We start from the raw sequence: 57,671 nt of genomic DNA on the forward strand, positions 1-57,671 counted from the left end.
GGGAGGGGGTTGTCGATGCGGGGAGCAGGGGCGGCATCCCTCTGGCGGCGCCGCCGGCGCCCCCCCCCCCCCCCCCCCCCCCCGCGGGGGGGGGGGGGGGGGGGGGGCGGGGGGGGCCCCCCCCCCCCCCCCCCCCCCCCCCCGCCCCCCCCCGCCCCCCCCCCCCCCCCCCGGGGGGGTGGCGCAGCCAGCGAACCGCGTGATCTGCTCGCATCCAGGCAACTGGTGGATGTGGCCGGTCGTGCCGGCCACTCCCAGCAACTGCGATCAGGCAGCGCCGGCGGCCTTCGGCCTTAGGTAGGCCGGCAACCAGCGCATGCCGGCGACCAACCTTTCCGCCTCGACGGCCGCGGGGCCCTTCTTCAGAGCGCCAAGGGCCTGCACCTCCAGGTCCTCCACGCCGCGCGCGTCCCGGGCCGCCTCCACGATCAACGCCTTGCTGATCCGCCCGAAATAACCCTCTGACGTCGCGGTCCACCAATCGGCCATGTCGAGGCCGAGCGCGGCCGCCAGCTTGTCGCCGTGGCGGTGGGTTCCGCTGGGCTTCGCGCCGCCGGCCTTCACGATCACGTCAACGGTCGAAGCGGCGCAGAACGCGAGGAGGGAGAGAAGCGTGTCGCGGTCCTGCTCGACAATCCAGCTCCACAGGTCTGCCGTGTTCGCCGGCAGCCGCTTGCGCCATTCTTCCCGACGCTCCACGAAAACCGTCCAGGCCTTGGTGTTTTCCATCCCGGCGGCGCTGGCCTTCATCGCCCAATGAGAGTCGGTGCCGCTGATGTGGCACGCCGACACGTCATGTCCCCCGAAGTCGTACACCACACGAGGGGCAAGCGCATGGACGACGGCGCTCAGGCCAATATCGGGCCGGTCCATCAGCGTGGCACGCAGGCCGGCTGAACGGTGGGCCGACAGGTCCTCGACCAGCTTCGCGGACAGGCCCTGCGTCTCCTGGTCGACCTCATCCTCGGCCGAGGGGCCCAGACGCGGGTTGTTCTGCAGGGTGGCGAGCTTCCGCTTGTCCTCCGGCCGGACATACCCCTTTTCCAGGCGCAATCCGCCGTTGTGGTCGATCCCGACGAAGACACCCGCAATTGCCATCTCCTCGGGCTTGAAGCCGCGGGTCGTGCCGCTCAGGGCCTCGACGCGAGCATCGATCTCCTGGAGTCGGGCGGCGAAGTCGTCGGGCGGCTCGTCGCCGTGATCAAGCTCGATCTGCTCCGCCTCCTGCCGCAGCGCCTCCAGTTCGGTGGCTTCCTCGGCCGAATGGGCAACCGGGATAGGATAGATGCGCCCGTAGCGCGACATCACCCCGTAGTCGAAATGCTCGACCGGTTCGACCCAGCACCACCCCTCGGCGCGCACGGTCTCCACCGCCTCGTCCAGCTTCGCGCGGGCCAGGCGCTGCAACAACTCGGCGTCGGTCAGGTACTGGTCATCACCGAACAGGTCTCGCACGATGGCGCCGCCGGCCTTCTTGTACTCCTTGACCCCGACAAACCGCGCGATGTGGTCGTGCTTCGCATGCGCCTGCCCCCTGGTGATCGCCACCCGCAGGTGCTGGGGGTTGCGGTCCCATTCGTGCCGGGCTGCCTTCCAAACCTGCTCCTGAAGCGCGTGGTCGTCGGTGATGGACAATGCGATGAGCTGTTCCTGAGAGGCCTTTTCCTGCCGCGCCGCCTCGAGCAGGACCGGCGACACGTTCGCGAGCTTCATCCGACGGGTGACAACAGTTGGGGACACGCCGAAGCGCGCAGCGACATCCTCGATGCTATCCCCAGCCTCGACCAGCAGCTTGAAGGCCTCGAACTGGTCCAGCCAATGCATGGCCTCTCGAAGGGTGTTCTCCGCCAGCGACAGGCGCTCGGCTTCTTCGGCCGATCGAACGACGCAAGGCAAGGAGTCGGTCTCAGCCTTGCGGCCAGTTCCGACCAGCTTGCCGAAGGCGCGTCGACGGCGTTCGCCGGCGATCACCTCGAACCGGCCCTTCTTGGCGGGGATGACTAGGAGGTTCTGCAACACCCCTTCGGCCGCGATGTTCTCGGCCAGATCGTCCACATCCTGCCCACCCGTCTTACGGACATTGCGGGAAGAGGGCACCAGCTTGTTGAAGGGGATCAACACGGTTTCGACCAGCTCGGTCATGGCTGCACCTATTGTGTGATGAGAGCGTTACGGTTGCTCGGCCTGATTTAGTGTCCAATTGGACATGTCCATTTGCACATGTCCAATTGGACAGACGCTGTGGGGATTGCTTCCCGATCACTCCTCCAGGTTAGCCTGGTCCAGCAGATCGACAGGCGGCGGGAACGGCGCGCCGAACAGGCGGCACGCCTCCCAAAGGGCATTGAGCGAAAGGTGTCGCTGCCATGCGCCCTCGGACGGCGCCCAGCGGAAGCCGCAGCCCTTCAGCGCGCGGCGCCTCGCCTCATCCGGCTTGCCTGGCGTCAGGACCTGGACCCGGTTCGCCTCGACGTTGAAAACGATCCTGGTCCCGTCCTCCAGAGCGTAGGTCCGGCTCTCCTCATGCTGTCGGCGCTCCAACCGCTGGATGCGCGCACGGAGACGGCGTGCCTCGGCGCCGGCATTGGTGAACACGTAAGCCGGGAAGCCGACACGGCCGGCGAAATCGGGCTCCCGAAGCTTGGCGATCTGCCCTCCCGTGAACCCCAACTCGACGAGCGCATTGTGATCCTCGCGCCGCAGGGCAGCGTTCGCGCGCTTCATCCGCGCGACGTCCTCCTCCAGCTTCGCCAGCTTGGCTTTCAACTTGGCGACTGCCTCCGGATCGTCCGAGGAAATCCCCGCAGTCCCCACGGCGGCGGCCCGCTGCTGCAGGGTCTCGGCCTGTTTCGTGGCTTCGACCCCCTTGCCGATGCCGTTGTGGATCCGCTTCAGATCTGCGCGATGCCGCCCCTCGGAGTGGTGCCCGATGAGGATGGGCTGGCCGAAGGGGATCATCGACGCAATGGCGTCGGCGCGCTGGAATTGGGCCGTTGCCTCGGTCGCGGCCCTTTCGGCCCACGCCTTCAGACGAGCCCGACGGGCCTCCTGCTTTGCTTCATAGCGATTCATGGCTGTCTCTCTATGCCAGGGTTCGGGACGGGAGAGGCCACGCCTCCCCCGTGGAGTCTCAGCCGGCCAAGCGGCTTGCCCGCATGCGGATCAGGCTCTCGAGGCCGTGAGCGCCCGGGACCTCGATGTCCCAGAGCTTGCCGGCGGCGTAGTCCTCGGCCGTCGACACTCCGACTCCGATGTCGCCGAGCTGAGCCATCACCTCCGCGATCGCACGGGTGATCAGGGCTGGGCTGTGGAACCGGGTGAGATTGAGGTATTTCGTGCCGCCGAACACGGCGTTCCACGGCGTCTTTTCGGACACATACTGGTCCTGCATTCCGTCGAAGCTACCGCTGCGGAACCGGTCGACCAAGCCGCGCACCTGCTCCTCGGTCGGCCCGTCCTCCCACTGGATCGACACCGTGCCCCACGACCGCTTTTGGACCGAGAACCGTTCCCCCGGAAACGCGCGCCTGAGGACGGCCCGGATGTTTTTCGCGGCCAGAAGCCCGCTCGACTGGTCGTCGCCCTGGGTCAAATGCTTATTCGCCGGATCGGCTTTCAGCTGATCCCGCTCGACCTCGAAGGCGAACCGCCGCCGCTCGGCTGCGGCTTCGTCCTCGGCCCGGAGCTGCAGATGAGCGGCGACGAGCCGGGCAATCTCCTCCTCCTCCGCCAGCCTCTCCAGGATGTGCCACTGAACGCCGCGGAAGATGGTTTCCGGCACCCCTTGGGAGAAGTGGCCATTCAGGAACACCACGTCATAGAGGTGCTGGCCCGTCGACCGCACCCGCTCCAAGCCGGGCAGGCCGATCACATAGGTGTTTCTCGCATTGGGATCTTCCCGAACCGCGGTCACCACGCCTTCGCCGGCATGGGCCAGGATGCAGTGAACCCGCGTTCCGCGCTGGATTATCGTCGTGTCGTTCATGTCCCTTTTCCTCGTCGTTTGCGCTTCGGTCCGCGCATGCGGTCGAAGGACGCCGCCGGCGAGGCGGGTATCAGGTTGGCAAGCGGGATCGGGGTGGAGGGGGATCGCCCGGGATTTCTGGTGGCGAAGCGCCAGAAATTTTGGGGATACCCCCCGATCGCGCTTGCCAACCGAAACAGGAACAGGTTTCTCGGCCCGCATTCGCGGGCTTGTGGGTCTCGGCTCGGCCGCCAACGGCGGCCGAGCTGAAAAGAGGATCCCGGCCCGGGTGAGTATAGCGACGGCGAAGCCGGCACCCGGGACGAGCGCCGCGCGAGACCGGGCGGATAGAGGCCTCTCTGGGCGGTTGAGGATGCCGACGGCGAAGCCGGCAACCGACCAGTGTGGCCCCGCCCGGGCCGCTCCGCATGGATGCGAAAAGGATCGTCACCCGACGGGCCGAGACGACGATCGGCGGCTCGGTGAAGCTTGGCACCGCGGGTGCCTAGCGCAATAGAGCCAGTTGACCGGCCTCGTGGCCGGACATGAGCTCCAGCCTCGTCAGCTATTCGTCACCAACGCCGACTCGTTCGCGACCTTGTGCACGCCGGTGTGGATGGCGAGCTCCTGGCATTGAGATAGTTGACCTCGCGACCGGTCACGCCATTCTTTGCCCTCCGGCCGTCGCCCTGACGTGTGAGGGCCATGCAAGGAGATTTCGTATGGTCAAGACTACAGGCGTGAAGTTCGCACGCATCCATGCAAAAGCGGTCTACCCGCCTGTCTCCGCGTGGGAATTCGAACACCTCAAGAGTGAGAGGGTGATACAAGAACGCCTACAGAGATCAACGATCTATATCATCGTCCAGAGGCCAATGCTGTGGTTCGACAACGTATATCCTGGAAATGGCAAAATACAATTTGACATTACCGAGGGATCTGAAAAAATAATACACTGCATTCTTGATCTGGGAGAAGTATTTAATCTATCTGTCAATGAGGCTATAGAATTTCGCGTTGAGTTTCATCGTGATGCTCCACAGGACGGACCTCCATATAGGAACGTCGCCGGAATTCGTGTCTTCAAGGAGGACCAATTCCTGGTCTGGTGGAGTCCACAAAAGCTGTTGTTCGAATCCACCACCCGGGGTCTGCCGCTCCTCGGCGCAGGGGATATGGACGCCTTCACTGATTACGAAGTTCAATATATTGGCCAGGCTTTTTCACAGACCGTTTGGGATAGACTTACCGGGCACACGCCCCTGCAGTCGGCTCTGACACTTGGGAAAGCTAAAGGACAAGGACATTGTAATCCCGCGCTTGAGATCGGGCTCATTACGCTTGAGATCTCTGGCGTTGAAGAAATTTTTATCGATACCGCGCTTCCGTTTCTTCTTCCCGAAGGAACGACACCTGTCTATCACCATTTCGAAATCTATCCGCCCGATCCGCGGTGCTTGGCGTTTTACAGCCCTTGGATGAGGCAAGGTGACCCGGAAGCTACCAATGAATTGGAGGCAATGCTGATTCGCATGTTTGAACCAACCTGGAATAAGATAAAGTATAAATCATATCCGAATATCAAGAACGGTGCTAGATCAAAGGGTTATACAATGTCTAGTCTGGCGTTAGACGACTTCCCTTTCAGACTTAAAGACACAAGCGGCGAAGAACCTTTGATGGACGCCTAGAATTACTTCGTGGCACAACGGTAGATCTTCGGCGCGGGGCCGTTCGCTGCAACGCTCAACGCGTCTGCTTCTGTGTCAGACCCGTCAAACCCCGCAGAGGTACTAGCGGCTGGGCGCCGCTCGCAGCGAGACTGCCCTCGATCGGCGTTCTCATGACGATCCCCAAGCTGAACCCATTCCATCCAAGACGTTTAAGACGTACTCAGCGCGTTATCCGCTAGACACGCTTCTCTCGTCCTCCTGATCGCAACAAGGGCATTATCCTCAAAGCGGGCGAACGTGGTGCTGACCCGCTCGCCGCGTAGCTTCTCTGCCCACAAGTCCTTGAACCCCTGCGGCGTAGACTTCCTTTCCGCCCGCTCCTTGACGTAAATCCCAAACGTGAGGAATTTTTGAATGGAGTCAAACGGATCTGTCGTCCGGTCGAATTCGATAAGCAGGCTCCGCATCTCCGTTTCGCATTCCTCGACGCGATCAGGGTCAAAGAGCCCTCGCCTCAATGTCCGGACCGTACTCGCGTATCGGCCGATGACATCGATAGCCCGTTGAAAAAGTGCTAGATTCCGAGACACTTCGGATTTCAGCACGTCGATTTGGGCTTTCTCCCGCTCGAGCTCGATGCTCAACGCGCTCTTCTTGTCCTCAAGTTGGCCGCTCAGCGCAGACTTTTTGACCTCCAGATCATGGAGGTATTTGCGTTGGACTGACGCCAAGTCACGTTGTGCCAGCCAGTTGATTAGGGCCACGCCTCCACCTACCAGAGCCGCCGTCACGGTTGCCACCGCCGCCAGGAGTTGAGGCATGATATCGGAGAGTTTTGTCGGCGCAGCCGAATCGAGCAAGCCGCTGCTGTGGCGAAAGAACAGGCTTACGCCCCCATAGATTACTCCTGCAGCAGCCAGGCAGAGGATGATGAGGCCGAGTAGAACTCTCACGGAAGCCCCACGCATCGCCCCTTGACGCAAATACAGTGGGCATCATCGCCGCAATCTTTGACGCATGGCTGGCCCGCTACTACACAGGGACCGACGGTTTGAGCAACGCTCTGCGGAATCCACTTGAACCCGAGGGTGAACTCGCCGCGAGCGATGCATTCGTCGTAAGTGATGTCACTAACCTCGACGACCTGGGCGGCCCCGAAATTTGAGCTGGTTGGGTCCGGGATCGCGAAGATGCCCGTTCCCTTCTCGCCTGGACTTGCCTTGGCGAGGTGCCTAGGGTTGGTCTGATTGACGACGTCCACCATCGCATTCTCCTCGCGCGCTCGCACTCTTCAAGTATGGGGATGAGGAAAGTTGCTGGTCAATGGCTGGGTCGAGTGTGCCCTTGTCGTGTAGACGTGATCCCGGCCGAATCAGACCGGATTGAGCGGTCGAAGAAGCCGACCGGGCAGACCGTCGTGGCGTTCTCACGGCTGCCGAAGCCGACCGCATAGCCGCGTCTGAGGTCGGTAAGAGTTAGTACCCAGACATCGAGCGGACGGACCTCTAACGGCCAGTCCCAGCAATGCCTGAACGTCCGGTTCCCGCTGAGTTCGTCCAGAAGCGGCCGGACCACTTTCCACCCGTTGCGGAAAATCAAACTGAGACACTACCCAAGAGGCCAGCCCGACCGCACCTTCCTCGCCGCGGCCGCACCGTGCAAAATGCACCCCAACAAGGGGAGGCGCCGATGTGTTGGTGTGGACGGCCTCTCATCCCAGCGGTTTCTTGATGCTTCGGCGTTAGGCCCTATGAGAGGAGAGTCCAGTGAACACACCCGTACGCATCGGCATGGATACCTCCAAGTCGATTTTCCAACCTCACGGGGTCGATGAGAACGAGGCCGTGGTTGTCCGTCGCCAGTTGCGGCGAGCTGGGATGATCCGCTACTTCGAGAAGCTTGCTCCGACCCTCGTCGCCATCGAGTCTTGTGGCAGCTCTCACCACTGGGCGCGGTTGCTGCAGTCGTTTGGCCACGAGGTGAGGCTGATCCCACCCCAGTACGTGAAACCGTACGTGAAACGGGGGAAGAACGACGCGGCCGACGCCGAAGCGCTTTGCGAGGCAGTAACCAGGCCGACGATGCGCTTCGTGTCGGTCAAGTCGCGCGATCGTCAGGCTGCCTGTATGCTGATGACCGTGCGAGAGCGACTTGTCGGGGTAAAGTCGCAGCTCTCGAACGCCTTCCGCAGTTATGCCGCTGAGTTTGGCATCGTCGGGCCAGCCGGTCGGCAAAACGTCAACGCCCTGATCAGGCGCGTGCTCGAGGATGACACGCTGCCCGAGCTGGCCCGCGAGCTGTTCCAGTTCCAGGCGAAAGAGTACGCTGCCGTCGAAGCCCGGCTCGGCGAGATTGATCGCAAGTTGATGAAGTGGCATCGCGCCGACGAACTCAGCCGACGTATCGCGACAATTCCTGGCGTGGGCCCGATCGGCTCGACAATGCTCAGCATGAAGGCTCCGCCAGCGGACACTTTCAAGTCTGGTCGCCAGTTCGCAGCCTGGCTTGGGTTAACGCCCAGGGATCACTCTACGGGCGGCCGCCAACGCCTCGGCGGGATTACTAAGGCGGGCGATCCTTCTATCCGGTCGACGCTGATCGTTGGCGCAACCGCACTCCTCAGGCACATTCGCAAGGGCAACACCAAGGCATCGCCCTGGCTGGCAGGTATCATGCAGCGAAAGCCGCCCAAGCTGGTGGCAGTCGCACTCGCAAACAAGTTCGCCCGCATCGCGTGGCGGCTGATGGTGTCGGGAGGCGTCTACAACCGGACGCAAGCGCCCATGCCGACTTGATCGAGACACGGCGCCGCGGGCTAGCGAGACTGCTCGTCGGATAGCCGACCTAACTTGCAGGAACGAGTAGATGGAGCGACCGGTCGGTCGGTACGCGCGACATTCCGAAGATTGCACTGGCACACTGATGTCGCCAATGTGTTTGGAGCGTGCGTAGCGAACACCATCTCGGCCAGCGAGCTTGTCTCGCACAAACAGGCCGGACATCTGATAGCAAGCGATCAGGTCAGAAGTCTGCTTCAGTCCTGACAAGTGGGGGCCGTCCACATCTGCAATCTCTATGCCGTGAACACCACCCAGGAGGAGCTGAGGCGTCTGGCCGAAGCGCTCGACATCGACCTCGGCAACTTTTCCGGGATGGCCTCGGTTTTCCCGGACTACCAGGCGCCCGTGCTGCGCCTCGACGCCAACGGCAACCGACGCCTCGAGATGATGCGCTGGGGCTTCCCCCCGGTCGGTCCGAATCCGTCCTACGTCACGAACGTCCGCAACCTCTCGAGCAACTTCTGGAAGGGCTGGCTGAAGCCGGAGTGGCGCGTCGTCGTGCCCGCCACCTCCTTCAGCGAGTACCTGCCGACCCCCGACCCGGTGACGAAGAAGAGGCCCGTGGCTTGGTTCGCGATGAAGGACGGGTCGAGCGCCGCGCGGCCCGCGTTCGGCTTCGCCGGAATTTGGCGCCCCTGGACGGGCGCCCGCGGCACTAAAGCCGACAGGATTGAAGGGGAGCACAAGTTGTTTTCCTTCCTCACGACCGAGCCCAACAGCATCGTGAAGCCGATCCATGATAAGGCGATGCCGGTAATTCTGAGGCCCGACAAATGGCAGGCCTGGCTGACCACACCGGATCCGATTGCCATGCAACTGCCGTTGCCCGACGGACAACTTCACGTCGCCCGTGTTGGCCCGAAGGGCGACAGCGACGATTTGCAGGCGCCCTATGATGCAGAGTACCAGCGCCTGGCCGGCAGCAGCGCCTCGACTGCGTTGCTGACCTGATAGCCGGACGCGCCACCCTGGTGGAATAAGCAATGCCAACGGCCGCCGAAGCCAGGGCATGGATCGAGGAGGGCGACGGGTTGTTGGCCTCGGCTCGAGTCATGCGAGCGACATGGTTATGGCGCAAGCGTCGATTCTCCGCGTCCGTCAGCCTTGGTGATCGCCCACGATCGAGAGCTTGGATCGAATTGTTGGGACTGCCCAGATCATCCTGCCTTCTGCTTGGCTATTCTGTAGAAATGTACCTTAAGGCAGGCATCGCAAAGCTATACCGCAATTGCCGGCAAGAAATGTTTTCACGCGATGTTAAGAAAATTTACGGACACAACCTCGACGAGATGGCGGAAGAGATTTGCCTGCCGCTTACGGGTGCCCGTAGATCTGATCTCAAGCTCATGAAGGAGTTTATCCTGTTCGAAGCACGGTATCCGCTTCAGATTAAGCCGGGGATGAGATTTCCCGATGCGATAAACAAGCGGACTGATAAGATCTGGGGTAACGAGCAATTTCGGCGCCTTTGTGCCTTGTCACGTGATATACAGATCTACGTATCGAAACTGGACCAAAATCGCGCAAATCCAGCTTCCGTTAGCCGTCTCGAGGTCGACAAAGACGGATACGTCGCCTTCCGTTTCGGAGGCGGACTTCCGACCAGAATTACTTATCGGCCGAGTTCCCATCGGTCGACCCGTGGTGAGATTTGGGCGGAAGATGCTCAAGCCCTCGTCATGGCATCAGTTCATCCAGCAATATGGGATACTTTCCTTTCCCATGCCTCGATACTACACGATGGCGACGACAAGACTTGTCTCCTCTACGTTCGGATCTAAGTTCGAAGCAGCCTCACCACACTTGGTTTCACCGGAAATCCCGCGGCGCCGGAATGACGCTCGCGGCCTCGCGCTCCGTCAGCTCCGGCTCCCCCTGGTCCGGCCCGTCCAATCGCCCGAGCTCGCGCAGCAGCTCGGACCGGTCGATGACGTGCCGGACGATCAGATGGATGACCAGACCCTCCTTCTGCAGGCGGCCGCGGACCTCGAGGAGGCGCCCGCCGACGACGGCGCGGCGATATCGCTCGTAGATCTGTGGCCAGACGATGATGTTGGCGACGCCGCTCTCGTCCTCCAAGGTGGCAAAAATCACCCCGCTGGACGTGCCTGGTCGCTGGCGGATCAGCACCAGGCCAGCGGTGGCGACCCAGCTGCCGTCTTTGGCGGCGCGCATCTCGGCCGTGGAGACGATGCCATCGCCGGTGACGTGCCGGCGGAGCAGCGACATCGGATGTGCCTTCAGGCTGAGCCTGAGCGATTGGTAGTCCTGCACCACCTCTTCGCCCAGCGTCATCGCCGGCAGCAGGACCTGCGCCTCGCCTGCGAGTTCGACGGAAGGCCGGTTGTCGCCGAGCCGCCGGCTGCGATCGGCCGCTTCGAAGAGTGGCAGCGGCACATCACCGAGGCCACGGATCGCCCATAGAGCGCTCCTACGGTCGAGGCCCATGGAGCGCCAGGCGTCGGCCTCGGCCAGGCGCTCCAGCGTCGCCACGGTGACCTCGGCGCGGCGCCAGACGTCGCGAAGCTCGCGGTAGCCGTCACCGCGGGCGGCAGCGATCCGTGCCGCATCCACTTCGCGTAGCCCTTTGACTTGGCGGAGGCCGAGCCGCACGGCCAGGCCGCGAGTGCTCGATTCCAGGCCACAGTCCCAATCGCTGTGGTTGACGTCGACCGGGCGGACCTCGACGCCGTGCTCTCGGGCATCCCGGACCAGCTGCGCCGGGGCGTAGAAGCCCATGGGCTGGGAATTGAGGATCGCGGCGCAGAAGATCGCCGGATGGTGGCGCTTCAGCCATGCGGAGATGTAGACGATCAAGGCGAAAGAGGCAGCATGGCTCTCCGGGAAGCCATACTCGCCGAACCCCTCGATCTGGCTGAAGCAATGCTTGGCGAAGGCCTCGTCGTAGCCGCGGGCGACCATGCCGCTGACCATGCGATCGCGGTACTCGGCGACCCGACCGGTGCGGCGATAGGCGGACATCGACCGGCGCAACTGATCGGCCTCGCCCGCCGAGAAGCCGGCGGCGATGATGGCGATCGACATCGCCTGCTCCTGAAACAGCGGCACGCCGAGAGTCTTGCCGAGGACGCGGCGGAGCTCCTCCTTGGGATATTCCACGCGCTCCTTGCTCTGGCGCCGCCGGAGATAGGGATGGACCATGTCACCTTGGATCGGCCCGGGCCGGACGATCGCCACCTCGATGACCAGGTCGTAGAACGTCCTCGGCTGCAGGCGCGGCAGCATCGACATCTGGGCGCGAGATTCCACCTGGAAGACGCCGACGCTGTCGGCCTGGCAGAGCATGTCGTAGACGGCCGGATCCTCCGGCGGCACGTCGTGCCAGCGGAAAGGGCGGCCGGTCTGCGCCTCAAGGAACTCAAAGCTTTTCCGGACGCAGGTCAGCATCCCGAGCGCCAGGATGTCGATCTTCAGCATGCCGAGCGCGTCGAGGTCGTCCTTGTCCCATTCGATGCAGGTCCGGTCGTCCATCGCCGCGTTCTCGATCGGCACGGACTCGTCGAGGCGCCCGCGCGTGATGACGAAGCCGCCGACATGCTGGCTGAGGTGGCGCGGGAAGCCGTAGAGCTGGCCGGCCAGCGCCAGGGTGCCCCGAGCGGTTCGATCCCGCGGGTCGATGCCGGCATCGCGTAGCCGGGCAGCGGTCAGGTCCTGGTCCCAGCCTGGTGCGGTTCGGGCGAGGCGGTCGATCGTGTCGGAGGAAAGGCCGAGCGCCTTGCCGACGTCGCGGATGGCGCTCTTGCTGCGGTAGGTGATGACGGTTGCCGCCAGGCCGGCCCGCTCGCGGCCGTATCGGCGATAGATGTACTGGTAGACCTCCTCCCGCCTCTCGTTCTCGAAATCGACGTCGATATCCGGCGGCTCCCGCCGCTCCGGGCTGATGAACCGCTCGAAGAGCATGTCGCTGCGAGCCGGGTCGACCGCGGTGATGCCGAGCACATAGCAGACCGCGCTGTTGGCGGCCGAGCCGCGGCCCTGGCACAGGATCCCCTCGGTGCGGGCGTAGGACACGATGTCGTACACAGTGAGGAAGTAGGGTGCATAGGCGAGCTGGTCGACCAGGGCCAGTTCGTGCTCGAGGATCCCGCGCACCTTGTCCGGCACGCCGTCCGGATAGAGCTGGGCGGCTCCCTCCCAGGTGAGCTGCACCAGGTGCTGCTGCGCGGTGACGCCCGCTGGGATGGTGTCGATGGGGTATTCGTAGCGCAGCGTGCCGAGGTCAAAGCGGCAGCGCTCCACGATCTCGGCCGTCCGGTCGACGGCTTCCGGGCAGGAGGCGAAGAGCTCGCGCATCGCCGCCTCGTCCTTGAGGAACCTCTCCCCATTGGCGTGGAGCCTTCGCCCGATTGCCCGGAGGGTGGTCCGCTCGCGAATGCAGGTCATGACGTCCTGCAGCGCGCGGCGCCGCCGCTCGTGCATTTGGACGTCGTTGGTGGCGACCAGCGGGATCCCGAGGCGGCAGCCAGCGTCGATCGCCCAGGCGAGCCGCCGGGCGTCGTCACCGCGCAGCAGGTTCTGGACGCCGAGATAGAGTCGGTCACCGAAGGCGGCGCGCAGCACGCCAAGGTGCTGCTGCTGCTGCTCGCCCGCGGCACGGGTGATACGCCCCTCCGGTGGCGGGGCAATCGCCACCAGCCCCTCGGCGTTTTCGAGGACGTCGGCCAGCTGCAGGGAGCATTCGCCCTTGGTGGTCCGGCGCTTTCCCGTGGTGAGCATCCGCGACAGGCGGCCATAGGCGGTCCGGTCGGTCGGATAGACCAAGAGGCTGGGCGCATCGGTCAGGTCCAGGCGGGCGCCGATGACAGGACGGAGTCCGGCATCCGTGGCGGCCTGGTGCAGCCGGACCGCGCCGGCCAGGGTGTTTCGATCCGTGACGGCGATCGCGTGGTGACCAAGCGCGGCCGCCTGGCGGGCCAACTCGTGAGCGTGCGACGCACCCCGCAAAAGGCTGAAATTCGTCGTCACCTGGAGCTCGGCGTAGCTCATCCGAAGAGCCCATGCATGTACCAGGCGAGGTTCGATCCATCGGAGGTCAGGAAGATCCAGTAGCGGCGGCCGGAATCGTCCTCGACCCGGTAGTAGTCGCGGGTGCGCTCCGGGCTGTCCCAGCCCCACTCCGGCTCAATCCGCTCGGGACCAATGACACGATGGAGGAGGCGCCGGCGGCCGCGCCACGAAAATGCGCGCAGCGCCGAGCCGTCGGTCTCGGCACCGATCGCCTCCGGATGGTCGAGCAGCACCACCGGTCGCGGCACGGTGGCCACCCAACTCCCTGGCGTCGGCAACGGCAGCGTCGCCGGCATCTCGACGGCCGCGGCCTCGGGCCAGTGCCGGTCTGCAGGGATGAGGCGGCGAATGCTGTCTGGGCCCGTGCGGATCACGATGCGGTCGACCAGGTCAGCCAGGCCGGCGCCGACGTCCCGGCCGTCGGCGAGATCCGCCTGCAGGAGCGTCGCCCGATCGGTCTCGGTCGCTTCGAGCACCATGGCCTCGATCCCGAAGCCCGGGTCGATGTCCGGGATCCGGTCGCGGATCAGGCGCAGCAGTGCAGCCGCGTCGGCCAGCGGCCGGCTGGTGCCGACCGCCACCCTCTGGGCGGTAGCGTCGACCCGGCAGACGGTCAGCATCAGCGACCGGGCGCCCCGGCCAGAGGAGGCCAGCTGGCCGCACAGCGGCTCGAGGAGGGCCCGAAGGGCGGTCTCGATCGCCTCGGCCGTCAAGATGGGCTCCACCAGCGAGGCGCGGCTGCGCCAGGCGGTAGCCTCTGCCTGGAACGTCACGGGCGTCGCCTGCTGGCCGGCGAGCGCATCGATCGCCACCAGCAGCTCGGATCCGAAGCGGCGGGCCAAGGGAGCGCGGGGCAAAGGCGAGACGTCCCCAACGCGGCGCAGCCCCAACTGCTGCAGGCCGCCAAGGAGATGGGGCGGCAGCCTCAGCGCGGCGACAGGGAGGGCGGCAAAGGCGTCAATGCCGGCGCGAGCGGCGACCACACCGCCGCCGGCGAAGCGCGACCAGGCCCAGGCCTGCGCCGCGGTGTCGGCGATCGCTCCACGGGCCTCGAGCCGGGCGCGGATCAACCGTCGAACCGCATCGTCCAGCAGCGCGGCCTCGCCGCCGGCGAGATGGGCGGCGCCGGAGATGTCCGCGAGGATGCCGTCGGCTCCGTCACCGGCGACGAGGGGCGAGTACCGCCGCGCCCAATCGACGAGGCGGCCGAGCTCCGCGGCATCGCCGTCCAGGTCGGCCGGAGCGGCGATCAGGTTGGGGATCAGCGCCCTGGCGTCCGCCAGCGCTTGGCCGCGGCCGAGGCCTTCCGCGGCGGCAACTGCGTCGACCGCATGGATCCTGAGCGCCTGATGCTCCTCGACATAGAGCACCACCGGGCCGGATACCGGCTCATTCTGCCGCCGCCGCCATCGATCCGTCGGCCATCTCGGCAGCCAGACTGAGAGCCACCGCCTCATCGTCCCAACCCACACGCCAGCTGGCAGGGGTGCCACCGCGGCACCGCTGCAGATCCAGATTCCAGAGCGGCCGACCATCGGGGCTCGGCCGTGACGCGACGCGCCAGCGGGTCAGCGCCACCGACTGCGGCGCCGATGCCGCCGGCGGCAGCAGGATGATCACCGGCGTCCTGGCGGCTTCGGCCGCGAGCTGCAGACGCCTGCTGGCGGTCAGGTCCGGCACAATGCCATCGCCCACCGCGGCCCCCACTGCGCCGCTGCGCAACGCCTCCTCGAGATGCCACAGCACGTCCTCCGGACGGCGACCGCGGGCCAGCAGGAGGTCCGCTGGATCCCAACCGAAGGCCGCAAGCCCATAGCCGTAGAGCCCGGGCCGGCGGATGCTGGACCAGATCACAGGGCGGCCCCGGCCGAGGCGCCCCAGGATGGCGGTGATGAAGGCGGTTGCGGCTCCGTCACCGGGTGCCCCGACGATCTCGTGCAGCCCGGGCAGCGCCAGGCCACCCCATGGGAGATGGCCGTCGATCTCCGGCACGCCGAGCGGCAAGGCCGGCAGGCCGGGATCGCTGCCCGGATCCAGAGCGCGAATGGTCGCGCGGATCCGGTCGATATGCGCAGCACGCGCTGGCGCAGGCCCATCAGCTGTCGAGCCGGGGGGCGGCTCCGGTGGCGGCCCAGAAATCGCGCTGTCGGGATTCATGGGTGCGCAGCTGCTGGCGGGTTGGAGGGGGGTGGCCGCGGTCCGGATCGAACCAGTAGGCGTAGACCTGCACGATCTCGAGGATCTCCTCCCTGGTGAGTCGGGAGCCGTCCCAGGGGAAGTTCGGTGGGAACTTCGACTTGGTCTGAAACTCGATGATCTCGGCCAGCACCTGCTGGTAGCGCCGCCGGAGTTCCGCTTCCGGTAGTGCGATCGCCTCGTCGAGAGTCAGCCGCGGCCACTCCTCATCGTCGTCATCCGGACCGAGCGCCGCGAGATAGGCGCGCAGCTGATCGACATGGACCCCGTCCGGAAACTCGTCCTCGTCCGACCAGGCCCACCCTCGATGATCGATGGCATAGACATGCTCCTGCAGGTCCTGCGGGATCGGGCAGGTCGGCAGGGTCATCCAGTCGGGGCGCCGGCGATCCTCGACAGCCTGGTGGACCAGCTCGATCAGCTCGGAGATCGGTTGGGTCATCGGATCGTAGTGACCTAGGACCGTGCCGCTTTCCTCCTCGAAGACCTCGACATGGCCGGGCGCGTAGGCCTGGCCATCGCGGAAATCGGGCTGGCCCTTTAGAATGCTCAGGATCGGACGGGCAACCATTGTCACGCGGCCTTCTGACCGGTCCGCGGATCTGCGCCGTCCTGTAGCCGCTGGAGCAGCTCGATGACGAGATCGGTCCAGAGCCCGGGCTCAAATATCGACGCGCCGACGACGGCGATGCGGCTGTCTGGATCATCGCGCCGAAGTGCGACCAGCAGCGCCAGGACGGTCTCGCCGTCGACATCGACCGTGACGATGCCGTCACCGTGAATGGATGCGCCGATGTCGAGCATCAGGCTGGTGGATGGTCCATGCAGGGCAAGGTCCAGGCGGTAGTCGTGGCCGTCGTAACGCCAGGCCACTCCCCACCAATCTCCGCTCGTTGCGTTCGCCGCATCGAAGCGAACCCGAAGGGCCTTCGCTGCGGGAGCCCCGCTCCTGACGAGCCGCATGATCTCGCAGGCGGCCTGAGTCGCCGGACTCGCGGGAGCCAATGCGACGGCCCGGGCGGCCCGGGACTCCTGGGATTCGATTTCGGGGGCGGGGCTGTGCGTGTTCATCGATTACCTCCAGGGTGGCCATCCCAGACGGCTCGGGCGGCGTTGATGAGAACGAGAAGAGAACATGAACAAAAATAGAACAAACCCGCCAGGAGTCGAGTCGATTCATAAAATGCTACGGATTGGGTCTAGGCGGTGCCGGCAACCACAAGATGTTGAGCGGCGATCTGCAGGCTATGGCTGCGACCCGAATAGGTCCGGCTCGGGATCCGGACCCCGCTCGTCAACGACAGCAGGTGGGCGCGGTGATTTGGCTGGCCAGCGAATCATGCGATCGGCTGGGAAGGGTCGGAGCATCGCCTGTACCTCCTCCAGCGGCCTCTCGACGTCGCCGAACCAGAAGGGCAATTGGTCCGTGGTCAGGATTGCCGGCATGCGATCGTGGATCTCCGCCACGACCGCGTTCGCCGGCACCGTGATCGTGGCGAAGGTGCGGATCCAGGTGTCCGTCCCCTTGACGTTCCAACCGTCCCAGATGCCGGCGACGAACATGCTGGACCCGTCCGCCATCCCGATGGCGAAGAGCCTGCCCTTGGGCTGGCCGATGGTCCGGCGCTGGGCAAAGAAATCGGTCGAGATGATGCAGCGGCGCCGGCGGAAGGATTGAGCGAAAGGCCTGAGTTCGGCGACGGTCTCGGCCCGGGCGTGCAGGTGCGGCCGGGACATGTCGGGCGCGAAGTTGGGCACCAGGCCCCACTTCAGCAGGTCGTATCGCTTCCGCCCGGTCTCGGGGTTGCGCCGGATGACAATGACTTCGGCGCCCTCGACCATCTCCCCCGGCTTCAGGCCGTTGGCGCGGGCCCGCTCCGCCTGCAGGCGGACGAGATCGGCGACACGATCGCTGGCTGTGGTCTCAGAGGAGGCCATTCCGATCCATATAGTAGGGGACAGCGGATTGTCAGCGGTCGCCCCCGGCCAAGGCTCCGCTCACCCGCAAGTTGGCCGTGGCGGGGGCTGCGACGGCCTGAGATCGCGACCCCGGCATCAGTCCCGCAGTGGCGGCCACGGCTCGCACGCGATCCCGTCGTCGTCAGCATCGTGCCGAGCGTAGAAGCCGGGCTGGCCGGCCTGGGCAGGCGCAAGCCCCACCGCCCGTGCTGCGGCGCAGTTTGGGGAGGCCAGCAGATGCTTGATCGTGGCGATGGGCGGCCAAGGGCTGACCATGAAACCGCCCAACACGAGGCCGGCCGTCACGAGGAGGATCGGTCCAATCGGGTACCAACGGCGCAACAGGCGCCGGCGTCGGGTCGTCCACTCCCAGTTCGAGGTGACGGCATGGAATCCCTGCTTGAGGATCCGAGCACGTCGACCCGGATCGCCGCCTGCAGACCTCATCTGGGCATGCCTGCGACCGCCGCTTTAATACCCACCGGGCCGAACCGACGCGGCCCTGTTCCCGCATCGCCTACCTGCAGAATCATACTGCCAGGGGTACTGACATCGGCCGGAGGACCTGTAACCGCCCGAGGAACCGTAACTGCTGGCCGCGCTGTAGCTGCCGACGGCGCTATAGCCACCTGGAGAGCCATAGCGGCCCGCGGTGCTGTAGTTGGGGGCGGTGCGGTAGCTGCCTACGTTGCCGTAGCCCGGCCCCGGGCCGTATCCGCCGGCGGTGCCGTAATAGCCCGGTGGCGGACCGGCCGAACACGCTCCGACGAATGCCAAGCCGATAAGGAGCAGCGCGCTCCTTGCGAGCCGATCGCTCGCTGCATGAAAAATCATCATGAAAATGCCTCCCAGAATGCCGCGATCGTCGCCGATCCGGTGAAGGGAGTCGAGTCGTCCCCTATTGCCGCGTGCCGTCCTGGGACAGCAATTCCTCGCACCGCTGAGGATCAGCCGCCGGGTCGCGGCGCCCTCTCGGCCACCGGTCGTCTCCAACTGCTTCGCCCGCTCGGATGCGGCCGTTGGCGCCTGAGATCCATGCTGCCGGACCATGAGGCCAGCCGAGCGCCAGAGATCGATGTCAGTCGGTATCGGCATGGGAAGTTCGGTTTTTAGGAGGCCTAGCATTGTAGCGCCGCCTCACCGATCTCGGACATCCGAAGACGAACCAGAGTCTGGCGGTCGCTGGTGCGCCTTATCGCCACTGATGCCGTTGCGCCGGGCTCGGTTGACGTTTTGCCAGCGCCCGCTAAACATGCAGAACAGGAGGGCACCAGATGTCAAGAATTGCTCAGGCTTACATTCATTTCTCGATCAGTCCCGATAATCTAGCGAGTTGGGGCGAAGAGGCTGAGCAGTTGTCTTACGAAATAGCCAGCTCTATATTTCCAGAAAATGTGGAAATTATAATTGAATTGGAACTGGGGAGTCTGCGGTCAAGAATTACTGTTATAGGAGTATTAGGTATATTATTTACCGCTTACCAAGGGATTGCGTCTTATTCTGATTTTAAGAATTCCATTTCTGAGATGGTTGAGGATGCTCAAGAGTTTTCTTCGTTGTTTAACGAACAATTTATAGAAAATGTTGCCGCCCCACAAAGTTCAGTCCTGAACAGGCAGCGGCGCACCGAGACTCCAGGACGCGTCAATCGAGCGTTGCTTCGTCTGGAAGCAGTCGAGCGAGATATCTCAACTTTGAGTAACAACGAAGTTCGCGAAGAGTTGGAAAAGATTGCGAAGCTTCTTCGTACCGCTCTTGACGATATGGATGACGAAGAGCGGAATCGAGCAGTCAAAATTATAGCCGACAGGCACCTTCCTCATCTGCCTGGGCGAAATCCGCTCATATCTGCTTTGCGTCCGAAAGAACATCGTGAATTTGAAAAGCTTTATTATCCAGTATTGATTTCCGCGGCACCAAATAATGACTACGTGTCTATCATCCGAACAGGCCGGCCATTAAAAAGTCAGAAACAGAAGCCGAAGCCGAGAATCACGGATTGACTGAGCGGCCACGGCATTCTGGCCGTCTTTTCTCGCGATGCTGATTTTTCGCCACCACGTTGCGAACGAACCGGGAATGATGCTGACTCGTTGGATGAGCTCCGCCGAGTCGACCCCTGAATCGTCATACCTGGAGACGCTGAACTCAGAGCAGCGCGAAGCGGTCGAGCATGGGATCGGCGCCGGAGAGCAGGCAGGTCCGCTGCTGATCATCGCCGGCGCCGGCACCGGCAAGACCGCCACCCTCGCACACAGAGTCGTGCGGCTGATCGAGGCCGGCGCCGATCCGTTTCGAATCCTGCTGCTGACCTTCTCGCGTCGTGCTGCCGACGAAATGAAGCGCCGGGCGGAGTGCATCGCGGTACGGGCCCTGGGCGAAGGCGCGGCCGCGTCGCTTGCCTGGGCGGGCACCTTCCATGCCATCGGCGCCAGGCTCCTGCGCGAGCATGCCGACCAGCTCGGCCTGGACCTATCCTTCTCTATCCTGGACCGTGAGGACTCGGCCGACTTGATGGGCGTGATCCGCCACGATCTCGGCCTGTCGTCGACCAAGGAGCGGTTCCCGACCGCCCGCACGTGCCTCGAGATCTATTCCCGGGTGGTCAATGCGCAGCTGCCGCTCGCCGAGGTGCTTAAGGACACCTTTCCGTGGTGCGCCAGTTGGGGCAACGAGCTGCGCCGGCTGTTCGCCGGCTATGTCGAGGCCAAGCAGGCCCAGATGGTGCTGGACTACGATGACCTGCTGCTGCACTGGGCGCAGGCCATGGAAGATCCGGACCTGGCGGCCGAGATCCGCGACCGCTTCGACTATGTCTTGGTCGATGAGTACCAGGACACCAATCGGCTTCAGGCAACGATCCTGACCGGACTCAAGCCCGACGGCCGCGGTCTGACCGTGGTCGGCGACGACGCGCAGGCGATCTACAGCTTCCGCGCCTCATGCGTCCGCAACATTCTGGACTTCCCGACGCTCTTCTCGCCGCCGGCCACGGTGCTGACCCTCGCCCGGAATTACCGGTCGACGAAACCGATTCTGATGGCGGCGAACGCCGTGATCGACTTGGCCCCCGAGCGCTTCACCAAGCAGCTGTGGTCGGAGCGTGCATCAGAACAGAAGCCGCGGCTGGTCACCGTGCGCGACGAGATCGAACAGGCCCGGTATGTCGCCGACCGCGTGCTCGAAGACCGCGAGGCCGGGGTGCCATTGAAGCAGCAGGCGATCCTCTTCCGCACCTCGAGCCATTCGGGCCACCTCGAGGTCGAGCTGACGCGGCGAGCCATTCCCTATGTGAAGTTCGGCGGCCTCAAGTTCCTCGACTCCGCGCACGTCAAGGACGTGCTCGCCGTGCTGCGCTGGGCGGAGAACCCGCGCGACCGTCTCGCCGGCTTCCGGGTGCTGCAACTGCTGCCGGGCGTCGGCCCGGCCCATTCCAGGCGGGTGCTGGACGAAATGGCTGCGGCGCTGATGCCCATCGCGGCGCTCGCCGGGGCGAAACCGCCCGCGGCTGCGGCCGCCGCCTGGCCGGACCTTACGGCCCTGATGCGGGCGCTGCGCGATCGCGACCTGCCGTGGCCAGCGGAGCTCGACGCAATCCAGCACTGGTACGGCCCGCATTTGGAGCGGATCCACGAGGATGCCGAGATTCGCTCGGCTGACCTGGTGCAGCTGGCGCAGATCGCGACCGGCTCGCTCTCGCGCTCGGACTTCCTCACCGACCTGACCCTCGGCCCGCCGGAGGCGACGGGAGACTATGCCGGGCCGCCGCTGCTCGATGACGACTACCTGAACCTGTCGACCATCCACAGCGCCAAGGGCCGGGAGTTCCGGTCCGTCCACGTGATCAACGTTGTCGACGGCTGCATCCCGTCGGACCTCTGCACGGGATCGACGGCGGAGATCGAGGAGGAGCGGCGCCTGCTCCACGTGGCCATGACCCGGGCGAAGGACGAATTGCATCTAGTCATGCCGCATCGATTCTATACGCATGCCCAGATGAAGCGTGGTGACCGCCACATTCACGCACCGCGGACGCGGTTCATTCCGAACGCGATCGTAGGGCTCTTCGAGAGATCGGCTTGGTCAAGCGCCACCGCGACGGCCGGTTCCAGCACCTCCGCCGCCCAAACGCGTGTCGACGTCGGCGCCAAGGCCAGAGCGATGTGGAATTAGCGGCCGCCCCCTCGAGTTCAGCGATTAGATGACCCGATTCCAATTCTTCCTCGTGCTCGCGCTCCTGTTCACCTCGCCGGCACTGGCCGCCGTCGAGATAGTCGATGGCGACACGCTCCGCATCGACGGCGAGCGGGTCCGGCTCTGGGGATTCGATGCGCCCGAGTCCCGGCAGATGTGCCGGATTGCAGACCGTGAGGAGCCAATCGGCAATGAGGCCAAGGCGGCTCTGCGGTCGATCCTCGCCGCAGGCTCGTTGCGCTGCCAGGTGCGGCAGCAACACGACTAGCATGGCCGGCCAGTCATGGAATGTTGGGCCGGCCAGATCTCCATCGGCGATGCGATGGTCCGTTCCGGCTGGGCCTGGGCCGTCCCGCACTTCAGCAAGGACTTGTACCTGCCGGCGCAGGAACAGGCAGAGCGCGAGAACCGCGGCGTCTGGGCAGGACGCGGGCACTGCGAGGCCCCGGCGCGTTTTCGGCAGCGGCACCGGCGCTGATCTACGGAGCTGCGCACTTCCGGTTTACCTCCGTGTCAGGAATTTCAGAGCGGAGCGCACTGTGGCCCCGTGCCGCCGCTAACCAAGCGCCAGTTGGCTGGACAGCTCCCAACCGAGCCAATCACCTGCGCTATTTGTCGGTCACCAAATCGGCCCCGACGAAGCCGGCAGTCTCAGCGGCGATGGGGCAGACATCCCCATAGTCCTTGAACAGCTTGTCGCGGGCGAACTTGGTCTTGACCCGTCTGGAGGGGGTCTTTGTGAACACCGACTTCGGCCGCCTCGGACAGCCATGCCTTCCAGGCGGCATCAGCCTACTGCCGTCCGCCGAGGCGAACCGCGGCGGCCCGGACCCAAGCAGCACGATTGACAGCGAACTTTCACGCTCGCGGGACAAGCGGCAGGACCGCGATTCTGTGATCGACCAAATTCCAAAACTTCAACCGGCTCCATAACTGCCGCTGTCGATAGGTCTATACAATTCGGCAGGCAAACACTATTATGCAAACGATTTATCCCAATCGAATATAACGGGATAGCGCTAAACAAATCTCCTTAATTCTACGATGGAGCGTTAAAATGAGCAAAACACCATTTGGATCGGCGCCAAACCTCGCTGGCCTAGATCATTTTGCCATAAATATAAGAGACCTTCAGGTTTCGAGCAATTGGTACAGCGATATCATGGGCTTTGAGGTGCTTCATAAATGGACCACAACTTGGATGATTGGACGTGGCAACATCAAGATTGGTCTCTTTCTAAGAAAAACAGCCAATCCTATACCAAATCCCGACGAACTTTTGTTAATACAGCACGTTGCATTTCTCGTAGACGGAGATAAGTTTGGCCACACCGTTGAATATCTCCGATCAAAAGGTGTAACAGTCGAGGGCCCCGAAGATACGGGAATAGCATTCTCCGCTTTCTTCAAGGACCCCGACGGTCACTCCTTGGAAGTTACCACTTACCACGCATGATGCATTGTCGGTGTAGGTACGCAGAACTGCTCAGTGTACCGCCCCCATTCCAATCAAGTGCCGACGCGGCCACCCTCGCCCGCGCGCAGCGGCGATCGCGCTCTCAAGTCTTTGAGCATCTGCTGGGTTGAGAGTAGGTAGCACGTCAGATACTCGAGGGCCTTCCCCGGGCAAAAGGGCACCAGCAACGATCCACGCGCGAAAAATCTCCTTCTCCGCCGCCGTGAATATGCGCTCCATCGGTCCCCCGTTGCTTAACACCCGCGAGAGAAACATGCTTCGGTCTGGATCAAATGGCACAACCCAACCATTCCCTTTAAGGACCTTCATCACCGCCACAGAGTCAGCAAAAACGGAAGCGAAGGCCATCTCCTTCCCGTCCGCGCCTGTCATCGAAATGCCACCATGGGCCGTCATAGCGTCTGCGGCCCTATCTGAGATCAACTTGGCAACCTCTTCGGGCAGGTCACTAGGCTGGACATCATCCGGCAACGGGTCGATACAGGGACGGTCTGTCATTTGAATTGACTCGATCCAATCCAGCACCACGCTCTTATCTCGTTCGCTAAACACCTCGTACATTGGCCCATTGAACTCCATTAATTGCAGGAACTTGCTGTAACGGGGGCTCGCAAGGTCGATGTAGCCATGGCGCACCAGCGCATCCAGCAGCGCCTCAGGATCATCGAAGAGCTCTGAAAGGGCCCGGCCACCGATCGATTTACCGCGGTGCACATCCCTCGCGATGGGCGCCTTCTTCTCCACAAGCTTGATCATTCGCCGCCTGTAGTATTCTTTCACATCGGGCCAGCAAACCTTCTTATTCGGATCCGAGCTTCTGTTGATCTGCTTCCGCTCTATGATTAGAAATCGCTCAATCATCGCCATCCCCATATCACCTATTGTGAGCCAGGTGATATAGCCGTTACGAATACGCGCCCAATGCTCTTGGACAGCCTTGTCGCCTCCCTCCTCTCGGATATTCTCCAAATAAAGCTTTACTGCCTCCTTCGCCAAAGCCCCGTGCCCTTCGCTGATATTGTCTATCGCAACGTGTAATGCGTAAAATAGAGGATTGAAACCACGGCCAGCGTACATCCTTACCGATGACGTGAGTGTCGGCGTAGCCTCCCATTCCAGATAGAGAGTCATTCCCAGAATCTCTGGGAAAAACGCTTGCGGAAATCTGCCAATAGCCAGCTCGAACAAAGGCGATGTGAACGCACCCGGCAAAAAGTCCTGCTCGATAAACTCGCGCGTGGTTATCGGAGGCAGATAGATATTCTGGCCCTTCAAGAGTGCATCGTAGACATTCGGGTGGTTCTGACTGACCAAGCCATTGCCCGCCTCGTCGTTCCATATTGCGAAGAGATTCGACTGAATTTTGCTGGTAGGACCAACGGTGAGAATGTTTTGTAGCCAGCCTCCATCGATAAGATTGAACGGAGCCGCCTGGAGCATCCTGGCTCTTGGGCATGCGTCTGAGACTCTACCTATCGGATACCTCCTTGTAGTCACGCCGGTTTCATCATAAGTTCGTAGAATTCCAGTATCAAACCAATGTGTATTGTACATAGACAAAAGAAGATTGTTGTATATATTCTGCATTCGCACATCAAATTCTTCAGAATCGTAGTGTGTAAAATCGTCTATCGGCTCGTACTCACTATCCTTGAGCGGTTTCTTTGCACCTTCATCCAGATAGTGCTGTGCCAGAGCCTTTGCATCCGGCAGAAAATCGGGGTGATCCTCGATGTTCATCAATTGATGAAAATACACTGGCTCGTTCGCAAGAAGTTCGGCTGGCGTAAGGTCTTTTGAATATGGAGTCGTTTTGCGCACCGCCGTCTTGGCCTCAAGTACTGATATTGCGACCGGAATTGGCGTTCCAGCTGCGATCCAGTCTTCAACTAATTGCCGATCTGCAGCCAGACGAGCGCCCATCGGTCTAGATGGTTTCAGAAAACTCGTCACAAATCGACTTTCAGATGGCCGCCCAGAGACTACGTATGTTCCATCACCGGCTAAGGCACTCATAAAGTCCTCAGTAGTGGCGTTTGCCTTGTTCAGCCACCAAGCCACCTCCTTGCCGGCCACGACCCTCGACTGGTGAGCCACCTCAAGTACGGCAATATCGCGCCATCTGTCGATGAAATTGCGCATGGCTTCGCCTTCATTTGGCATAGCGTCCTCCTAGATTGTAATTATTTAAAACTACCACTTCGCACACAAATACAGTTTACGATGTATTCAACTAATTCCGTCACTCGGCAATTTACGATTTCGGCAGCGATGAATGTTTCTGAGCTTGCGCGCGAGACCAACGGATTGTGCGTCTGGATGTGCTCGACGATGAACCGGTTGATGGTCGCCTGGAGGTCGAGTAGGGATCGGAACACGCCTCGCATCAGAGGCGGCAGACAACGTGGTCGTTCCGTGGTGGTTGTGGTTCATGGTGCCGGCGCGCCCTGACTTCATCGGTAGGCCCGGCTGGGTGCGCTCGAGCGCCTGGATCTGGGCGGGAGGATCGACACTGAGCACGACGAGATCATGCACCTTGGCGACGAGGGCAGGATCAGTCGAGAGCTTTGAGCGGCCCCAGCCCGTGCACCTTCCCGATCTCCTGCACCGCTCAGATGGCGAAAGCACAGGCATTGTCCACGGCGCGAGCCGAATGCTGTTAGATCTGGTGAGCGAAGCTGAAGCAGAGTTGTACCGCGCATCAACGCTGTTCCAGCGGCTGGTGCCGGAAACGAGTGCCCGACGAGGACTTGTCCTCGCATATCCGCGAGCTTCGCTGAATCTCACTTTTTACAGCGCCTCGAATGCGCCTTGCAAAAGGGCTTTCCTCAAATTCTTAAAAATTGTAGCAGTACATAGGGGTCGTTGGCAAACCGGATTCCGGATCGTTTGAGACGTGAACCGAGTCGCGCGTCTCTGCGCTGCAGCCGGACTATCTGCAATCGATCCAGGCCGGGGATAACGCAATGATCTGATACGATATCCCGGGATTGCTTGGGCGCACGCGTGAATCATTTCGACGTAGGGGTGGACCGGCGTTAGATCATGCTCCTGTTGCACTGCGTGCTGCCGCGCAACAGCAAGGAGAAATGTCTCCCGGCTCAAAAGGAGGCCGAGAGAGCGCGGCGAGGAATGCGGGCCGCGAGAGCAGCTGCGAGGCAACGGCGCGACTTCGGCAGGTGCATGGCAGATCCATGTAGCTTTGCTTTCCATGGCACAGGGCTGCTGATCATCGCGTCGACAGCCCGGTCTCGAAATCAACCCCGGCGTAGCCGATCGCCTCGGCTGCGACACGGCAGATGTCCCCGTAGTCCTTGAAGATCTGATCGCGAGCGAATCTGGTCTTGACCCGCAGTTGCAAGCGATTGTCGTCTAGGCCGGTGACGGTGGCCTCGTCCAACCAGGACTTCCAGGCTGCCTCGGCGCGGCCGCGGCTGAGGCGCTGTGTTCCGGCTCGAATCCACGCGTCTCGATAGGCGTCGAGAATGCCGACCGCGGCCCGACCTTCCATTGTCGGTGGCATCTTCTGCTCCGCTTGGCTGCCCCTGCCCTCGGCAGCGTTGTCGGCCGGCACCGCCGGCGCCGGGCATGCGCGCGCAACCCGAAAGAGCTGGCGCAGGTTTCGGGATAGATCCCAGGGCCGCTCGGATGTCGCGAACCGTGTGAACCAGCCGCCCGGGTTGCGCTCCGGTCGGTCGGGAGAGACTGGCGTGTCGCAGGCGATGATCCATCCGAGGATCGCGTTTCCGCCCCCGTGGCGGTTAACGGCCCAAGACCAGATGCGGTGCGGGTTCCGGACCCCGGCCACGGTCGCCAAATAGTCCCGGGCGACGATCGCGTTCAGCGTGTCCAGGGGCTGCGATCGAAGCTGGTCGCGGTCCACTAGCCGCCGGAGTGTCGGCGACCCCTCCCACGCGACGAGAAGAGCCCTGCGCACATGCTCCGCCTGGATGAATGGAGCCGAACCAGGGCTGGCGGACAAGCTTGCTCCACCTGGGCTGCAGTCGGCGGCCTGTCGGCTTGCTCGAACTCTAACGTCCGAGGCACCGGCTGAATTGGCTGCGGCCGGCTTGTCCGGCCGCCTACAAAATTGACTGCGCGAAGCGTCACTCTGTTCAACAGATATCGCTGGTTCAATGTCTGTTTCTGTTGTCCCTGACACTATGTCAGGGTTCCCTGACACTATGTCGGAAGCGGCAGGCCTAGCCACGACACCGCGGCGTCGCGGATGCAGTCGGCGGTCCTTCTCCTCGGCGTGCGCGTCGAGAACGGATGCGGCAAGTTGACAGAAGCCCGAGAGATCAGTGTGCGAGGTGCGCCACCTTGGCGGCAGAAAACGACGGATTAGGCCGGCCGCCTCTAGGCGCGACAGCGAACGCGCCACTTGGCGCTCGGTGTAGCCGGTATCCAGAGCTAGGCACGGAGTCGAGGGCCACACAGTGGTCCTACCGGCATCCAGCGCGGCTTGGTCGATATGGCGGATGAGACCGCAGAGGACGGCCTTGTCCGCCTGCGTCAGGCGGGCAAGCTCCGCCAGGTGGTGGCAGACCCACGCCGCGTCGATCAGCGCCAACTTGTTTTGTGCCGCTGGCCTGGATCTAGGGTACGGGTGGTCGGTTGCCGGCTGCATAGCAGCGGTCATGCGGGAGTCTCTCCGGATTGAGGGTGAGTTTTCCCGCGCCGAGAATCGGCTTGGCCTTGACCGGCGGTGTGGGGAAAGCATATCGTCGGGATTGCGAGTTCTGACGATATGCGGATCCCCGGCCGGGTTATCTCGGGCGGGGTTTCTGCTGTTTGGAGTTGCTACGTCATCGCTGCCCCTCCTGCGGATCCTGGCATGCGAATCGGTAGCGACGGCGCTTGCAGGCGCCGCTCCCACCCACTTCCACAATAAGCGCGAGTCGATGCTTCAGCTTCACGAGCTGAAAGCCGAACAGCCGCTCGTGCAGTGGCGCCGTTCTCGGCTGATTGGCGCCGCCTCTTGGCGACTGGCCCGCAACTGGTACGCAACATCCGCTAACGCCCTGATGTTATGTGCCCTTAGCTGCATACCTTTGCTAGCGTATGCGCCTGTTTTTGCTCGAAGAACCTTGCGTTCGGGACGTAGAAGCCGGAGGTTCGAATCCTCTCACTCCGACCACCGCCGCATGGCTTCCCGGGCCAGGCGGCACCTCAAGCAACCCGGTTTCCCCCGAGCGGGATGGCCGGTCAAAGGCATCCTCAGGTATCACGCAGTTGAGACCTGAGGCCGGGGACAAGGTCTCCGAACCTCTCTCCAAGCTCCGCCAAATACGCATCGATCGCCTGGACGCACCCTGCGGCGGACGCCGCGCCGGACCTGCCGATCCGGTCATCAGGGTAAGCGGCGATCGACCTGCTCCCCTTCCGGGCGATGGGATGCCTGGCTCCAAGACCTTTTACGGGGTTGATGCACGATGCGGCGTCATCGTGCGGCGCGCAGCCGTACATCCGCCGAGATTTTAGGAAAACTTTTAGTCGTCACGGCGTTCACACAAACTTGGATTCTCGATTCTTTGCGCCCGCGCCTTCCTTTCAAGATGAGATATAATATAAATTTAGCTAGAATTAGATATTGTGGCCTTGCGTATCCAATGGATGCATGGGTCGCGCGAATCGTGCTTTAAGCGAGTCTCATCGGTCTCACGAATTCCTTCTTGGATCGCGCGCGAAAGCATCGGCCGGGTCACCGTCGAAGCGACAATGGTCCGCGACGGCGCCCAGAGGGGCCATTTGAGGTCAAGGGCCCCGGGGCACCCCAGTCGTCGCCCTTAGGCCATGCGGTCAATCCTGAGCCAACGGAGGCGGAAAGCCCATGACGCGGATCAGCCGAGTGTTTCGTTCTCGCATGTTGTCGCTTCGTCCCGTGCCGACCCTTGCCGCCCTGCTCCTCGCCACCCCGGTGCTGGCAGCGGACTACCAGCCGCGCGAGGCCTTCGCGCCGCGGGAGATGGGCCAGGCGGTCAACCTCTATCGATCGGGCAACGGCGCGCCCGGCCCGGATTACTGGCAGAACCGCGCCGATTATCGGATCAAGGCGACGCTCGACCCCGAGACCCCGTCCCTGAGCGGCGAGGAGGTCATCGCCTACACCAACAACAGCCCGGACGCGCTCAGCGAGCTCTGGCTGCAGCTCGACCAGAACGCGTACCGGCCGGACAGCCGCGGCACCTACGCCGCCGGCAAACCGGACAAGGGCTCCTCCGACGGCTACGTGCTCGACGACGTCTCCGTCGAACGCGACGGCAAGACCACGCCGGTGTCCGTCCTGGTCAGCGATACCCGTGGGCGCATCCCGCTCGGCACGCCGCTGGCGCCGAAGGGCGGCCAGGTCAAGATCCACATCCGGTACCATTTCACCATTCCGGGAGAGGAATGGGGCGGGCGCATGGGCTGGGGCAAGGCCAAGGACGGCCCGATCTACAGCCTCGCGCAATGGTATCCGCGCATGCAGGTCTATGACGACATCCGCGGCTGGGACACGCTGCCCTTCCTGGCCCAGGAATTCTACCTGGAGTACGGCGACTTCGACTACGAGATCACGGTGCCGAGCGCCATGATCGTCGCCGGCTCCGGCGAATTGAAGAATCCCGATGAGGTCCTGACCAGGGACCAGCGCGCCCGGCTCGACAAGGCCCGCGCCAGCGACGCGACGGTGACGGTCATCGGCCCGGACGAGATCGGCAAGGCGGCGACGCGGCCGAAGGCGGACGGCACGCTGACCTGGCATTTCGCGATGAAGCACACCCGCGATGTGGCGCTGTCGATCTCGCGGGCCTTTGCCTGGGACGCGGCCCGCATCAACCTGCCGGACCACAAATCGGCGCTGGCCATGTCGTTCTATCCCGCCGAGAGCCAAGGGACCGACCGCTGGGGCCGGTCGACCGAGTACCTGAAGGATTCGGTCGAGCGCTTCTCCGCCCGCTGGTATCCCTATCCCTGGCCGGTCGCGGTCAATGTCGCAGGGCCCGACAACATCTCCGGCATGGAATATCCGGGTCTGCTGTTCGACGGCATCAGCGATGCGGGCAAGGACCTGTTCTGGATCACCGCACATGAGATCGGCCACACCTGGTTCCCGATGATCGTCGGCTTCGACGAGCGCCGCGACGCCTGGATGGACGAGGGCTTCAACACCTTCATCGACGTCTACCAGTCGGACGACTTCAACAAGGGCGAATACGCCCCCAAGCGCGACAGCGAATACGCGCCGGGCGGCGGCAATCCGGCCGACGAGATCCTCGCCGTGCTTAAGGACCCCAATGCGCCGATCATCCTGTCGCGCGCCGACACGATCCTCGAGAAGTACCGCCACCCGGTCACCTACTTCAAATCGGCCTTCGGTCTCGTGCTGCTGCGCGAGCAGATCCTCGGGCCCGAGCGCTTCGATGCCGCCTTCCGCGAATTCATCGCCGCCTGGGCCTTCAAGCACCCCAAGCCGGCCGACTTCTTCCGGTTCATGGACAGCGCCGCCGGCGAGGATCTGTCCTGGTGGTGGCGCGGCTGGTACGACCACAACTGGTCGCTCGATCTCGCCGTCGACAAGGTCGTGCCGGGCGACGCGGCCAACGGCACCGTGATCACGGTCGCCGCCAGGGACAAGCTGGTCATGCCCGCGACCCTGCGCGTCGATTTCACCGATGGCAGTCACCGCGACTATCGCCTGCCGGCCGAGAGCTTCATCCGCCAGGCGGCAACGACGGTGACGACCGAGGCCGGCAAGACGGTCGCGCAGGTGCGCCTCGACCCCGACGACAAGCTGCCGGACGAGGATCGCAGCAACAACGCCTGGAAGGCCGGCGCGAAATAGGAACAGCGGTCTCGGAAGCGGGCGTCACGCCAGTGGCGGCTGCCGGCCCGACCTATGCCAAGGGCCAGGATTTCCCATCTTTCGGTGTGCCGGCCTAGCGGTCGGCACAATTGCCGAGGGGCTCCGGAATCCGCAGTCTGGCATCTCGGCTCCAGGCGTCGGCCGTGTGGTGAAGGAGAGCGCTCCTCGATCGGACGACGCCGGGCGCCCTGACCGCCAGAGGTGAACCATGAAGATCGTCGTCGTCGGCGGCAGCGGGCTCATCGGCTCGCGTATTGTGGCTTTGCTGCGGGCATCGGGCCACGACGTCCTCGCCGCCTCCCCCAGCACCGGCGTCAACACCCTGACCGGAGAGGGGCTTTCCGAAGCCCTGGCCGGCGCCGAGGTGGTCGTCGATGTCGCCAACTCGCCCTCGTTCGAGCCCCAGGCAGTGCTCGCGTTTTTCGAGACTGCCGGCCGCAACCTCCTCGCCGCCGAACGCGCGGCCGGAATCAGCCATCATGTGGCGCTCTCCATCGTCGGCACCGACCGGATGCCGGACAACGGCTATTTCCAGGCCAAGGTGGCGCAGGAGCGGCTGATCAAAGCCTCCGGCGTGCCCTACACCATCGTGCGGGCCACCCAGTTCATGGAATTCCTCGGCGCCATCGCCGGCTCGAGCGTCGCGGATGGGGCGATCCGTCTGCCCGGCGGTCTCTTCCAGCCGATTGCCGCCGCCGACGTCTCGGCCATCGTGGCGGAGACGGCGGCCGCCGCGCCGCAGGACGGCACCTTCGACATCGCCGGCCCCGACCGGGCTCCCTTCGACCGCATCATCGCCCGCTATCTCGAGGCCGTCGGCGACACCCGCCCCGTCGTGAGAGACCCCAAGGCCCGCTATTTCGGCGGCACCGTCGAGGAGACCTCGCTGGTGCCGCTGGGCAAGGCACGGCTTGGCCGCATCTCACTCGACGAGTGGCTGCGCGACCATCGCCCCGCCTGAAATCGACATCACCGATCAAGGACACTCCGCCATGAAACAGGCCGTTCTCGCGGCGCTCCTCGTCGCCATCTCCTCAGGCCCGGTCTTCGCCGATACCCCGGGCTCCAAGAATGCCAGGGTCACGCTGGTCTACGAGCACGCGTTGCCGGACCTGCCCGGGAAGAGCATCAAGGGCGTTCTCGTCGAATACGGGCCGGGCGGCTATTCGCCCGCGCACACCCATCCCAAGTCGGCGCTGATCTACGCCACGGTGCTGGAAGGCGCCGTCAAGATCCAGGTCAATCAGGGGCCGGTCCGCACCTTCAAGGCCGGCGAGAACTTCACCGAGCTGCCCGGCGACCATCACGGCGTCAGCGCCAATGCCAGCGAGACGGAGCCGTCCAAACTGCTCGCGGTCTTCGTCGTCAACACGGACGAGACGGAACTGGTGACCCCGGACCCGAAGTGAACGTCGCCGTGTGGCCGCGTCCTCGCCGCGGCCACACGCGATTTACCCCTCATTCCGCAGTGGAGCCCGGCGAGAGCGCGCCACAGACGGTCATTGTGCCCGCACGACGCCAGCGGAACCGTCTTCCGCCATTCCCGTGATGATCCGCTCGACCTCCTCGACATTGGTGTGCCGGGGATCGATGTCGTCCGCCACCACGCGGCCGCGCCGCATCACGACGATGCGGTCGACCACCTGGAAGACATGGTGGATGTTGTGCGCGATGAAGATGCAGGAATGCCCCGAATCCCGGGCGTTCCGGACGAAGCGCAGCACCCCTTGGGTCTCCGCCACGCCGAGGTTGTTGGTCGGCTCGTCGAGGATGATCAGGTCGCTGTCGAAATGCATGGCGCGGGCGATCGCCACGGCCTGGCGCTCCCCGCCGGACAGCGAGCCGATCGGCGTGCCGGGCGGGATGTCCTTGCTGATGCCGACCCGCTTCAGCAGGTCGCGCGCCACCGCGTCCATGGCGGCGTGGTCCATGCGGTTCAGCAGGCGCGGCCCCCGGATCGGCTCGCGGCCCAGGAACAGGTTGCGGGCGATCGACAGCTGCGTCACCAGCGCCGAATCCTGATAGATCGTCTCGATGCCCTGGGCGATGGCGTCGGTGGTGCTGCCGATCTCGACCTTGCGGCCGCGAATGAAGATGTCGCCGCTGGTCGGCGGTATGGCGCCCGAGAGGATCTTGATCAGCGTCGACTTGCCGGCGCCGTTGTCGCCGAGCAGCCCGACGATCTCGCTCTCGCCGACGGTCAGGTCGACGTCCTCGAGCGCCCGGACGCGGCCGTAGAACTTGCTGATATGGGCCATGCGGATCAGGGGTTCGGCCATCGCTGTCAGGTCCCCGCCTGGTGCCGGCGTTCGAGCCAGGAGTGCAGCGCCATCATCCCCAGGATGATCGCGCCGATGAAGATGTTGTAGGCGAGGCCGGGCACGCCGATCAGGACGATGCCGTTGCGCATCACCCGCAGGATGAAGATGCCGAGCACGGTGCCGAGGATGGTGCCGCGCCCGCCGCTCAGCGCCGTGCCGCCGATCACGACCATGGCGATGACCTCGAGCTCGTAGCCGGTGCCGCTGTTCGGGTTGGCGGCCGAGGTGCGCACCGAGCTGATCACCCCGGCCAGGGCGGCCATCATCGACGACAGCACGAACAGCGCGATCTTGGTGCGGCCGACCCGCACGCCGCGGGCCCGCGCGGCGCCGGGATTGCCGCCGGCGGCCTGGATCCAGTTGCCGGCCTTGGTCTGGTTCAGCACATAGCCCATCGCCAGCGCGGCGGCGATGAACCAGAACAGCGACATGTAGATGCGGAAGCCGCCGACGAAGAAGTCGCCGGCCAGCAGCCAGGCCAGCCAGTTGCCGCCGGTGTTCCAGGTCCGCTGCGGGAAGCCGTCGGTGATGAACAGCGCCGTGCCGCGCACCACCAGCAGCATGCCCAGCGTCACCAGAAAGGACGGGATCTTCAGCCCGGTCACGAACCAGCCGTTGACCAGCCCGATCAGGGCGGCGACGGCCAGGGCGGCGACGAAGCCCACCTCCAGCGGGGCGGCGCCGCTGTTGAACAGCGTCCACATCAGCACCGGGGCGAAGCCGAAGACCGAGCCGACCGAGAGGTCGAACTCGCCGGAGGTCATCAGCAGCGTCATCGCCAGCGCGATCAGGCCGAGCTCGACGGTGAAGGCCAGGGTGTTGCTGATGTTCTGGGGCGAGAGGAATTCGGGGTTGATCGCCCAGAACACGGCGAGCTCGACCACGAGCAGGACAAGGGGCCCGAATTCGGGCTTGGCCACCAGGCGGTGGACGATCGAGCGGTGTTCCAATGGACGGTCCCGAGAAGGGGTCTGCGCGGCACCTACGGCCGCGCAGACCTGTGGAGCCCTACTTGCCGGAGAGGATCTTGTCGTAGACCGCCGCGGTGTCCTTCTCGTACAGCGCGCCGGTGATGACGTTGAACCCCGGCGGGACGCCGCCGGACGCCATCGCCGCCAGCGACAGGGCGACGTAGCTGGTCGCCTGCGGGTCCTGCCACTGCGCCGCGTTGACGTAGCCGGTGAGGACCTCCTGGGTGGTGTCGAGCGAGTTGCCCCAGCCGACGACGGGGATCTCGCCCGGCTTGACGCCGACCTGGTCGAACACGCGCTTGATGCTGCCGGTCACCAGGTCGCCCAGGCCGATGACAGCCTTGATCTTCGTCCGGTTGGCGGTCAGGTAGTCGACCATGCGACTGATGATCTCGGCCTGGTCCAGCGTGGAATCCGTCACCTCCCAGGTGATCTCGAGCGGCTTGAACACGCTGGCAATGCCTTCCTCCTCCTGCACGCCGTAGGTCGCGCCGGGGACCTCGACCGGCAGCCAGACGAAGTCACCGGACTTCACCAGGCCCTTGTCGACCAGGTATTGCGCCCAGTGCCGGCCGAAGGTGGTGTTGTCGCCGCCGACATAGGCGTCGAAGGCGGCCTTGGGGTCGGGGGTGTTGAAGTTGATGATCGGGATGCCCGCGGCCTTCGCCTCCTTCACCACCTCGATCAGGCTGCCCGGGTCCGGGCTGGTGGTGACGATGCCGTCCGCCTTGGCCGCGATCGCGGCGCGCACCGCCTCCTGGTGCGACGGCACGTCGCCGTTGTGGAACGAGGTGTTCACCGTCTGGCCGGTGTCGGCGGCCCATTGCTTGGCGCCGGCCAGGAAATAGGTCCAGACCGGATCGGCCGGCGATCCGTGCGAGATCCAGTAGAAGGTCTTGGCCTGGGCCGCGGCCGGCGCCGCCAGCGCCAGCAGCATGCCGCACAGCAACAGCGTCAAACGTCTGAACATGCGTTTCCTCCCCTGTTATCGCCGCCTTCTCGCAATCGACGGGCGGACATGGATCGAGACTGACACGGCAGTGGGCCGCCCGGCGATGCGGATCGCTCTGGCACCCCGCTTCAGCGCGCTGCGGTGCCTTCCGGCTGCGTCTTCGCCTCGACGGTCTCGTCGCGCTCCGGATCGAAGAAGGCGCGGTGGCCAGCGTCGAGCGTCAGGCCCATCGCCTTGATCCGGTCGTCCGCCACCCGCTCCAGCCTGGTGTAGCCGGGGTGGTGGTGCGCCTTGTACGGGTCGTTCCAGGCGGCGTTGTAGCAGCACAGCATGACGTTGCGCGAATGCTCGGACTTGTTCTGCTCCGACGCGTGCAGGGTGTTGGCGTGGAAGAAGCAGACGTCGCCTGGCGCCATCTCCATGTAGTCGCGCGGCATCCGCTCCAGCGCCTGGTTCACCCGCTCCATGTCGGCGCCGGTCTGGCCGCCGACCCTTCCATGGTCGATCCGGCCCAGCTTGTGGCTGCCGCGGATCATCTGCAGGCAGCCATTCTCCCTGGTCGCCCGATCGACCGCGATGGCGACCGACAGCATGTCGGGGTAGAGGCAGCCATTGTTGTACCAGTAGCCGTAATCCTGGTGCCAATCCCAGGCACCGCCGGCGCGCGGCCGCTTCATCGTCAGCTTGGAGTGGTAGTGGTAGACCTCGCCGCCCAGCAGCCGCTCGGCGCCGTCGACCATGCGCTCGCAGCGGGCGAAGGCGCCGAACAGGTCGTCGCCCGGGTGGTTCCACAGCGCCAGCTCGGTCGACCCGCCGAGGCTGTCCTTCAGCGCCACGACATGGCTGCGAATGCCCTCGTCCTGGGCGATCGCCTGCTGCAGCAGGCCGATCTCCTCGGCGTCGAAGAAGCCGGATTTGACGACATAGCCGTCGCGCCAGAAGGCGGCGCGGTCGGCCTCGGTCACTTGGGGAAAGGGCATGGGGTCCTCCTCCGGCCTTACGGCAGGTTCTCTCGCGTGAAGATCTCGATCCGCACCGGGGCGGCCGGTTCGGCCGGCCCCGGCCGGGTGTGGTGGCCCAGCAGCAGCCGCAGCGTCTCCGCCGCCTCGGCCCGCGGATTCTGGTTGATCGCGGCGTCCATCACGCCGTCGATCAGGAAGCGGCGGGTGTGCGGCGTCAGCTCATGGCCGATATAGACGAGGTGCGGCGCGTCCGCCGGCCGGCGGCGCAGCACCTCGGCAACGCCGCGGTTGCCGCCGCCGATGTTGTAGAGGCCGATCAGGCCGGGATGGGCGTCCAGCAGCCGCGCGGTCACCGTAGCGCTCTGCTCGACGCTGTCATGGCCCTCGACCAGGGCCGGGACAGTCAGGTTCGGGAAGCGCTCGCGCAGCACGCTGCGGAAGCCGGCCTCGCGCTCCTCATGCCCGCGATAGGCCAGGCTGCCGGCGATCAGCCCGACCTCGCCCTTGCGCCCCGCCAGGAAGCGGCCCATCAGGTCGCCCGCGGTGCGGCCAGCGGCGCGGTTGTCGACCCCGACATAGCCGATGCGGGCCGATTGCGGCAGGTCCGAGACCATGGTCGCCACCGGCACGCCGGCGGCTGCCAGCTCCGCCACCGCCTCCCGCACCGCCGGGTGGTCGAGAGCGATAAAGCCGACACCGTCGCTGCCCCGGCCGATCCGGCGCAGCGCCTCGGCCAGGGCGTCGGGGTCGAAGCCCTCGATCAGATGCCGCCGCGGCTTGACGCCGAAGGCGTTGAAGTCCCGCTCCGCCGCCAGCACCGCCTCGCCCAGGTCCCGGATGAAGGTGTTGCCGCCGGCCGGCAGCACGATGTCGAACTGCAGCACCCGGCCGCGCGACAGCTGGCTGGCGGCCAGGTTGGGGGCGTAGTTCAGCCGCTGCACCACCGCCTGGACCCGGCTCGCGGTCCCGGCGTTCACGCCGTCGCGGCCGTTCAGCACCCGGTCGACCGTGGCCAGGCTGACGCCGGCCTCGCGGGCGATGTCGACCATGCGCGCCTTGTTGCCGGCGTCCGTGGCGGTGGTGTCCTGCTTCATGCGGCCTCAGACCCCCAGCGCCCGCAGCTTGCCGTCGATGAAGGCCTTGGCGCGGGGAACGTCGGCCTCCTCCAGATGCTCGATGATCAGCGGGATGTTCGGGTGCCGGCGGGACAGGCGCCGCAAGTACAGATCATAGTTCAGCGACCCCAGCCCCGGCGCCGGCAGTTCGATCTCGCCGACGCCGCGGAAGCTGTGCGCCTCCGACGCGTCGATATCGGCATGCTTCTCCGACTTGTCGGTGCCGGACCGCTTCACGTCCTTGGCGTGGGAGATCCGGATGCGGTCGTCGAGCGCGTCGAAGATCCGGTTCAGCTCGCGGTCCATGCGGTCGATGTTGTGGGATTCGAAGTAGTTGGTCGGGTCCATCAGCAGGCCCAGGCCCGGGCTGGGAACGTCGGCGAACAGGCGCAGCGTCTCGTCGACCGAGCCGATGACGTTGTTCACATAGGTCTCGAGCAGGAAGACGGCGCCGTGGTCATAGGCGGTGCGGGCCAGGTCCTCGACCACCGCGCGGCAGGCTTCGTAGCCTTCCTCGGTCTTGTTCTTCGGGTGGTGCACCCAGTCGCTGTCGGTGGCGAAGGTGCCGGTCTCGCTGATGACATAGGGGCTGCCCAGGTCGCGGGCATGGCGGATCAGGGTCCGCAGATGCTCCAGCTTCGCCTGCTGCGCCGCCGGGTCGGGGTGGACGATGTTGGTGTAGCCGCTGATGGCGCTGACCGGCAGGTCGTGATCGCGGAAGGTCTCGCGGATGGTCCGGCACTTGTCGCGCGTGATCGCGCCGGTCGACAGGTCCATGTCCTTGAAGGCGAGGTCGAGCTGGACGGTGTTGAAGCCCAGCGAGCGTATCTTCTTCGCCGTCTCCGGCAACGAATAGGGGAAATACCCGGTGAAGATGCCGACCTGGATCATGACGCGTTCCTCCGTGTTTTCTCGTTGTCCTTGGTGTCAGGCGCCGAATTCCGCCAGGCGGACGGCGCGCTTTTCCGTGAGCGAGCGGTAGGCGGCCTCGACCAGCGCCATGGTGCGGACGTTGTCGGCCGCGCTCAGCAGCGGCGGCTCGCTGGTCTTCACCGCGTATTGCAGCTGCTCCATCACGCCCTTGAAGGCGTGCGGGAACCACATCGTGTCCCAGCTTGGCCGCACCCAGCTGCCGCCGGTCTCCGGCGCGCAATAGGCCAGGGTGCTGGGGCTGCCCTTCGGATAGTCCGGCCAGCCGATGGTGCCCTGGGCCAGGCCCTCCGTCCCCTCGACCCGCCATTTGATGTAGATGTCGCTCTCGAAGCCCTCGGCGCGCGGACCGGACCACACATCCTCCAGGCTCACCGCCATCAGCCCGCCCGGGAAGGACAGGGTGGAGCAGCAGATGCCGTCGCGATGCGGGAAGCGGGTGCGCGGGTCGGTCCGCGCCGCGGTGTAGATCTCGACCGGGTCGCCGAACAGGAAGCGAAGCACGTCGAGATGGTGGATGCTCATGTTGAGCAGGGTCAGCCGGCCATAGGCCTCGAGGAAGGGCTGCCAGTGCGGGATCGCCCGCATCTCGATCGTCGCCAGCACCGGCGTGCCCAGGGCGCCGCGGTCGAGCAGTTGCTTCAGCACCCGCATCGACTGGTCGAAGCGCATGTTCTGGTTGACCGACAGGATCTTGCCGGCCGCCGCGGCCTCCGCGGCCAGGCGCTGCGCCTCGGCATGGTCCATCGCCATCGGTTTCTGCGCCAGGATCGCCCGGATGTGCGGCTGGCGCAGCGCATGACGGATCAGGTCCGGCTGCTGGTCGGGCGGAAAGGCGATGTCCAGGATCTCGACCTCGCGGTCCTCGATCAGCGCCGCCGGCGTGTCGTGGACGCGGGGGATGTCCCAGCGCGCCGCCACCGCCCGCGCCTTGTCCGGGTTGCGGCTGGCGATGGCGACGACCGGGAAGCCCGCCTCGCGATACGCCGCCAGATGCACATCCGCCATGATGAACCCGGCCCCGATCGCGCCGATGCGGTGGTCGCGGCAACGAATCTCGGGGTCGGGCACAAAACCCGACGGCACGGACATGGCGGCCTCCCTGACGCATTTTGAGGTACGTTACCGGACGTATACTTGGCGTCAAGTGGGAAACGCTTTGGCAAACCTAACGATGATGGAGGCCTATCCTGACGTACGTTACCGGGATGACGTCTCCGGACGCGCATGGCTTTTGACAGGGCGTCCTGGTTGGAGGGCGGACATCGCTGGCCAATAGCCGAAATCGACGGCTATGCGCCCGACCAAGTCATGTCGCGGCAGCAGCAGGCTGGGGCGTCAATCGTTTCATCTCGAGGGACGGCACCGGCCATCGGCCGATGGACGACGGAGACAGGCGGGCTCAGGGGATGAGGCCGCTGCCTCGGTAGGTCGCGACGATCCCTTCGTAGATCGACACGTCACCGCGGCTGCGGGCGACGAGCTGCGCGCCCTCGACCGCCGCGAAGATCGCGCGGGCGCGATGCCGGACGGCATCGGGATCGGTGGTGCCGATCTTTGCCAGCACCCGGGCGATCCAGTCCTCGTTCATCGCTCCGAACTTGACCACTTCGGTCCGCACTTCGTCCGGCAGTTCCTTGTGCTCGGCGGCCATGATACCGGCGAGGCACATCCGGTTGTCGTTGCGGAGCGTGTCGCGGAAGACGTCGGTGTAGCGCACCAGGCAGGTCCGGGGGTCGAGGCCGTCGGCCAGCAGGCCGTCCAGATACTCGGCGAAATCGGAGGTGTAGCGATCCGCCAGCGCCCCCCCCAGTTCGCCCTTGGTCGGGAAATAATGGTGGATGCTGGCGCTCTTGATGCCGACGTCCTTCGCCAGCTCGCGGAAGCTGAGGCCGCTATAGCCGCGATCCTGCACGGTCAGCCGTGCCGCCGCCATAATCCGCTCCCGGGTGTCGCCCGCTGCCATCGCATCCTCCATCTACCTGACGATAAATAGGCGTTGACATCGGGAAAGGGAAGGCCCAGCTGTGGCGAGCGAGTTGTTTACCTGTCGTCAGGTAGACAGGATTTTTCCCACAGGAAACCGATCATGCCCGATGTGAAGATCAGCGAAACGAACCCGATCCACTACCAGGACGCGACGACGCTCGCGGCGCTCATCCGGACGAAGGAGGTCTCGTCCCGCGAGGTCGTGCAGGCGCATATCGACCGTGTCGCGGCGGTGAACCCGCGGATCAACGCCGTCGTCACGCTGATGGCCGCGGATGCGCTAGCGGCGGCGGATGCGGCCGACAAGGCCGTCGCCGACGGCGCCGATCTCGGCCCACTGCATGGCGTGCCGTTCTCGATCAAGGATGCGCTGGACACCGCCGGTGTCCTCACCCAGCGCGGCTCGAAGCTGTTCGCGGGCCATGTCCCCACCACCGATGCCACCGCGGTGGCCCGCTACAAGGCCGCGGGCGGCATCCCGCTGATGAAGACCAACCTCCCCGAGTTCTCGGCCTGGACGGAAACCGACAACCTCCTCACCGGCCGCACCAACAACCCCTGGAATCTGGCTCGCACGCCCGGCGGGTCCTCGGGCGGGGAGTCCGCGGCCATCGCCGCCGGCCTGTCGCCGATCGGCATCGGCAGCGACGTCGCGATCTCGGTGCGCGGCCCCGCCGCCTTCACCGGCATCGCGGCGCTCAAGGCGACGCAGGGCCGCGTTCCCTACACCGGCCATTATCCCTCGATCATCCGGCGCTGGTGGCATGTCGGCGCGATGGCGCGCACGGTCGGCGATGTCGCGCTCGGCTATTCGATCCTGAAGGGGCCGGACGGCGTCGACGGCTACGCCGTCCATCCGCGTGATGCGGACGCCGGTGCCAGCCGGATCCCCGGCAGACCGCTGCGCATCGGCTGGGTTGCGGATGCCGCCTTCGGCCCGGTCGACCCCGAGATCGTCGCGGCCGTCGCTTCGGCCGCCAGCCGGCTGGCCGATCTGGGGCACGAGGTGGAACCGGTGACCCTGCCCTTCCTCGGCAACCCGCTCGGTGCGCTGATGACGCTGATCTATGCTGAGATCGTGCCCTCGATCAAGGCGCTCGCAGCAGGGCGCGAGGGCGAACTTCATGCGATCGGAGCCGGCATCGTCGGCATGGCAGATCCGGCCTTCGCCGACTTCCTCGCCGCCGAGGCGCAGGGCGAAGACCTCCGGTCCGCCTTCGCCGGCTTCTTCGAGAGATACGACGTCCTGCTGACACCGGTGAACCCGATGACGGCCACCCCGCACGGCGCACAGGAGCTTGTCGTGGGTGGCGTGACGGTGCCTTGGACCCATGTCATGGCCGCGACGTCGCCGTTCAACCTGACCGGGCTGCCCGCCCTTTCGGTGCCCTACGCCTTCAGTTCGGAGCAGCTGCCGATCGGCATCCAGCTCGTCGGCAAATGGCTGGACGAGGCGACGCTCCTGCGGCTCGGCGCGATGCTGGAGCGCAAGGGCGGCCTCGGCGACCGGCACCCGGCGCTGTGACGGAAAGGAAGGGGCGTCCCCGACGCCCCTTCCAAACGACTGCCTCTGCGCCCTGCAGGCGACGATCCCGCCGAAGGCGGGCTCGCCTTCATTCCGAAGCCACCAGCCGGATCACATTCCAGGATGCGGGCGCGAGCGTGGCCACGACCCGGCCGCCGTCGACGCGCACCCCGGCCAGAGGGGCGGGCCTGACCCGGTCCGGCGCCTCCTTGGTGTTGGTGGCGGAAAGGTCGTCGTGGCGCATCTCCAGCGCCTCGACCAATTCGAGATCGCCGAAGCCGCGCGCATCGATCTGGATCGGCATCGGCTGGTCGAGATGGCGGTTGAGCACGAACAGCGTCACCGCCCGGCCCGCTTCGTCATGGACGGCGGCGAGCTTGGCGTAGGGCACGGCGGGCAGCGGGAAGGTCAGATCGGCGGTGCCGCGGGGATCGTAATAGGTGGCGGCATAGGTCGGCGATACCAGGTTCGCGCGCAGCACTTGGCCGCGGCCGAAATTGCTGAAATGCGCGAAGGGGTGGAAGATCGTCTGCCGCCAGGCCGGGCCGCCGGTTTCCGTCATGATCGGCGCGATGGCGTTCACCAACTGGGCGAGGCAGGCGCTGCGCACGCGGTCGGCGTGGTTGAGGAGCGAGATGCAGGCCCCGCCGAAGGCGAGCGCATCCTTCATGGTGTAGACCTCCTCGAGGATGTTCGGCGCCACCGGCCAGCCGAGCTTGGTGCGGCCCTCGCTCTTGCGGCGGGTGCGGTACCAGACGTTCCATTCGTCGAAGCTCAACATGATGCGCTTCGACGAGCGTCGCCGGGCCGCCACCGCGTCCGCGATCGCGACCACCTCATCGATGAAGGAATCCATCAGGTCGGGGCTTGCGAGGAAGGCCGCCGTGTCGCCGGCATAGTCGTTGAGATAGGTGTGCAGCGAGATGAACTCGACATGCTCGAAGGTGTGTTCGAGCACCGTGTCCTCCCATTCGCCGAAGGTCGGCATGGTGCGGGCGGACGAGCCGCAGGCGGCGAGTTCGATCGACGGATCGACCCATCTCATCAGCTTGGCGGCCTCGGTGGCGATGCGGCCGTACTCCACCGCCGTCTTGGTCTCCATCTGCCAGGGACCATCCATCTCGTTGCCGAGGCACCAGAACTTCACGTCGTGCGGCTCCGGCCAGCCGTGGTCGCGGCGAAGGTCCGAGAGTTCCGTGCCGCCGGGAAAGTTGCAGTATTCGACGAGCCGGCGCGCGGCTTCGCCGTCACGCGTGCCGAGATTGACCGCAAGCATCGGCTCGATGCCGGCCGCCCGGCACCAGTCGATGAACTCGTTGGTGCCGAAGGCGTTGGTTTCGGTCGACATCCAGGCGAGGTCGAGCCGGCGCGGGCGCTTCTCGACCGGCCCCACGCCGTCCTCCCAATTGTAGCCCGAGACGAAATTGCCGCCGGGATAGCGCATGGTCGTGGGGGCCAGTTCACGCACCAGGTCGAGCACGTCGGTGCGGAAGCCCTTGGCGTCGGCGCTCGGATGCCCGGGTTCGTAGAGGCCGCCATAGACGCAGCGTCCGAGGTGCTCGACGAAGGCGCCGAACAGGCGACGATCGGTCTCGCCGATGGTGAAGGTGCGATCGATGGTGGCCGTGACGGTCTGCATGGAAGGCTCCGGGGAAGCGACGGATGGAATGGGTCAGGCCGCCGGCTGGGGCCTGGGTTCGGCGGGCATCTCGTCCCGCCAGGCGTTGCCGACGGGCAGGACCGCCTGCAGCAATTTGATGGAATAGGGGTGGCTCGGCGCATCGAGCACGGCGCGCGCCGGGCCGCTCTCCACGACCTCGCCCTTCTCCATGATGATCAGCCGGTCGCTGATGTAGTAGGCGGTGGCGAGGTCGTGGGTGATGTAGACGATCGACACGCCGAACGTGTCGCGCAGCGTCCTGAACATGTTGACGATCGTCATGCGCAGCGAGGCGTCGATCATGGAGACGGGCTCGTCGGCCACCACCAGCGCGGGCTCGGGCACGAGCGCCCGGGCAATGGCGACGCGCTGCAGCTGGCCGCCCGACATCTCGTGCGGGAAGCGGCCGCGCACCTCGGCGAGCGACAGGCCGACCTTGCGCAGCGCCGCATCCGCCAGTCCCTCGACGTCGGCGCGCGTCCTGGCGCCACAGAAGCGGCGCGCGGCCAGATAGAGGTAGCGGTCGAGACGCTTCAGCGGGTTGAAGGCCTCGAACGGGTTCTGAAACACCGGCTGGACCTCGCCCATGAAGGCCAGCCGGTCGCGGCGGCTCCTGATGGTGGCGAGGTCGCGGCCCCGAAACAGGATGGAGCCGCTGCTGGGCTGGACGCTGTTCAGGATCATGCGGGCGAGGGTCGATTTGCCCGAACCGGACTCCCCGATGATGGTGAAGACCTCCGGACGCTCGCTCGTGAGCGAAAAATCCACGCCGGCGACGGCCCGCACGACATGGCGTCCGAAGAGGCCGCCGGAGGTGTAGGTCTTGCTCGCCTGACGGACTTCGAGAAGGGCGGTCATGAAAGCCTTCGTCCTTCCGCATGCGCCTTGGCGACATGGCAGGCGACCCGGTGGCCGGGCTCCAGCTCCTCCATCGGCGGCGACGCCTCGCGGCACAGGCCGACGGCGGAAGGGCAGCGGGGATGGAAGCGGCAGCCTGTCGGCGGATCGGCGAGGCTGGGCGGCGCGCCGGGCAGGCCGGTCTTCCTCATGTCGTCGCCGAGCCGCGGCAGGCTCGCGATGAGATGCGCCGTGTAAGGGTGGAGCGGACGCTGGAAGACCTTGCGGGTCGGCCCCTCCTCCACCAGGCGGCCGGCATACATGATGCCCAGCCGGTCGGTGAGGTTGGCGTGCACCGCCATGTCGTGGGTGACGAACAGGATGGATGAACCCATCTCCTGCTGGACCTCGCGGAGCATGGCAAGCACGTCTTTCTGCACCACGACGTCCAATGCGGTCGTCGGCTCGTCGGCGATGATGAATTCCGGCCGGCAGATGGTGGCCAGCGCGATGGTCAGGCGCTGACGCATGCCGCCCGACAGCTCGTGCGGATAGGCGTCGAGCACCCGAGGGTCGAGCGAAAGACGACCGAGATGGCGCTCGACGGTCGTCAGGAAATCACGGCGGCTGCCGCCGAGGTGCCGCGCGGCGAAATCGACGAAGGTGCTGCGGATCCGGCGCACCGGGTTGAGCACATTCATCGAGCCCTGCGTCACATAGGACAGTCGGCTCCAGCGGATGGCGGCGACCTGGGCCGGAGACATCGCGTAGATGTCCTGACGGCCGTCCTCGAAGGTGAAGGCCACCGTCCCGCCGACCACATTGAGCGGCGGGCGGATGGCCCTTGCGATCGTCTTGATCAGCGTGGATTTGCCGGAGCTGGATTCCCCGGCCAGCCCGTAGATCTCATTGCGGCGGATGGTGAAGGTGACGTCGTCGACGGCGCGGACTTCGCGGCTGATGCCGAAGAACCGCATCTGGTAGTAGGCCTTGAGGCCCGAGACTTCGAGCAGCGGCGCCGTGGCGGCGGGGCTGCCGACCGACCGTCCCGGCCCTGGATGGACGTCCGGGGCGAGGCTCATGCGCCGCCTCCCATCCGGGCGAGCCGGCTGCGCGGATCGATGTACTCGTTCATCGAGATCGCGAGCAGGAAGAGCCCGACGAACAGCATGATCACCAGCGCGATCGGGAAGGCGACCCACCACCAGACGCCGGAGACGAGCGCGGCATGCTGGTTGGCCCAGTAGATCATCCCGCCGATCGTCGGCGTGTTGATGTCGGTGAAGCCGAGCACCGACAGCGTGACTTCGATGCCGATCGACCAGTTGATGTTGTTCATCGTGGTCGAGAACAGGATCGGCAGGACGAAGGGGAGATGGTCCTGGACCAGGATCTGGCGCGTGCTGGCCCCCGAGAAATACGCCTGGCTGGTGAACTCGCGGGTTCTGAGGCTCATCGCCATGGCGCGGATCAGCCGCGCGTCATAGGCCCAGCCCAAGGCGGCCGTGATGAGGGCGAGCGACGTCCAGCTCATGGCATCGCGCATGATGAAGTAGAACAGGATGAGGATCGGGAAGAACGGGATGACGATGAAGGTGTCGTTGATCGACATCAGCACCCGATCGACCCATCCGCCCTTGTAGCCGGCCAGCAGCCCGACCACGAGCGAGATGATCCGGCTCAGCACCGCGACCGTGATGCCGAAGCTGAGCGTGTTGCGGATGGCGACGGTCAATTGCCAGAACACGTCCTGGCCGCGCGAGCTCGTGCCGAAGATGAAGTCCCATGACGGCGGCGCGTCCGGCGCCACGACATAGACGTCGAGCGGCGGATAGGGCGACACGAAGGACAGCAGCGCCATGAGGACGACGATGCCGACCAGGACGAGGCCCGCGGCGAATTCGAAATTATAGCGGATGAGGTCGCGGAAGACGGCGAAGCCTTGCATCAACGTGCCTCCACGCGCGGATCGATCAGGGGATAGAGCAGATCGATCAGCAGGACCGCGGCGGAGACGGCGATGATCGAGACCGAGGTGATGCCGAGCACGAGGCTGTAGTCGCCCGCATGGACGCCGCTGATGAGCAGCGAGCCGAGGCCGGGATAGCCGAACACCTGTTCGGTGATGATGGCCCCGTTGAAGATGGCGCCGAGCTGGAGCGCCAGCCCCGTGACCTGGGGGCCCAACGCGTTGCGCATCACGTAGGAGGTCAGGATGGTGCGGGGCCTGACGCCCCCGAGCTCGGCATAGGTGACGTAGTCCTCCGTCACGATGTTGGACACGAGCGAGCGCATGCCCATGAACCAGCCGCCGATGCCGACCGCCATGAGCGAAAGGGACGGCAGCACCGAATGCAGCAGCACATCCAGCGCGAAGCCGAAGGTGTCCCCGCGGTTGGCGTTCATGCTGGCCCCGCCGCTGATCGGCAGGATCGGCCAGAGAAAGCCGAAGATGATCAGGAGGACGAAGGCGATGATGTAGTAGGGAATGGGGTGGACGCCCATCGACACGATGCCGAGCAGCTTCAGGAAGCGGTTTCGCCTGTAGTAGCCGGCAAGGCCGCCGATAAAGTTGCCGATGATCCAGGTCATGATCGTCGAGGCGAGGAGAAGCCCGACCGTCCAGGGCATGGCCCGCCAGATCAGGGTGGACACCGGCGTCGGGAAGGCGGAGAGCGAGGGACCGAAGTCGCCGACCACCACCCGCCTCCAGAACGAGATGTATTGCTCGATCGGCGATCCCTCGAGACCGTAGAGCTGGCGCAGCGAGACACGCATCATCTCGATCGCCTCCGGGCTGGTCACGCCGAAGGAGGTGGCGGCCGAAATGCTCTGTTCGACGGGGTCGATCGGTGTCGAATGGGTGATGACATAGGTGATGTTCACGCCGATGAAGACGACGACCACGAACTGCACGAGCCGTTTGGCGAGGTAGGCGAGATAGGATTTCATGGTCCGGTCATCGGTTTGCCCGCGGCGCCCGTCGGCCGGGCGCCGCGTGGCCTTCGCGGAACTCAGGGCTGGGTCGGCTTCAGCCGCACCATCATCAGCCGCGAATTGCCCCAGTTCGGCACCGGATCGGTGTAGGGGTCGTCGGCCGTCGGATAGCCGGTCCAGTAGGTCGTATCCATGGCCGTGAAGACGTTGTAGGCCATCAGCGGGATGATCGGCATCTCGCGCACCATGAACTTGGCATAGTCGCGCCCGAGTTCGACCGTCTTCGGATCCTCGAAGGAGACGGTGCGGATCTGCTCGATCAGCTTGTCGAGCTCCGGGCTCTTCAGACGCTGCCAGTTGCGCGGCGACTGGGTCTTGCCTGCCGGTGCCACGAACTGGGAATGCCAGCTGTCGAGGAAGAAGGCGAGATCGGGGTGGCCGCCATAGCTCTCGACACTCCAGCCGATGAAGGTGTCGAAGTCACCGGCGCCGCGCCGGTCGAGCATGTTGGTGCCCTGCGCCACGTCGATCTTGGCGTCGATGCCGAACTGCCGCCACTCCTGGGCGATCATGGTGCCCGCCCGCGTCATCACCGGCCGGGAGTCACCCTCGACCATGATCTTGACCGAGAAGGGCTTGCCGTCCGGCGTGTACCAGGCATCGCCACGCTTGGCGAAACCGGCGCGTTCGAGAAGCTCGGCCGCCGCCGTCGGGTTCGGCTTCCACCAGCCGTAGCCGAAGGAGCGCGCGATGTCGGCGGGATCGGTCGGGATCTGGTCCCCCATCGACGGACGCAGCATCGCGGCGATCTGCGCGCCCATGGTGGGATCGTAGGGCTTGATCTTCTCCTTGCCGGTATCGAGCTCGAAGTCGGCCAGCCATTCCTGCAGCGGCTTGTGATAGTCGTCCGGATGGGTGCCCGTCGGCGGGATGCCGATGGCCGAGATCGTCGCGGCGCCGCGGTAGGAGGCCATCGAGACGGCCCTGATGTCGATGAGCAGGGCCAGCGCCCAGCGCACGTCACGATTCTGGAAGGTCGGATTCTGCAGGTTGAAGATCACCGACGGCAGGGTCGGATCCGGGTGCCCGAACGGAAAGCCCTTGAACCAGGTCTTCAGCGACTTCGATTGCTTGGCGAGGGTGAACATGCCCTCCGGCGCGACGTCGTGAATGACATCGAGATCGTGGTTGAGCTGGGCGATCACGCGCTTGTCGGGCGGGCCGGGATCGATATAGGCGACGTATTTCGGCCCGGGCTTGCCATAGCGGCCCAGCGTCGTGCGCTGCCAATCGTCGCGCAGCTGCCAGATGAACCACTTGCCGTCAGGGTCGTAGCTGTAGAGCGTATAGGCACCCAGAGAAACCGGCTTGTTGAAGTCGAACCGCAGCGGGTCGGGCGCCTTCTCGAAGACATGCTTCGGCATCATCCAGATGGCGTTGAACCGTACGGTGAACAGGGCGTGGAAGCGGGAGTTCGGCTTCTTCAGCTTGAAGACGACCGTCTGCGGATCCACCTTGCGCACGCTGTCGACATTGAGGGAAAGCAGGGCACTCCAACGCATGCCCGGATGATTGATCTGGGTCTCGACGGTATAGACGAGGTCGTCGGCCGTGAACTCGACACCGTCGCTCCAGTAGATCCCCGGCCGCAGCTTCACGGTCATTTCCGTGAAGTCGGCATTGTAGATGGGCTTTTCGGAGGCCAGGGAATTCTCCCACGATCCGTCGAGCCCGCGTTCCGGGTCGATGTACCAGAGGGTGTCGAGCGCGAGCTGGTGCAGGCCCGTATACTGCCCGCCGGCATTGATGGCCCAGATGTTGAACCAGCCGGGGTTCTTGATCGTCCCTTCGGGATTTTCGAGGATGAGCATCTCGCGGCGGGGCAGATCCGAGATCGTGCCCTGGGCGAAAGATCCGACGGTGCTTGCGACGAGGCCAGCGAACGCAAGCAGGAGCAGCTTGATGGCGCGCATTGATGTCCTCCCTGACCGGTTCTGTGACCGGCTCGTCGGGAGTGAAGCCCCATCCGATCTATTCGTCAATGATTTTGATATATACCAAAATCATGGATATAAAGATCGAGCCGTTACCGCTTTTCAACTCCGAAGGATGATTGGCAATTGGACGTTCCACAGCGCCGGCTGCTGACACTGACCGCCAGCGAGGACGGCGAAACGCTGGAGGCGCTCGCTTCGCCCGCGCGACTGGCCATGCTGAGACTCCTGCGTCAGCGCGGGCCGCTGAATGTGAACCAGATCAGCAGCGAACTCGGACTGCCCCAGTCCACGGTCGCGATCAACGTGCAGAAATTGGAACGCGCCGAGCTGATCCGCACCGAAACCGTCAAGGCCAGCAAGGGGCAGCAGAAGGTCTGCTCCGTGCTCTACGACGAGATCACGGTGCGCCTCGATGATCCCGATGCCCTGCGGGATGACAGGATCATCGAGGTCGCGATGCCGATCGGCCTCTACACGACCTGCGAGGTCAGCGCACCCTGCGGGCTGTGCTCGTCGGAAGGCGTGCTCGGCCTGCTCGATGTTCCCGACCATTTCCTGGATCCGAACCGGATGAAGGCGTCCTTGATCTGGTTCGGCCGCGGCTTCGTCGAATACAAGTTCCCCAACAACGCCAAGGTGGTCGGGAAGGCGATCGAACAGCTCGAGATCACCATGGAGCTGTCGTCGGAAGTGCCCGGCACCAACAGCGACTGGCCGTCGGACATCACGCTGTGGATCAACCATGTCGCCGTCGCGACCTGGACGTCGCCGGGCGACTACGGCGACACCCGCGGCCGCTATACGCCGCGATGGTGGAAGCTTGCCGGCTCGCAATACGGCAAGCTGGTCACCTGGCGGGTCACCGATGAAGGGGCCTTCGTCGACGGCAGTCGAGCGTCCGGCGTGACGCTGAATCAGCTTCGCCTGAACGACCATCACGCGATCCGCCTCCGGATCGGCATCGATGAGAACGCCGAGCACCCCGGTGGCCTCAACATCTTCGGCCGGGGCTTCGGCAATCATGACCAGGATATCGTCATGCGCCTGCGTCTGCGCGCATGACGGTCCAACAGACGCATGGATCAGCCGCCCGCATCGGCCCAGCCCCGTCGCATGTGCGCGAAGCCTGACTGGTAGACGTCTTCCTTGTTCGGGAAGAAGTCGCGCCACACGCGGGTGGCGGCGGCGAGCGCCGGAACGGTGCGGCCGAAGGCCTCGATCGTCAGCCTGCCGTCATAGGCCGCGGCCCGCAGCGCCCTATAGGTCGGCCCCCACGCCACATGACCCCTGCCCGGCGTGCCGCGGTCGTTCTCCGAGATATGGACATGGATCATGTGGCGGCTGATGGTGCCGATCGCGGCGACCGGGTCCTTCTCCTCGATATTGGCGTGGAAGGTGTCGTACATCCCCTTCACGGCGGGATGGTCGACCTCGTCCAGATAGTCGGCCAGCTGATCCATCGTGTTGAGGAAGTAGCATTCGAAGCGGTTCAGCGCCTCGAGGGCGAAGCGCACGCCGTGGCGCTGGGCGTGGTCGCCGGCGCGGCGGTTGAATTCGATGCCGCGCCGGCGCTCCTCGGCCGAAGGGCCCTGGCCGGTGAAATGGCCGAGCTGCGAATGCATCGGGCCGGCGACGATCGATCCTCCGAGCGCCTTGCTGCAGTCGACGACCCACCGCGCCCGCTCCACCGCCGCCGCCCGCTCCGACCGGTCGTCCGAGAGGCAGTTGTGCCCGGCCCCCAGCACGCTCACGGCCGTGACGTCGAAGCCCAGCGCCGCCAGCCGTTCCCCGAGCCTGGCGTAGTCGTCGGGCGCGCCTTCGAAGACCGGGACCTCCACGCTGTCATACCCCGTCTCCTTGAGCGCCTTCAGCAGCGGCGCGTGTTCGTCGGTGACGTGCCCCGTCCACAGCAGCAGGTTGAACCCGTACTTCATGCCCCTCCTCCCTCGGCCGTCGTGGATCGCCGGCCCGGTTCTTTCAGGCGAGACTGGCCGCGACGCTCACTGCGCCGCCGACGCCTGTCCCTTCACGGCCAGCAGCTGCTGCACCAGGGCCTGGACCAGCCGCGGCAGGTCATAGGGGAAGCGCGCGGTGATCAGGTTGCCGTCGATCACGCAGGGTTCGTCGAGAACCACGGCGCCGGCATTCTCGAGGTCGATCTGGATGTTCCACACCGCGGTGGCTCGCTTGCCCTTGAGGATCCTGGCGCTGACCATCACCCATTGACCGTGGCAGATCGCGGTCGTCGGCTTGCCGGAGTCATACATGGCGCGGACGAAAGACAAGGCGTGCTTGTCCATGCGCAGCGCGTCGGGGTTCCAGCAGCCGCCGGGCAGCAGCACGGCATCGTAGTCTGCCGCCTTGGCCTCGTCGGTGTAGCGGTCGATCTTCAGCCAGCCCGCATTTTCCATCAGGCGGATGGCGAGGACGTGGGTGGCGCATTGCGGCGGAAAGCGCAGCCCGAGCGTCGGGTCGAATTCGCCGATGCGCGGCGAGACGATGTGGACCGTGGCCCCATGCTCGGTCAGCCAGCGGTGGGCGCCCAGGATCTCCACCTCCTCGACGCCGTTGGTGCAGCAGATGGCGACCCGCTTGCCCTTGAGCAGGGTCGGATCGGAGGGCGGGGCGAACAGGAAGCTGTTGAGCTCCCGGTTCAGCTCGCCATCCGCCGTCGCCAGCAGCTCGGTGGAGATGGACGGGACCGGCGAGGTGGACGTCAGCTGCTGCATCCGCTGGACGAGGGCGGCTTGATTAAGGCTCATTTTTCACTCTCCCGGAGATGTTGAAGGATGGTGCTCGCCGGATCCTTCCTCGCTCCCCGTCCTCCGGCGCCCCTGCAGCATCAACGCGCAGCCCAGGACGCCGGCGATGGCCGCGACCGTCCAGGTGAAGCCGTGCATGTACCAGGGCTTGGCGCTCAGCTGAGCCTTGCCGGAAAGGGTGCCGGGATCCGGCGGCTTGAGGAAGAACAGGCCGTAGAGATGCGCGGCGGCGATCGCGACCAGCAGGGTAAGGCAGAAGATCATGGCGACGATCATCGCCGCCTTCACCACCGACCGCTTCGGCACGCCGGGCTGCGCCATCGGCAGCAGGTTGTTCGCCAGCGCCGCCACGATGACGATGACGCCCCCGGCCGTGAACAGCGCAATGTCGAAGGGCTGGAAGATCAGCAGCAACGCGACGACGCCGAGTCCGATGATCGCGTATTCCAGCTTGCGCGCGCCTGCGGACGACAGCCCGCCATGGCCCTGGTCGTGCCGGCTCATGCGCGGACCGCCTTGCCATCCGCGGCGAAGATGTGGGTCTGCATGGGATCCGGAATCAGGTGGAGCGGTTCGCCGATCTTGACCTTCCTGTCACGCTGGACGACCACCCGGATGTCGCCACCGGCATTGGTCCGCGCATGGATGAGGGTCTCGGCGCCCATCGGCTCGATCAGCTCGGTCACGGCATCGATCGTGCCGGCGGTGTCCTGTGGCACGACGGTGAAGGCACGTGGGCGCACGCCGACCGTGACCCGTCCCGGCCCCAGGGCCGCCACGGCGGGGTTCACATGGAGGTCGACGTCCTGCTGGTCGAGGGTGACCGTCGCCTTGCCGTCGCCGTAGCCCTTGAGCTCCGCATCGATCAGATTCATCTGCGGCGTGCCGATGAAGCTCGCGACGAAGACATTGGCCGGCTTGGCGAAGACCTCGTGCGGACTGCCCACCTGCTCGATCATGCCGTCGCGCATGATCGCGATGCGATCCGCCATGGTCAGGGCTTCGAGCTGGTCGTGGGTGACGATGACCGTGGCCTTGGACAGGTTCGACAGCACCGCCTTGATCTGGCCGCGCATGGTGTGGCGCAGCTCCACATCCAGCCGCGACAGCGGCTCGTCGAACAGGAAGCAATTGGGATCGCGCACGATGGCGCGTGCGACGGCGACGCGCTGCTTTTCCCCTTCCGAGACCTGCCCCGGCATCCGGTCCAGGACATCACGCAGATGCAGGATGTCGGCCACCTTGCCGACGCGGGCGGCGACCTCCGCCTTACCGATGCCTTCGCGGTGCAGCGGCATGGCGATGTTCTCGCCGACCGTCAGCGCCGGATACAGCGCATAGAACTGGAAGACCATGGCGATATTGCGCTTCTGCGGCGACAGCTCGTTCATGCGCTGCCCCGCGATCACGATGTCGCCCGCCGTGGCCCGCTCCAGCCCCGCGATCATGCGCAGGGTCGTCGTCTTGCCGCAGCCCGACGGACCGAGCAGGCAGACGACCTCCCCCGCCGCCACCGACAGGTCGGCGTCGCGGACCGCGACGAACGGGCCGAACGCCTTGGTGATCCCTCGGATTTCGATGGTCGACATCGTTATTTCCTGACCGTGCCGAAGGTGACGCCGCGCAGCAGATGGTCCTGCAGGAAGAAGGTGACCAGGAAGACCGGGATCAGGAACAGCGTCTCGATCGCGGCCAGCAGCGTCCAGTCGGTGCCGCGGCCGCCGGAGGAGACGGCCTGGTTCATCGCCACCGGCACGGTGCGCGTGTCCGCGCCGGTCAGGAGCAGCGCGAACAGGAACTCGTTCCAGGTCAGGATCAGGCCGAACACGAAGGTCGCGGCCAGGCCGGCGACGACCTGCGGCAGGCAGATCTTCCAGAACACCCTGGCCTCGGACGAGCCGTCGATGCGGGCGGCGTCCTCGACATCGGTCGAGAGCTCGTCGAAGAAGCTCTTCATCATCCAGATGGTGAAGGCCAGGTTGAAGGCGGTGTAGAGCAGGATGATGCCGGGATAGGACCCGGACAGGCCGACGGCGCGGAACATCAGGATCACCGGAATGATGACGACGATGGCCGGCAGCATCCGCGTGGTCAGGATGATGAAGAGATAGGTGTCGTTGCCCTTGAGCGGGTAGCGCGAGAAGCCGTAGGCCGCCAGCGTGCCGAGGACGAGGGCCAGCAGGACCGAGACCGACGCGATCACGATCGAGTTGAAGAAGAAGCGGTCGAAGCCGGTCGCCTCCGGCTGCCCGCCGGTGGTCATCACCCGCGAGAACACCGAGCCGAAATTCTCCAGCGTCGGGGTGAAGACGAAGCGGTCGGGAATCAGGCCGAACAGCGAGGTCGGCGACAGCGTCGGCGGCACAGACAGCGCCAGTTCCTGCGGCTTGATCGCGGTGAAGATGATGAACAGCACCGGCAGGAAGTAGACCAGGCTGACGCCTGCCACGACCAGGGTGCGTCCCCAGCCGGCCTCCGCGACGCCGTGGCTCCGGCGAAACCCGATGCGTTCCCAGATGGATGGGCCGGACGCCATGGTCAGCTCTCCCCGTTCCGGCGATTGGCGAGATAGAGGTAGAGGTTGGTCAGGACGATCACCATGAACAGCATGATGTAAGAGATCGCCGCCCCCTCGCTGGTCTTGTTCTGCTCGTTGGCGACACGGATCAAATGGTACGAGATCGTCATCGTGTCGTTGCCGCCCTTGGTCAGGAGGATGACGAGGTCCGCCAGCTTGAACGCCTCGATGGTGCGGAACAGCAGCGCCAGCATCAGCAGCCCGCGGATATAGGGGAAGGTGATGGTCCAGAAGCGCCGCCAGGCGGAGACGCGGTCGATGGCGGCCGCCTCGTAGAGATATTTCGGCACGGAGACGAGCCCGGCCAGCACCAGCAGCATCACGAAGGGGGACCACATCCAGGCATCGGCGAAGACGATGCCGCCCACCGCGCCCGCCTTGCTGTCCATCAGGATGAACTGGCCGTCGGTGATGCCGTTCATCACATAGCTGAGGATGCCGAAGGTCGGATCGTAGTAATAGGTGAAGAACACGCCCGAAGCGACGACCGACAGCATCATCGGCGCCAATACCAGGATCAGCAGATACTTGCGCAGAGGGAACTGCTTGGCGAAGAGCATGGCCAGCAGGAAGCCGATAATCATCTGGGCCGCCACCGTGAGCACGACGAACATGGCCGTGTTGGTCAGGGCGTGCCAATTGTCGGCGGCGGCGATGTCGTTGGTGAGCACCTTGATGTAGTTGCCGAGCCCGACGAACCGGATTGACTGCTGGTTCGACTGATAGGCGAAGAACGAAAGCCCCAGCGACCACAGCAGCGGAAAGATGTTCATCGTGAACAGCACCGCAATGGCCGGCGCCACGAGCAGCCCGCCGTAGTAGTGGCGGCGGTAGGCGTTGACCGCGAACGCCGCGGCAACCAGCGCCGTCATGGCACCGACGATCCAGAAGGCGACGGTCGCGGGCAGCGCCGCCGCGGCGGCCGCGGAAACGACGATGCCCATGACGATGGCCAGCCGCCAGTTGTCGGCGGAGATCTCGAGAAATGCCGAGGACGTCCGGGCCCTAGGAGCTGACATGGTTGGCGTCACTGACATGGGCGCTCTCGATCACAGTTCTGCTTGGCGGATCCGGCCCTGACCGGCCGTCTTGCGGCGTCCGGTCGAGCCGTCCAATCGGCCGCCGGCCGCGGCCCGGGGCTGCTGCCGCTGGCCCGTGCGGCCGGCGGCAGCAGCCTTCGTCACATCACTGGATCAGGCCTGCTTCGGTCAGCAGGTTCTGCTGGAACTTGGCGATGTTGTCCAAGGTCGTCTTGGCGTCCTGCTTGCCGGTGATCGCGAGATCGAACTGATCCTGCTGCTCAGTCAGCAATTCGAAGAACTGGGGCACGTGCCACACGTCCTTCTGCCAGTCCAGCGACGGAGCCCAGGCCCGGTTCCAGGGGCGATAGGTCACGTATTTGGGATCCGAATACACCGATTTGATCGCCGACTGGCCGCCCGCCGCCGCGTATTGATGCTGAATGGCGGGCGAGAGCCACCATTTCACGAATTCCACGGCCTCCTTGATCTGGACGTCGGTGGTCCAGGTGGTCAGCACGAAGGGCTGTCCCCCGATATTGGACCAGCGCACCATCTTGCCGTCCGGGCCGATGGTCCCCGGCATCTGGCCGAACACCAGCTTGTCCACAACCTTCGAGGCCTTCGGATCGAGAGAGGCTTCCGCCAGCCCGATCCAGTCGACGTTCATGGCCACCTTGCCTTCGCGGAACAGCTCGTCCGACTTGAAGATGTCCATGGTGCCGGTCCTGGCCACCGGCGGCATGTATTCGATCAGGCCGAGATATTTCTCGAGAGCCTTCACCGCGATCGGCGAATTGACCACGCCTTCCGCCTGGCCTTTGGGAACCTGGGTTTCATCCCAGATGTCGCCGCCCATCTGCCAGATGAGGCCGTTGACCTGCATCGACGAGAAGTCGTACGCCTTGCCGGCCTGGAAGGCGATGCCGTAGAAATCGTCATCGGCGGGCTTGCCAGCCAGCATCTCGCCCTTCTTGCGCCGGAAGAACTCGCCGACGTTCCTGAAGTCGTCCCAGGTCATGGCGTCAATCTCTTCGCCCGTGCAGGGTAACTTCTTTTTGAATTTCGCCATGAAGTTCTTCTGCTCGGTCTCGTCGCAGAGGACGTCCTTGCGCCCGTAGGTGACCAGCACGTCGGGGAACTGCGGGAACCCGTAATAATTCTGGGATTTATAGGGGTAGGTCGCATAGGCGTTCAGCGGATTGGGATGGATCTCCATGAACGCCTTCTTGAAATCGGGGTCGGCGTCGAGAAGATCGTTGATCTTCCGGAAATAGCCGCCCTCAACGAAGGCACCCAGCCATTGCGAGTCGGATACGATGAAATTGTACTTCTGCTCGCCAGACGTGAGCGAGGCGTTCACGCGTGTGTAGAAATCGGGCCAAGGAATAAAATCAACATCCAGCTTCACGGTATTGCCAGACTTCGGTTTATATTGCTCGTCGAAGAACTTCTTCATGACGCGGGTGGGCGGCCAGTCAGGCACCGCCATCGACAGCGTGACCTCTTCGGCCAGGGCAAATCTGGCCGCACCCGTCATCAGGAGAGCGGCCAGTCCCGCCGCCACCACTACGCCCTTGATTTTCGTTGTCGCCACCATTTTCAGGTCTCCTCCCTTGTGTTTGTTGGAATTCTTGTTTTTTTGTTTCGGCTCCGTCGTCAGGTGATCGCCTGTCCGTTCGAGGCCCGGAAGACATGGAGCTTTCCTGGATCGAAAACGATCGAGGCCCGCTGACCGGGCTGCAGGCCCGAAGCCGCCGCTTCCGGCAGCACCAGACGAAGCGTCTGTCCGCCGGTCTCCATCGAGATCACCGTGACGTCGCCCAGGGGCTCCAGCATGGCGATGCTCGCCGTCACACCGCCTTCGCCGCCGGTCGCGAGGCGTATGTCGCTCGGCCGGATGCCCACCACGGCAGCTTCCCCCGCTTCCGCAGTG

Annotated in this window: 50 protein-coding genes and 2 pseudogenes (1 of these 52 running past the window's edge); 13 read left to right on the forward strand and 39 right to left on the reverse strand. The window is 64.7% G+C overall.

The annotated features are described in order from the left end of the window. Positions 1-267: 267 nt before the first annotated feature. The 3 genes from E9232_RS33965 to E9232_RS33975 form a co-directional block, all read right to left on the reverse strand. The gene (locus tag E9232_RS33965; RefSeq protein ID WP_309801750.1) at positions 268-2,142 is read right to left on the reverse strand and encodes a ParB/RepB/Spo0J family partition protein; all 1,875 of its coding nucleotides are present in this window, start codon (positions 2,140-2,142) and stop codon (positions 268-270) included. Positions 2,143-2,259: 117 nt separating this feature from the next. After that, positions 2,260-3,072 carry a DUF3560 domain-containing protein gene (locus E9232_RS33970; protein WP_309801751.1) on the reverse strand — a complete coding sequence of 271 codons (813 nt, stop codon included), beginning with the start codon at positions 3,070-3,072 and terminating at the stop codon, positions 2,260-2,262. Between the two features lie 58 nt (positions 3,073-3,130). Further along, positions 3,131-3,985, reverse strand: a complete 855-nt coding sequence (locus tag E9232_RS33975) for an LPD29 domain-containing protein (RefSeq protein WP_309801752.1) — start codon at positions 3,983-3,985, stop codon at positions 3,131-3,133. A gap of 701 nt (positions 3,986-4,686) precedes the next feature. Here E9232_RS33975 and E9232_RS33980 point away from each other — a divergent pair. After that, the gene (locus E9232_RS33980; protein WP_309801754.1) at positions 4,687-5,655 is read left to right on the forward strand and encodes a hypothetical protein; all 969 of its coding nucleotides are present in this window, start codon (positions 4,687-4,689) and stop codon (positions 5,653-5,655) included. A gap of 191 nt (positions 5,656-5,846) precedes the next feature. On the opposite strand, the gene E9232_RS33985 is transcribed toward E9232_RS33980, so the two are convergent. Beyond that, positions 5,847-6,590 (reverse strand): hypothetical protein, encoded by a 744-nt coding sequence (locus tag E9232_RS33985; protein ID WP_309801756.1) that lies wholly within the window; start codon positions 6,588-6,590, stop codon positions 5,847-5,849. Then, on the reverse strand, positions 6,587-6,901 hold the full coding sequence (locus tag E9232_RS33990; RefSeq protein WP_309801757.1) for a hypothetical protein: 315 nt from the start codon (positions 6,899-6,901) through the stop codon (positions 6,587-6,589). Before E9232_RS33990 ends, E9232_RS33985 begins: the two co-directional genes overlap by 4 nt. Before the next feature lie 502 nt (positions 6,902-7,403). Here E9232_RS33990 and E9232_RS33995 point away from each other — a divergent pair. The 3 genes from E9232_RS33995 (at position 7,404) to E9232_RS34005 (ending at position 10,258) form a co-directional block, all read left to right on the forward strand. Beyond that, on the forward strand, positions 7,404-8,432 hold the full coding sequence (locus E9232_RS33995; protein WP_309801758.1) for an IS110 family RNA-guided transposase: 1,029 nt from the start codon (positions 7,404-7,406) through the stop codon (positions 8,430-8,432). 252 nt (positions 8,433-8,684) lie between these two features. Continuing rightward, positions 8,685-9,428 (forward strand): SOS response-associated peptidase, encoded by a 744-nt coding sequence (locus E9232_RS34000; RefSeq protein ID WP_309801759.1) that lies wholly within the window; start codon positions 8,685-8,687, stop codon positions 9,426-9,428. Positions 9,429-9,460: 32 nt separating this feature from the next. Beyond that, complete coding sequence (locus E9232_RS34005) at positions 9,461-10,258, forward strand: hypothetical protein (protein WP_309801760.1); 798 nt, start codon at positions 9,461-9,463, stop codon at positions 10,256-10,258. Between the two features lie 28 nt (positions 10,259-10,286). Here E9232_RS34005 and E9232_RS34010 read toward each other — a convergent pair whose 3' ends face one another. From E9232_RS34010 to E9232_RS35885, 7 genes are all read right to left on the reverse strand, one after another. Continuing rightward, positions 10,287-13,484 carry an error-prone DNA polymerase gene (locus E9232_RS34010; RefSeq protein WP_309801761.1) on the reverse strand — a complete coding sequence of 1,066 codons (3,198 nt, stop codon included), beginning with the start codon at positions 13,482-13,484 and terminating at the stop codon, positions 10,287-10,289. After that, a complete protein-coding gene (locus E9232_RS34015) occupies positions 13,481-14,878 on the reverse strand; it encodes a Y-family DNA polymerase (RefSeq protein WP_309801762.1) in 1,398 nt (465 codons plus the stop codon). The genes E9232_RS34010 and E9232_RS34015 overlap by 4 nt, the downstream gene beginning before the upstream one ends. Positions 14,879-14,894: 16 nt before the next feature. Then, positions 14,895-15,662, reverse strand: a complete 768-nt coding sequence (locus E9232_RS34020; protein WP_309801763.1) for an ImuA family protein — start codon at positions 15,660-15,662, stop codon at positions 14,895-14,897. Continuing rightward, a complete protein-coding gene (locus E9232_RS34025) occupies positions 15,601-16,272 on the reverse strand; it encodes a hypothetical protein (protein ID WP_309801764.1) in 672 nt (223 codons plus the stop codon). The genes E9232_RS34020 and E9232_RS34025 overlap by 62 nt, the downstream gene beginning before the upstream one ends. Positions 16,273-16,274: 2 nt before the next feature. Beyond that, positions 16,275-16,772: a hypothetical protein gene (locus E9232_RS34030; RefSeq protein WP_309801765.1), complete on the reverse strand. Its 498-nt coding sequence runs from the start codon at positions 16,770-16,772 to the stop codon at positions 16,275-16,277. Between the two features lie 174 nt (positions 16,773-16,946). After that, positions 16,947-17,543, reverse strand: a complete 597-nt coding sequence (locus E9232_RS34035) for an SOS response-associated peptidase family protein (RefSeq protein ID WP_309801766.1) — start codon at positions 17,541-17,543, stop codon at positions 16,947-16,949. A 213-nt stretch (positions 17,544-17,756) separates the two neighbouring features. Then, a complete protein-coding gene (locus tag E9232_RS35885) occupies positions 17,757-18,107 on the reverse strand; it encodes an excalibur calcium-binding domain-containing protein (RefSeq protein WP_374710708.1) in 351 nt (116 codons plus the stop codon). Between the two features lie 827 nt (positions 18,108-18,934). Here E9232_RS35885 and E9232_RS34040 point away from each other — a divergent pair. From E9232_RS34040 to E9232_RS34050, 3 genes are all read left to right on the forward strand, one after another. Then, positions 18,935-19,663: a hypothetical protein gene (locus tag E9232_RS34040; RefSeq protein ID WP_309801767.1), complete on the forward strand. Its 729-nt coding sequence runs from the start codon at positions 18,935-18,937 to the stop codon at positions 19,661-19,663. 76 nt (positions 19,664-19,739) lie between these two features. Beyond that, positions 19,740-21,833, forward strand: coding sequence for an ATP-dependent helicase (locus tag E9232_RS34045; protein WP_309801768.1), 2,094 nt, complete (start codon positions 19,740-19,742; stop codon positions 21,831-21,833). A 28-nt stretch (positions 21,834-21,861) separates the two neighbouring features. Further along, entirely contained in the window at positions 21,862-22,122 is a 261-nt protein-coding gene (locus E9232_RS34050) for a thermonuclease family protein (protein ID WP_309801770.1), read from the forward strand. 340 nt (positions 22,123-22,462) lie between these two features. Here E9232_RS34050 and E9232_RS34055 read toward each other — a convergent pair whose 3' ends face one another. After that, complete coding sequence (locus E9232_RS34055) at positions 22,463-22,600, reverse strand: hypothetical protein (RefSeq protein ID WP_309801771.1); 138 nt, start codon at positions 22,598-22,600, stop codon at positions 22,463-22,465. A 311-nt stretch (positions 22,601-22,911) separates the two neighbouring features. Between E9232_RS34055 and E9232_RS34060 the strand changes: the two genes are divergently transcribed. Then, on the forward strand, positions 22,912-23,310 hold the full coding sequence (locus tag E9232_RS34060; protein WP_309801772.1) for a VOC family protein: 399 nt from the start codon (positions 22,912-22,914) through the stop codon (positions 23,308-23,310). Positions 23,311-23,340: 30 nt separating this feature from the next. Here the strand turns inward: E9232_RS34060 and E9232_RS34065 are convergent, their stop codons facing one another. The 4 genes and pseudogenes from E9232_RS34065 to E9232_RS35890 form a co-directional block, all read right to left on the reverse strand. Next, positions 23,341-25,494 (reverse strand): iron-containing redox enzyme family protein, encoded by a 2,154-nt coding sequence (locus E9232_RS34065; RefSeq protein ID WP_309801773.1) that lies wholly within the window; start codon positions 25,492-25,494, stop codon positions 23,341-23,343. A gap of 228 nt (positions 25,495-25,722) precedes the next feature. Continuing rightward, positions 25,723-25,911: pseudogene (locus E9232_RS34070) on the reverse strand (IS630 family transposase); the annotation flags it as partial. Positions 25,912-26,560: 649 nt separating this feature from the next. Next, positions 26,561-27,313 (reverse strand): DnaA N-terminal domain-containing protein, encoded by a 753-nt coding sequence (locus tag E9232_RS34075; RefSeq protein ID WP_309801774.1) that lies wholly within the window; start codon positions 27,311-27,313, stop codon positions 26,561-26,563. Positions 27,314-27,679: 366 nt separating this feature from the next. After that, positions 27,680-28,054, reverse strand: a pseudogene (locus tag E9232_RS35890) (helix-turn-helix domain-containing protein); the annotation flags it as partial. 1,161 nt (positions 28,055-29,215) lie between these two features. Between E9232_RS35890 and E9232_RS34080 the strand changes: the two are divergent. The 3 genes from E9232_RS34080 to E9232_RS34090 all read left to right on the forward strand — a co-directional run bounded on the left by E9232_RS34080 (position 29,216) and on the right by E9232_RS34090 (position 32,589). After that, positions 29,216-31,159 carry a M1 family metallopeptidase gene (locus tag E9232_RS34080; RefSeq protein WP_309801775.1) on the forward strand — a complete coding sequence of 648 codons (1,944 nt, stop codon included), beginning with the start codon at positions 29,216-29,218 and terminating at the stop codon, positions 31,157-31,159. Between the two features lie 229 nt (positions 31,160-31,388). Next, entirely contained in the window at positions 31,389-32,141 is a 753-nt protein-coding gene (locus tag E9232_RS34085; protein WP_309801776.1) for an SDR family oxidoreductase, read from the forward strand. A gap of 31 nt (positions 32,142-32,172) precedes the next feature. Then, positions 32,173-32,589 carry a cupin domain-containing protein gene (locus E9232_RS34090; RefSeq protein WP_309801777.1) on the forward strand — a complete coding sequence of 139 codons (417 nt, stop codon included), beginning with the start codon at positions 32,173-32,175 and terminating at the stop codon, positions 32,587-32,589. Positions 32,590-32,679: 90 nt separating this feature from the next. Here the strand turns inward: E9232_RS34090 and E9232_RS34095 are convergent, their stop codons facing one another. The 8 genes from E9232_RS34095 to E9232_RS34130 form a co-directional block, all read right to left on the reverse strand. Further along, complete coding sequence (locus E9232_RS34095; RefSeq protein WP_309801778.1) at positions 32,680-33,459, reverse strand: ATP-binding cassette domain-containing protein; 780 nt, start codon at positions 33,457-33,459, stop codon at positions 32,680-32,682. 5 nt (positions 33,460-33,464) lie between these two features. Beyond that, a complete protein-coding gene (locus E9232_RS34100) occupies positions 33,465-34,451 on the reverse strand; it encodes an ABC transporter permease (protein ID WP_309801779.1) in 987 nt (328 codons plus the stop codon). 58 nt (positions 34,452-34,509) lie between these two features. Continuing rightward, positions 34,510-35,442, reverse strand: a complete 933-nt coding sequence (locus tag E9232_RS34105; protein ID WP_309801780.1) for a substrate-binding domain-containing protein — start codon at positions 35,440-35,442, stop codon at positions 34,510-34,512. Positions 35,443-35,552: 110 nt separating this feature from the next. Further along, complete coding sequence (locus tag E9232_RS34110) at positions 35,553-36,404, reverse strand: phytanoyl-CoA dioxygenase family protein (protein ID WP_309801781.1); 852 nt, start codon at positions 36,402-36,404, stop codon at positions 35,553-35,555. A gap of 17 nt (positions 36,405-36,421) precedes the next feature. Beyond that, a complete protein-coding gene (locus E9232_RS34115; protein ID WP_309801782.1) occupies positions 36,422-37,480 on the reverse strand; it encodes a LacI family DNA-binding transcriptional regulator in 1,059 nt (352 codons plus the stop codon). A gap of 6 nt (positions 37,481-37,486) precedes the next feature. Continuing rightward, on the reverse strand, positions 37,487-38,392 hold the full coding sequence (locus E9232_RS34120) for a sugar phosphate isomerase/epimerase family protein (RefSeq protein WP_309801783.1): 906 nt from the start codon (positions 38,390-38,392) through the stop codon (positions 37,487-37,489). 36 nt (positions 38,393-38,428) lie between these two features. Next, positions 38,429-39,523, reverse strand: a complete 1,095-nt coding sequence (locus E9232_RS34125) for a Gfo/Idh/MocA family protein (protein WP_309801784.1) — start codon at positions 39,521-39,523, stop codon at positions 38,429-38,431. Positions 39,524-39,833: 310 nt separating this feature from the next. Then, a complete protein-coding gene (locus tag E9232_RS34130; RefSeq protein WP_309801785.1) occupies positions 39,834-40,397 on the reverse strand; it encodes a TetR/AcrR family transcriptional regulator in 564 nt (187 codons plus the stop codon). A gap of 33 nt (positions 40,398-40,430) precedes the next feature. Between E9232_RS34130 and E9232_RS34135 the strand changes: the two genes are divergently transcribed. Next, positions 40,431-41,945 (forward strand): amidase, encoded by a 1,515-nt coding sequence (locus E9232_RS34135; RefSeq protein ID WP_309801787.1) that lies wholly within the window; start codon positions 40,431-40,433, stop codon positions 41,943-41,945. Positions 41,946-42,033: 88 nt separating this feature from the next. Here E9232_RS34135 and arfA read toward each other — a convergent pair whose 3' ends face one another. The 6 genes from arfA to E9232_RS34165 all read right to left on the reverse strand — a co-directional run bounded on the left by arfA (position 42,034) and on the right by E9232_RS34165 (position 49,250). Then, complete coding sequence (arfA, locus tag E9232_RS34140; RefSeq protein WP_309801789.1) at positions 42,034-43,584, reverse strand: arabinosylfuranosidase ArfA; 1,551 nt, start codon at positions 43,582-43,584, stop codon at positions 42,034-42,036. 33 nt (positions 43,585-43,617) lie between these two features. Next, on the reverse strand, positions 43,618-44,463 hold the full coding sequence (locus E9232_RS34145; protein WP_309801791.1) for an ABC transporter ATP-binding protein: 846 nt from the start codon (positions 44,461-44,463) through the stop codon (positions 43,618-43,620). Next, positions 44,460-45,524: an ABC transporter ATP-binding protein gene (locus tag E9232_RS34150; RefSeq protein ID WP_309801792.1), complete on the reverse strand. Its 1,065-nt coding sequence runs from the start codon at positions 45,522-45,524 to the stop codon at positions 44,460-44,462. Before E9232_RS34150 ends, E9232_RS34145 begins: the two co-directional genes overlap by 4 nt. Continuing rightward, positions 45,521-46,390: an ABC transporter permease gene (locus E9232_RS34155; protein ID WP_309801793.1), complete on the reverse strand. Its 870-nt coding sequence runs from the start codon at positions 46,388-46,390 to the stop codon at positions 45,521-45,523. Before E9232_RS34155 ends, E9232_RS34150 begins: the two co-directional genes overlap by 4 nt. Further along, positions 46,390-47,394 carry an ABC transporter permease gene (locus tag E9232_RS34160; protein ID WP_309801794.1) on the reverse strand — a complete coding sequence of 335 codons (1,005 nt, stop codon included), beginning with the start codon at positions 47,392-47,394 and terminating at the stop codon, positions 46,390-46,392. The genes E9232_RS34155 and E9232_RS34160 overlap by 1 nt, the downstream gene beginning before the upstream one ends. Positions 47,395-47,456: 62 nt before the next feature. Next, on the reverse strand, positions 47,457-49,250 hold the full coding sequence (locus tag E9232_RS34165) for an ABC transporter substrate-binding protein (RefSeq protein ID WP_309801795.1): 1,794 nt from the start codon (positions 49,248-49,250) through the stop codon (positions 47,457-47,459). A gap of 249 nt (positions 49,251-49,499) precedes the next feature. On the opposite strand from E9232_RS34165, the gene E9232_RS34170 reads away from it, so the two are divergent. After that, positions 49,500-50,438, forward strand: coding sequence for an ArsR/SmtB family transcription factor (locus E9232_RS34170; RefSeq protein ID WP_309801797.1), 939 nt, complete (start codon positions 49,500-49,502; stop codon positions 50,436-50,438). A 20-nt stretch (positions 50,439-50,458) separates the two neighbouring features. On the opposite strand, the gene E9232_RS34175 is transcribed toward E9232_RS34170, so the two are convergent. The 8 genes from E9232_RS34175 to E9232_RS34210 all read right to left on the reverse strand — a co-directional run. Further along, entirely contained in the window at positions 50,459-51,310 is an 852-nt protein-coding gene (locus tag E9232_RS34175; RefSeq protein ID WP_309801799.1) for a sugar phosphate isomerase/epimerase family protein, read from the reverse strand. Positions 51,311-51,376: 66 nt separating this feature from the next. Continuing rightward, positions 51,377-52,138 carry a type 1 glutamine amidotransferase domain-containing protein gene (locus E9232_RS34180; RefSeq protein ID WP_309801802.1) on the reverse strand — a complete coding sequence of 254 codons (762 nt, stop codon included), beginning with the start codon at positions 52,136-52,138 and terminating at the stop codon, positions 51,377-51,379. Between the two features lie 3 nt (positions 52,139-52,141). After that, positions 52,142-52,642: a hypothetical protein gene (locus E9232_RS34185; protein ID WP_309801804.1), complete on the reverse strand. Its 501-nt coding sequence runs from the start codon at positions 52,640-52,642 to the stop codon at positions 52,142-52,144. Next, complete coding sequence (locus E9232_RS34190; protein ID WP_309801805.1) at positions 52,639-53,727, reverse strand: ABC transporter ATP-binding protein; 1,089 nt, start codon at positions 53,725-53,727, stop codon at positions 52,639-52,641. Before E9232_RS34190 ends, E9232_RS34185 begins: the two co-directional genes overlap by 4 nt. Positions 53,728-53,729: 2 nt before the next feature. Beyond that, entirely contained in the window at positions 53,730-54,674 is a 945-nt protein-coding gene (locus tag E9232_RS34195) for a carbohydrate ABC transporter permease (protein WP_309801806.1), read from the reverse strand. A gap of 2 nt (positions 54,675-54,676) precedes the next feature. Beyond that, a complete protein-coding gene (locus E9232_RS34200; protein ID WP_309801808.1) occupies positions 54,677-55,735 on the reverse strand; it encodes a carbohydrate ABC transporter permease in 1,059 nt (352 codons plus the stop codon). 166 nt (positions 55,736-55,901) lie between these two features. Next, positions 55,902-57,335, reverse strand: a complete 1,434-nt coding sequence (locus E9232_RS34205; protein ID WP_309801809.1) for an extracellular solute-binding protein — start codon at positions 57,333-57,335, stop codon at positions 55,902-55,904. A gap of 59 nt (positions 57,336-57,394) precedes the next feature. Continuing rightward, positions 57,395-57,671: the 3' end of an ABC transporter ATP-binding protein gene (locus E9232_RS34210; RefSeq protein WP_309801810.1), read on the reverse strand. 815 nt of this gene lie beyond the right edge of the window; 277 of the gene's 1,092 nt are visible here — the last part of the coding sequence; its start codon lies beyond the right edge, outside the window — the gene reads right to left on this strand; its stop codon occupies positions 57,395-57,397.

The organism is Inquilinus ginsengisoli (assembly GCF_031453975.1).
Classification (GTDB): domain Bacteria; phylum Pseudomonadota; class Alphaproteobacteria; order DSM-16000; family Inquilinaceae; genus Inquilinus; species Inquilinus ginsengisoli_A.

Excerpts from the sequence above, each read along its gene's own strand:
- E9232_RS34180 (WP_309801802.1), bottom strand. The coding sequence starts at position 52,138 with ATGAGCCTTAATCAAGCCGCCCTCGTCCAGCGGATGCAGCAGCTGACG.
- E9232_RS34050 (WP_309801770.1), top strand. The coding sequence starts at position 21,862 with ATGACCCGATTCCAATTCTTCCTCGTGCTCGCGCTCCTGTTCACCTCG.
- arfA (WP_309801789.1), bottom strand. The coding sequence starts at position 43,584 with ATGCAGACCGTCACGGCCACCATCGATCGCACCTTCACCATCGGCGAG.
- E9232_RS34125 (WP_309801784.1), bottom strand. The coding sequence starts at position 39,523 with ATGTCCGTGCCGTCGGGTTTTGTGCCCGACCCCGAGATTCGTTGCCGC.
- E9232_RS34060 (WP_309801772.1), top strand. The coding sequence starts at position 22,912 with ATGAGCAAAACACCATTTGGATCGGCGCCAAACCTCGCTGGCCTAGAT.
- E9232_RS33970 (WP_309801751.1), bottom strand. The coding sequence starts at position 3,072 with ATGAATCGCTATGAAGCAAAGCAGGAGGCCCGTCGGGCTCGTCTGAAG.
- E9232_RS33990 (WP_309801757.1), bottom strand. The coding sequence starts at position 6,901 with ATGGTGGACGTCGTCAATCAGACCAACCCTAGGCACCTCGCCAAGGCA.
- E9232_RS34020 (WP_309801763.1), bottom strand. The coding sequence starts at position 15,662 with ATGAATCCCGACAGCGCGATTTCTGGGCCGCCACCGGAGCCGCCCCCC.
- E9232_RS34025 (WP_309801764.1), bottom strand. The coding sequence starts at position 16,272 with ATGGTTGCCCGTCCGATCCTGAGCATTCTAAAGGGCCAGCCCGATTTC.
- E9232_RS34040 (WP_309801767.1), top strand. The coding sequence starts at position 18,935 with ATGTCAAGAATTGCTCAGGCTTACATTCATTTCTCGATCAGTCCCGAT.
- E9232_RS34155 (WP_309801793.1), bottom strand. The coding sequence starts at position 46,390 with ATGCAAGGCTTCGCCGTCTTCCGCGACCTCATCCGCTATAATTTCGAA.
- E9232_RS34090 (WP_309801777.1), top strand. The coding sequence starts at position 32,173 with ATGAAACAGGCCGTTCTCGCGGCGCTCCTCGTCGCCATCTCCTCAGGC.
- E9232_RS33975 (WP_309801752.1), bottom strand. The coding sequence starts at position 3,985 with ATGAACGACACGACGATAATCCAGCGCGGAACGCGGGTTCACTGCATC.
- E9232_RS34110 (WP_309801781.1), bottom strand. The coding sequence starts at position 36,404 with ATGCCCTTTCCCCAAGTGACCGAGGCCGACCGCGCCGCCTTCTGGCGC.
- E9232_RS34105 (WP_309801780.1), bottom strand. The coding sequence starts at position 35,442 with ATGTTCAGACGTTTGACGCTGTTGCTGTGCGGCATGCTGCTGGCGCTG.
- E9232_RS34005 (WP_309801760.1), top strand. The coding sequence starts at position 9,461 with ATGCCAACGGCCGCCGAAGCCAGGGCATGGATCGAGGAGGGCGACGGG.
- E9232_RS34010 (WP_309801761.1), bottom strand. The coding sequence starts at position 13,484 with ATGAGCTACGCCGAGCTCCAGGTGACGACGAATTTCAGCCTTTTGCGG.
- E9232_RS34200 (WP_309801808.1), bottom strand. The coding sequence starts at position 55,735 with ATGTCAGCTCCTAGGGCCCGGACGTCCTCGGCATTTCTCGAGATCTCC.
- E9232_RS34145 (WP_309801791.1), bottom strand. The coding sequence starts at position 44,463 with ATGACCGCCCTTCTCGAAGTCCGTCAGGCGAGCAAGACCTACACCTCC.
- E9232_RS33965 (WP_309801750.1), bottom strand. The coding sequence starts at position 2,142 with ATGACCGAGCTGGTCGAAACCGTGTTGATCCCCTTCAACAAGCTGGTG.
- E9232_RS35885 (WP_374710708.1), bottom strand. The coding sequence starts at position 18,107 with ATGAGGTCTGCAGGCGGCGATCCGGGTCGACGTGCTCGGATCCTCAAG.
- E9232_RS34150 (WP_309801792.1), bottom strand. The coding sequence starts at position 45,524 with ATGAGCCTCGCCCCGGACGTCCATCCAGGGCCGGGACGGTCGGTCGGC.
- E9232_RS34130 (WP_309801785.1), bottom strand. The coding sequence starts at position 40,397 with ATGGCAGCGGGCGACACCCGGGAGCGGATTATGGCGGCGGCACGGCTG.
- E9232_RS34035 (WP_309801766.1), bottom strand. The coding sequence starts at position 17,543 with ATGGTCGAGGGCGCCGAAGTCATTGTCATCCGGCGCAACCCCGAGACC.
- E9232_RS34205 (WP_309801809.1), bottom strand. The coding sequence starts at position 57,335 with ATGGTGGCGACAACGAAAATCAAGGGCGTAGTGGTGGCGGCGGGACTG.
- E9232_RS34045 (WP_309801768.1), top strand. The coding sequence starts at position 19,740 with ATGATGCTGACTCGTTGGATGAGCTCCGCCGAGTCGACCCCTGAATCG.
- E9232_RS34085 (WP_309801776.1), top strand. The coding sequence starts at position 31,389 with ATGAAGATCGTCGTCGTCGGCGGCAGCGGGCTCATCGGCTCGCGTATT.
- E9232_RS34065 (WP_309801773.1), bottom strand. The coding sequence starts at position 25,494 with ATGCCAAATGAAGGCGAAGCCATGCGCAATTTCATCGACAGATGGCGC.
- E9232_RS34095 (WP_309801778.1), bottom strand. The coding sequence starts at position 33,459 with ATGGCCGAACCCCTGATCCGCATGGCCCATATCAGCAAGTTCTACGGC.
- E9232_RS34160 (WP_309801794.1), bottom strand. The coding sequence starts at position 47,394 with ATGAAATCCTATCTCGCCTACCTCGCCAAACGGCTCGTGCAGTTCGTG.
- E9232_RS34185 (WP_309801804.1), bottom strand. The coding sequence starts at position 52,642 with ATGAGCCGGCACGACCAGGGCCATGGCGGGCTGTCGTCCGCAGGCGCG.
- E9232_RS34030 (WP_309801765.1), bottom strand. The coding sequence starts at position 16,772 with ATGAACACGCACAGCCCCGCCCCCGAAATCGAATCCCAGGAGTCCCGG.
- E9232_RS34120 (WP_309801783.1), bottom strand. The coding sequence starts at position 38,392 with ATGATCCAGGTCGGCATCTTCACCGGGTATTTCCCCTATTCGTTGCCG.
- E9232_RS34175 (WP_309801799.1), bottom strand. The coding sequence starts at position 51,310 with ATGAAGTACGGGTTCAACCTGCTGCTGTGGACGGGGCACGTCACCGAC.
- E9232_RS34165 (WP_309801795.1), bottom strand. The coding sequence starts at position 49,250 with ATGCTCATCCTCGAAAATCCCGAAGGGACGATCAAGAACCCCGGCTGG.
- E9232_RS33980 (WP_309801754.1), top strand. The coding sequence starts at position 4,687 with ATGGTCAAGACTACAGGCGTGAAGTTCGCACGCATCCATGCAAAAGCG.
- E9232_RS34190 (WP_309801805.1), bottom strand. The coding sequence starts at position 53,727 with ATGTCGACCATCGAAATCCGAGGGATCACCAAGGCGTTCGGCCCGTTC.
- E9232_RS34195 (WP_309801806.1), bottom strand. The coding sequence starts at position 54,674 with ATGGCGTCCGGCCCATCCATCTGGGAACGCATCGGGTTTCGCCGGAGC.
- E9232_RS34115 (WP_309801782.1), bottom strand. The coding sequence starts at position 37,480 with ATGAAGCAGGACACCACCGCCACGGACGCCGGCAACAAGGCGCGCATG.